The sequence below is a fragment of the Streptomyces sp. NPDC046900 genome (assembly GCF_040644975.1).
Taxonomy (GTDB): Bacteria; Actinomycetota; Actinomycetes; order Streptomycetales; family Streptomycetaceae; genus Streptomyces.
This window is the reverse complement of record NZ_JBEYXD010000012.1, coordinates 1-55,547: the sequence shown is the minus strand read 5'-3', so window position 1 is coordinate 55,547 and position 55,547 is coordinate 1. Positions and strand designations below refer to the sequence as shown.

53 protein-coding genes, 2 pseudogenes and 1 riboswitch (1 of these 56 running past the window's edge) are annotated in these 55,547 nt (G+C 70.8%); of the genes and pseudogenes, 23 read left to right on the top strand and 32 right to left on the bottom strand.

Annotated features, from left to right (window positions below):
• Both ABZ904_RS14775 and ABZ904_RS14770 read left to right on the top strand, forming a co-directional pair.
• Nucleotides 1-2,524 carry the 3' portion of a helicase C-terminal domain-containing protein gene (locus ABZ904_RS14775; RefSeq protein ID WP_361823389.1) on the top strand. It extends 62 nt beyond the left edge of the window, so the window shows 2,524 of its 2,586 coding nt (coding positions 63-2,586); its start codon lies beyond the left edge, outside the window; the stop codon is at nt 2,522-2,524.
• Between the two features lie 207 nt (nt 2,525-2,731).
• Nucleotides 2,732-4,375 (top strand): DNA repair helicase XPB, encoded by a 1,644-nt coding sequence (locus ABZ904_RS14770; RefSeq protein WP_359399814.1) that lies wholly within the window; start codon nt 2,732-2,734, stop codon nt 4,373-4,375.
• A 133-nt stretch (nt 4,376-4,508) separates the two neighbouring features.
• Here ABZ904_RS14770 and ABZ904_RS14765 read toward each other — a convergent pair whose 3' ends face one another.
• The gene (locus ABZ904_RS14765) at nt 4,509-4,697 is read right to left on the bottom strand and encodes a hypothetical protein (RefSeq protein ID WP_359399818.1); all 189 of its coding nucleotides are present in this window, start codon (nt 4,695-4,697) and stop codon (nt 4,509-4,511) included.
• A 457-nt stretch (nt 4,698-5,154) separates the two neighbouring features.
• Between ABZ904_RS14765 and ABZ904_RS14760 the strand changes: the two genes are divergently transcribed.
• Nucleotides 5,155-7,119, top strand: coding sequence for a UvrD-helicase domain-containing protein (locus ABZ904_RS14760; protein WP_359399944.1), 1,965 nt, complete (start codon nt 5,155-5,157; stop codon nt 7,117-7,119).
• Between the two features lie 537 nt (nt 7,120-7,656).
• On the opposite strand, the gene ABZ904_RS14755 is transcribed toward ABZ904_RS14760, so the two are convergent.
• Nucleotides 7,657-8,352 (bottom strand): copper homeostasis protein CutC, encoded by a 696-nt coding sequence (locus tag ABZ904_RS14755; protein ID WP_359399821.1) that lies wholly within the window; start codon nt 8,350-8,352, stop codon nt 7,657-7,659.
• A gap of 230 nt (nt 8,353-8,582) precedes the next feature.
• Here ABZ904_RS14755 and ABZ904_RS14750 point away from each other — a divergent pair, with 230 nt between their 5' ends.
• Both ABZ904_RS14750 and ABZ904_RS14745 read left to right on the top strand, forming a co-directional pair.
• Nucleotides 8,583-9,227 carry a hypothetical protein gene (locus ABZ904_RS14750; protein ID WP_361823384.1) on the top strand — a complete coding sequence of 215 codons (645 nt, stop codon included), beginning with the start codon at nt 8,583-8,585 and terminating at the stop codon, nt 9,225-9,227.
• A gap of 27 nt (nt 9,228-9,254) precedes the next feature.
• Nucleotides 9,255-10,322: a GNAT family N-acetyltransferase gene (locus ABZ904_RS14745; RefSeq protein WP_361823381.1), complete on the top strand. Its 1,068-nt coding sequence runs from the start codon at nt 9,255-9,257 to the stop codon at nt 10,320-10,322.
• Here ABZ904_RS14745 and ABZ904_RS14740 read toward each other — a convergent pair.
• Both ABZ904_RS14740 and ABZ904_RS14735 read right to left on the bottom strand, forming a co-directional pair.
• Nucleotides 10,270-10,590, bottom strand: coding sequence for a DUF4031 domain-containing protein (locus ABZ904_RS14740; RefSeq protein WP_359399830.1), 321 nt, complete (start codon nt 10,588-10,590; stop codon nt 10,270-10,272). The genes ABZ904_RS14745 and ABZ904_RS14740 overlap by 53 nt on opposite strands.
• The gene (locus ABZ904_RS14735; protein ID WP_360993251.1) at nt 10,587-10,970 is read right to left on the bottom strand and encodes a hypothetical protein; all 384 of its coding nucleotides are present in this window, start codon (nt 10,968-10,970) and stop codon (nt 10,587-10,589) included. The genes ABZ904_RS14740 and ABZ904_RS14735 overlap by 4 nt, the downstream gene beginning before the upstream one ends.
• Nucleotides 10,971-11,026: 56 nt before the next feature.
• Between ABZ904_RS14735 and ABZ904_RS14730 the strand changes: the two genes are divergently transcribed.
• Together ABZ904_RS14730 and murQ are read left to right on the top strand one after the other, a co-directional pair.
• Nucleotides 11,027-11,965, top strand: coding sequence for a MurR/RpiR family transcriptional regulator (locus ABZ904_RS14730; protein WP_359399836.1), 939 nt, complete (start codon nt 11,027-11,029; stop codon nt 11,963-11,965).
• A gap of 121 nt (nt 11,966-12,086) precedes the next feature.
• On the top strand, nt 12,087-13,022 hold the full coding sequence (gene murQ, locus ABZ904_RS14725; RefSeq protein ID WP_359399839.1) for an N-acetylmuramic acid 6-phosphate etherase: 936 nt from the start codon (nt 12,087-12,089) through the stop codon (nt 13,020-13,022).
• Between the two features lie 118 nt (nt 13,023-13,140).
• On the opposite strand, the gene ABZ904_RS14720 is transcribed toward murQ, so the two are convergent.
• From ABZ904_RS14720 to thrC, 6 genes are all read right to left on the bottom strand, one after another.
• Nucleotides 13,141-14,628 (bottom strand): MFS transporter, encoded by a 1,488-nt coding sequence (locus ABZ904_RS14720; protein WP_359399842.1) that lies wholly within the window; start codon nt 14,626-14,628, stop codon nt 13,141-13,143.
• 154 nt (nt 14,629-14,782) lie between these two features.
• Complete coding sequence (locus tag ABZ904_RS14715; RefSeq protein WP_360993243.1) at nt 14,783-15,907, bottom strand: NADH:flavin oxidoreductase; 1,125 nt, start codon at nt 15,905-15,907, stop codon at nt 14,783-14,785.
• Nucleotides 15,908-16,124: 217 nt separating this feature from the next.
• A complete protein-coding gene (groL, locus tag ABZ904_RS14710) occupies nt 16,125-17,747 on the bottom strand; it encodes a chaperonin GroEL (protein ID WP_359399848.1) in 1,623 nt (540 codons plus the stop codon).
• 437 nt (nt 17,748-18,184) lie between these two features.
• The gene (locus ABZ904_RS14705) at nt 18,185-18,388 is read right to left on the bottom strand and encodes a cold-shock protein (protein ID WP_009339379.1); all 204 of its coding nucleotides are present in this window, start codon (nt 18,386-18,388) and stop codon (nt 18,185-18,187) included.
• A 448-nt stretch (nt 18,389-18,836) separates the two neighbouring features.
• Complete coding sequence (locus ABZ904_RS14700; protein WP_359399853.1) at nt 18,837-19,112, bottom strand: MoaD/ThiS family protein; 276 nt, start codon at nt 19,110-19,112, stop codon at nt 18,837-18,839.
• A 42-nt stretch (nt 19,113-19,154) separates the two neighbouring features.
• Nucleotides 19,155-20,435 (bottom strand): threonine synthase, encoded by a 1,281-nt coding sequence (gene thrC / locus ABZ904_RS14695; protein WP_359399856.1) that lies wholly within the window; start codon nt 20,433-20,435, stop codon nt 19,155-19,157.
• Between the two features lie 18 nt (nt 20,436-20,453).
• Nucleotides 20,454-20,610, bottom strand: a riboswitch (SAM riboswitch).
• A gap of 219 nt (nt 20,611-20,829) precedes the next feature.
• On the opposite strand from thrC, the gene ABZ904_RS14690 reads away from it, so the two are divergent.
• Nucleotides 20,830-21,774 (top strand): glucosyl-3-phosphoglycerate synthase, encoded by a 945-nt coding sequence (locus ABZ904_RS14690; RefSeq protein ID WP_359399859.1) that lies wholly within the window; start codon nt 20,830-20,832, stop codon nt 21,772-21,774.
• An 85-nt stretch (nt 21,775-21,859) separates the two neighbouring features.
• Entirely contained in the window at nt 21,860-23,290 is a 1,431-nt protein-coding gene (locus ABZ904_RS14685; RefSeq protein WP_360993237.1) for a trehalose-6-phosphate synthase, read from the top strand.
• Nucleotides 23,291-23,354: 64 nt separating this feature from the next.
• On the opposite strand, the gene otsB is transcribed toward ABZ904_RS14685, so the two are convergent.
• The 3 genes from otsB to ABZ904_RS14670 form a co-directional block, all read right to left on the bottom strand.
• Nucleotides 23,355-24,212, bottom strand: coding sequence for a trehalose-phosphatase (gene otsB, locus ABZ904_RS14680; protein ID WP_359399865.1), 858 nt, complete (start codon nt 24,210-24,212; stop codon nt 23,355-23,357).
• A gap of 80 nt (nt 24,213-24,292) precedes the next feature.
• The gene (locus ABZ904_RS14675; protein ID WP_359399868.1) at nt 24,293-24,520 is read right to left on the bottom strand and encodes a DUF3263 domain-containing protein; all 228 of its coding nucleotides are present in this window, start codon (nt 24,518-24,520) and stop codon (nt 24,293-24,295) included.
• Nucleotides 24,521-24,692: 172 nt separating this feature from the next.
• A complete protein-coding gene (locus ABZ904_RS14670) occupies nt 24,693-25,943 on the bottom strand; it encodes an extracellular solute-binding protein (protein WP_359399946.1) in 1,251 nt (416 codons plus the stop codon).
• A 147-nt stretch (nt 25,944-26,090) separates the two neighbouring features.
• Here ABZ904_RS14670 and ABZ904_RS14665 point away from each other — a divergent pair, with 147 nt between their 5' ends.
• The 3 genes from ABZ904_RS14665 (at nt 26,091) to ABZ904_RS14655 (ending at nt 29,279) form a co-directional block, all read left to right on the top strand.
• Nucleotides 26,091-27,035, top strand: a complete 945-nt coding sequence (locus ABZ904_RS14665) for an ROK family protein (protein WP_359399871.1) — start codon at nt 26,091-26,093, stop codon at nt 27,033-27,035.
• Nucleotides 27,035-28,195 carry an N-acetylglucosamine-6-phosphate deacetylase gene (nagA, locus tag ABZ904_RS14660; RefSeq protein ID WP_360993231.1) on the top strand — a complete coding sequence of 387 codons (1,161 nt, stop codon included), beginning with the start codon at nt 27,035-27,037 and terminating at the stop codon, nt 28,193-28,195. The genes ABZ904_RS14665 and nagA overlap by 1 nt, the downstream gene beginning before the upstream one ends.
• A gap of 154 nt (nt 28,196-28,349) precedes the next feature.
• Entirely contained in the window at nt 28,350-29,279 is a 930-nt protein-coding gene (locus ABZ904_RS14655) for a 1-phosphofructokinase family hexose kinase (protein WP_360993481.1), read from the top strand.
• Between the two features lie 30 nt (nt 29,280-29,309).
• On the opposite strand, the gene ABZ904_RS14650 is transcribed toward ABZ904_RS14655, so the two are convergent.
• Nucleotides 29,310-30,260, bottom strand: coding sequence for a CBM35 domain-containing protein (locus tag ABZ904_RS14650; RefSeq protein ID WP_360993228.1), 951 nt, complete (start codon nt 30,258-30,260; stop codon nt 29,310-29,312).
• A 117-nt stretch (nt 30,261-30,377) separates the two neighbouring features.
• Nucleotides 30,378-32,048, bottom strand: coding sequence for a diguanylate cyclase CdgB (gene cdgB / locus ABZ904_RS14645; RefSeq protein ID WP_359399880.1), 1,671 nt, complete (start codon nt 32,046-32,048; stop codon nt 30,378-30,380).
• 471 nt (nt 32,049-32,519) lie between these two features.
• Here cdgB and ABZ904_RS14640 point away from each other — a divergent pair, with 471 nt between their 5' ends.
• Complete coding sequence (locus ABZ904_RS14640) at nt 32,520-33,095, top strand: flavin reductase family protein (RefSeq protein WP_359399883.1); 576 nt, start codon at nt 32,520-32,522, stop codon at nt 33,093-33,095.
• A 92-nt stretch (nt 33,096-33,187) separates the two neighbouring features.
• Here ABZ904_RS14640 and arfB read toward each other — a convergent pair whose 3' ends face one another.
• A complete protein-coding gene (gene arfB / locus ABZ904_RS14635; RefSeq protein WP_359399886.1) occupies nt 33,188-33,616 on the bottom strand; it encodes an alternative ribosome rescue aminoacyl-tRNA hydrolase ArfB in 429 nt (142 codons plus the stop codon).
• A gap of 218 nt (nt 33,617-33,834) precedes the next feature.
• Here arfB and ABZ904_RS14630 point away from each other — a divergent pair, with 218 nt between their 5' ends.
• Both ABZ904_RS14630 and ABZ904_RS14625 read left to right on the top strand, forming a co-directional pair.
• The gene (locus tag ABZ904_RS14630) at nt 33,835-34,410 is read left to right on the top strand and encodes a TerD family protein (RefSeq protein WP_359399889.1); all 576 of its coding nucleotides are present in this window, start codon (nt 33,835-33,837) and stop codon (nt 34,408-34,410) included.
• 130 nt (nt 34,411-34,540) lie between these two features.
• Nucleotides 34,541-35,053 carry a GNAT family N-acetyltransferase gene (locus ABZ904_RS14625; RefSeq protein ID WP_359399892.1) on the top strand — a complete coding sequence of 171 codons (513 nt, stop codon included), beginning with the start codon at nt 34,541-34,543 and terminating at the stop codon, nt 35,051-35,053.
• 108 nt (nt 35,054-35,161) lie between these two features.
• On the opposite strand, the gene ABZ904_RS14620 is transcribed toward ABZ904_RS14625, so the two are convergent.
• Together ABZ904_RS14620 and ABZ904_RS14615 are read right to left on the bottom strand one after the other, a co-directional pair.
• Nucleotides 35,162-37,099 (bottom strand): LamG-like jellyroll fold domain-containing protein, encoded by a 1,938-nt coding sequence (locus tag ABZ904_RS14620; RefSeq protein WP_360993222.1) that lies wholly within the window; start codon nt 37,097-37,099, stop codon nt 35,162-35,164.
• A gap of 200 nt (nt 37,100-37,299) precedes the next feature.
• Nucleotides 37,300-38,700, bottom strand: a complete 1,401-nt coding sequence (locus ABZ904_RS14615) for a M1 family metallopeptidase (RefSeq protein ID WP_359399898.1) — start codon at nt 38,698-38,700, stop codon at nt 37,300-37,302.
• 64 nt (nt 38,701-38,764) lie between these two features.
• Between ABZ904_RS14615 and ABZ904_RS14610 the strand changes: the two genes are divergently transcribed.
• Both ABZ904_RS14610 and ABZ904_RS14605 read left to right on the top strand, forming a co-directional pair.
• Entirely contained in the window at nt 38,765-39,280 is a 516-nt protein-coding gene (locus ABZ904_RS14610; RefSeq protein ID WP_359399951.1) for a hypothetical protein, read from the top strand.
• Nucleotides 39,281-39,355: 75 nt separating this feature from the next.
• Complete coding sequence (locus ABZ904_RS14605) at nt 39,356-40,039, top strand: pentapeptide repeat-containing protein (RefSeq protein WP_359399953.1); 684 nt, start codon at nt 39,356-39,358, stop codon at nt 40,037-40,039.
• A 32-nt stretch (nt 40,040-40,071) separates the two neighbouring features.
• Here ABZ904_RS14605 and ABZ904_RS14600 read toward each other — a convergent pair whose 3' ends face one another.
• The 4 genes and pseudogenes from ABZ904_RS14600 to ABZ904_RS14585 form a co-directional block, all read right to left on the bottom strand.
• Entirely contained in the window at nt 40,072-40,545 is a 474-nt protein-coding gene (locus tag ABZ904_RS14600; RefSeq protein WP_360993218.1) for a GNAT family N-acetyltransferase, read from the bottom strand.
• Between the two features lie 151 nt (nt 40,546-40,696).
• Nucleotides 40,697-40,918: pseudogene (locus ABZ904_RS14595) on the bottom strand (glycoside hydrolase Chb); the annotation flags it as partial.
• Between the two features lie 133 nt (nt 40,919-41,051).
• Complete coding sequence (locus tag ABZ904_RS14590) at nt 41,052-42,458, bottom strand: FAD-dependent oxidoreductase (RefSeq protein ID WP_359399907.1); 1,407 nt, start codon at nt 42,456-42,458, stop codon at nt 41,052-41,054.
• A gap of 10 nt (nt 42,459-42,468) precedes the next feature.
• Nucleotides 42,469-43,167 (bottom strand): rhomboid-like protein, encoded by a 699-nt coding sequence (locus ABZ904_RS14585; protein WP_359399956.1) that lies wholly within the window; start codon nt 43,165-43,167, stop codon nt 42,469-42,471.
• Nucleotides 43,168-43,377: 210 nt separating this feature from the next.
• Here ABZ904_RS14585 and ABZ904_RS14580 point away from each other — a divergent pair, with 210 nt between their 5' ends.
• The gene (locus ABZ904_RS14580) at nt 43,378-44,436 is read left to right on the top strand and encodes a right-handed parallel beta-helix repeat-containing protein (protein WP_359399910.1); all 1,059 of its coding nucleotides are present in this window, start codon (nt 43,378-43,380) and stop codon (nt 44,434-44,436) included.
• Between the two features lie 43 nt (nt 44,437-44,479).
• A complete protein-coding gene (locus tag ABZ904_RS14575) occupies nt 44,480-45,532 on the top strand; it encodes a methyltransferase (RefSeq protein ID WP_360993210.1) in 1,053 nt (350 codons plus the stop codon).
• A 97-nt stretch (nt 45,533-45,629) separates the two neighbouring features.
• On the opposite strand, the gene ABZ904_RS14570 is transcribed toward ABZ904_RS14575, so the two are convergent.
• From ABZ904_RS14570 to ABZ904_RS14535, 8 genes are all read right to left on the bottom strand, one after another.
• Nucleotides 45,630-45,962, bottom strand: coding sequence for a TcmI family type II polyketide cyclase (locus tag ABZ904_RS14570; RefSeq protein WP_359399916.1), 333 nt, complete (start codon nt 45,960-45,962; stop codon nt 45,630-45,632).
• A 17-nt stretch (nt 45,963-45,979) separates the two neighbouring features.
• On the bottom strand, nt 45,980-46,459 hold the full coding sequence (locus ABZ904_RS14565) for an SRPBCC family protein (RefSeq protein WP_359399919.1): 480 nt from the start codon (nt 46,457-46,459) through the stop codon (nt 45,980-45,982).
• 1 nt (nt 46,460) lies between these two features.
• Nucleotides 46,461-46,718 (bottom strand): acyl carrier protein, encoded by a 258-nt coding sequence (locus tag ABZ904_RS14560; RefSeq protein ID WP_359399922.1) that lies wholly within the window; start codon nt 46,716-46,718, stop codon nt 46,461-46,463.
• A 29-nt stretch (nt 46,719-46,747) separates the two neighbouring features.
• Nucleotides 46,748-47,992, bottom strand: coding sequence for a ketosynthase chain-length factor (locus tag ABZ904_RS14555; RefSeq protein ID WP_360993205.1), 1,245 nt, complete (start codon nt 47,990-47,992; stop codon nt 46,748-46,750).
• Nucleotides 47,989-49,257, bottom strand: coding sequence for a beta-ketoacyl-[acyl-carrier-protein] synthase family protein (locus tag ABZ904_RS14550; RefSeq protein WP_359399926.1), 1,269 nt, complete (start codon nt 49,255-49,257; stop codon nt 47,989-47,991). Before ABZ904_RS14550 ends, ABZ904_RS14555 begins: the two co-directional genes overlap by 4 nt.
• Complete coding sequence (locus ABZ904_RS14545) at nt 49,254-49,718, bottom strand: cupin domain-containing protein (protein ID WP_360993202.1); 465 nt, start codon at nt 49,716-49,718, stop codon at nt 49,254-49,256. The genes ABZ904_RS14550 and ABZ904_RS14545 overlap by 4 nt, the downstream gene beginning before the upstream one ends.
• A gap of 67 nt (nt 49,719-49,785) precedes the next feature.
• Nucleotides 49,786-50,943, bottom strand: a complete 1,158-nt coding sequence (locus tag ABZ904_RS14540; RefSeq protein ID WP_359399930.1) for a SchA/CurD-like domain-containing protein — start codon at nt 50,941-50,943, stop codon at nt 49,786-49,788.
• A gap of 172 nt (nt 50,944-51,115) precedes the next feature.
• Nucleotides 51,116-51,268, bottom strand: a complete 153-nt coding sequence (locus ABZ904_RS14535) for a hypothetical protein (RefSeq protein ID WP_359399932.1) — start codon at nt 51,266-51,268, stop codon at nt 51,116-51,118.
• On the opposite strand from ABZ904_RS14535, the pseudogene ABZ904_RS14530 reads away from it, so the two are divergent.
• A pseudogene (locus ABZ904_RS14530) lies at nt 51,203-51,470 on the top strand (FAD-dependent monooxygenase); the annotation flags it as partial. The gene ABZ904_RS14535 and the pseudogene ABZ904_RS14530 sit on opposite strands and share 66 nt — an antisense overlap.
• 549 nt (nt 51,471-52,019) lie before the next feature.
• Here the strand turns inward: ABZ904_RS14530 and ABZ904_RS14525 are convergent.
• A complete protein-coding gene (locus ABZ904_RS14525; protein WP_360993198.1) occupies nt 52,020-52,577 on the bottom strand; it encodes an ATP-binding protein in 558 nt (185 codons plus the stop codon).
• Between the two features lie 148 nt (nt 52,578-52,725).
• Complete coding sequence (locus ABZ904_RS14520) at nt 52,726-53,292, bottom strand: YbhB/YbcL family Raf kinase inhibitor-like protein (protein WP_359399936.1); 567 nt, start codon at nt 53,290-53,292, stop codon at nt 52,726-52,728.
• A gap of 181 nt (nt 53,293-53,473) precedes the next feature.
• Between ABZ904_RS14520 and ABZ904_RS14515 the strand changes: the two genes are divergently transcribed.
• The 3 genes from ABZ904_RS14515 to ABZ904_RS14505 form a co-directional block, all read left to right on the top strand.
• Entirely contained in the window at nt 53,474-53,929 is a 456-nt protein-coding gene (locus tag ABZ904_RS14515) for a MarR family transcriptional regulator (RefSeq protein WP_359399938.1), read from the top strand.
• A gap of 374 nt (nt 53,930-54,303) precedes the next feature.
• The gene (locus tag ABZ904_RS14510) at nt 54,304-54,999 is read left to right on the top strand and encodes a hypothetical protein (protein WP_361823360.1); all 696 of its coding nucleotides are present in this window, start codon (nt 54,304-54,306) and stop codon (nt 54,997-54,999) included.
• 299 nt (nt 55,000-55,298) lie between these two features.
• Nucleotides 55,299-55,547 (top strand): DUF2975 domain-containing protein (locus ABZ904_RS14505; RefSeq protein WP_360993193.1); only part of this gene is annotated, 249 nt, incomplete at its 3' end.

Below are 55,547 nucleotides of genomic sequence, written 5' to 3'. Positions count from 1 at the left end.
GCGTTCGCTGGCCGAGTCGCTGCGCGCGCGGGACGACGCCTCCCTGTCCGCTCTCCTTCGCGCCCGCCCGGACCTCATCACCCCCGTCCCCACCGACCTCACCCAGCTCGCCACGCGGGCCGCCACCCGGGCGAGCGTGGTGCGGGCGCTGGAGCGTCTGGACCGGTTCGCCCAGCAGACCGCGGAGGCCCTGGCCGTCGCCGGGGACCCGGCCACGTACGCCGAACTGCTGGGCCTGATGGCCGGTGACGGCGGCGCGGAGGGCGACCCCGCGGTCGCCGAGGCCTTCCCGCGCGCGCTCGCCACGCTGCGCGAGCAGGCCCTGGTGTGGGGCGCCGACGAGCGGCTCCGGCTCGTGCGCACGGCCCGGGAACTGCTCGCCCCGTCCCCGCAGCACCCCTCCCCCACCGGCCTCGGCCCCACCGCCGCCGAGACGACGGCCGGCATGTCCCCGGGCCGTATCCAGGAACTCCTGACCACCGCCGGGCTGCCGACCACCCACGACGCCGTCTCCGCCGTGGCCTCCCTCACCGCCCTGTTCACGGACCGCGCGCGCATGGCCGCGCTCCTCGAGACAGCCCCCGCCGAGTCCCTCGAGGTGCTGTCCCGGCTGGTGTGGGGACCCCCTTACGGCCAGGTCACCCCCGATCCCGCGGCGCGGCTGCGCTGGCTGCTGGACCGGGGTCTGCTGCTGCCCACCGCTCCCGGCACCGTCGTCCTGCCCCGCGAGGTGGCCCTGCATCTGCGTTCGGGCCGCGCCCACCGGCACACCGAGCCGCTGCCACCCGCCGTGGAGGCCGCCGCCACGCACCGCCCGCAGATCGTGGACGCGACGGCGGCGGGCCAGGCCTACACCGCGCTCGCGACCGTCGAGGAACTGCTGAAGGACTGGGACGAGGGCGGCCCTTCGGTACTGCGCGCGGGCGGGCTGAGCGTGCGGGACCTCAAGCGGACGGCCGTGGCACTCGACGTGTCCGAGCCCGTGGCCGCCTTCTGGGTCGAACTGGCCTACACGGCGGGCCTGCTGGCGTCGGACGGCGAGGCCGACGAGCGGTACGCGGCGACCCCGGCGTACGACGAGTGGCGGGAGCTGCCCGCCGCCGAACGCTGGACCCGGCTCGTCACCGCCTGGCTGGACGCGACCCGCACCCCCGGGCTCGTCGGCGGTCGCGACGCCAAGGACCGTACGCTCTCCGCGCTCGGTCCCGGCCTCGACCGCTCGGCCGCGCCCGAGGTCCGCCACCGGGTCCTCACCCTGCTCGCCGGGCTCCCCGAGGGTGCCTCCGCCGCCCCGGAATCGGTCCTGGCCCGCCTGCGCTGGGAACGCCCCCCGCGCGCCGACCGGCCCACGGCCGACGATCTGCGCACCCGCCTCGCCCAGTGGACCCTGTCGGAGGCGGAGCTGCTGGGCGTCACCGGCCGCGGGGCCCTGTCCGCGCAAGGCCGTGCCCTGATCGGTGCGCCCGCGCCCGCGGACCACGCACCGCCCGCCGAGGCGGCCGGCCCGGGCGACAAGCTCCCCGTCCACCGGCAGCACCACCGCCCCACCCCCCATGTCCCCCTCAGCGCCGCCGAACAGGGCGCGGCGGCCTCCCGCGCCGCGCGTCTGCTCGCCCCCCTGCTGCCCGAACCCCTGGACCACGTCCTGCTCCAGGCGGATCTGACGGCGGTGGCACCCGGGCCGCTGGAGCGGCCGCTGGCCGACATGCTCGATGTGCTCGCCGACGTCGAGTCCAAGGGCGGCGCGACGGTGTACCGGTTCACGCCCGCCTCCGTGCGCCGCGCCCTGGACGCCGGACGGACCGCGTCCGACCTGCACGCGTTCCTCGCCGCGCACTCCCGCACCCCGGTTCCGCAGCCGCTCGCGTACCTGATCGACGACGTGGCCCGCAAACACGGGCACCTGCGCGTGGGCGCCGCCTCGGCGTATGTGCGCTGCGACGACGACGCCCTGCTGAACGAGATCCTCGCCGACAAGCGCTCGGCCGCCCTGCGCCTGCGCCGGCTGGCCCCGACGGTCCTGGCCGCCCAGACCGACCCCGCGGCACTCCTCGAAGGCCTGCGCGCGCTGGGCCTCGCGCCGGCCGCCGAGTCGGCGGAGGGCGACGTCCTGATCACCCGCGCCCACGCCCACCGCACCCCACCGCGCACCGCGCCCGAGCCGGTCCCGGAGGGTCCCCCGCCGCCCGACGCCACCCTGCTCACGGCGGCTCTGCGGGCCATCCGCGCCGGCGACCTGGCCTCCACGACACCGCGCAAGACCACGGGAGCCCCCACCGCGAGCGGGGACCTGCCCCGCACCACCTCCGCGGAGACGCTGGCCACCGTGCAGGCCGCCGTCCTCACCGGCGAGTCCCTCTGGATCGGCTACGTCAACGCCGAGGGGACCGCCAGCCAGCGGGTCATCGGCCCCATCCGCGTGGAGGGCGGCTTCGTCACGGCGTACGACCACACGGCCGACGAGGTCCGGACGTACCCCTTGCACCGCATCACGGGAGTGGCGGAGCTGGCGGACGAGGGCTGACCGGCGGGCCCGGTCGGCGGGCCCGGTCGGCGGGCCGCGACCGCGAGCTTCTCGTCCCGCCGGGCACCGCGCCGCTCCGGTCGGTCATGACCCGTATCGGCGGGCGGGAGCCGCACATGGGGGCTGTGGGCCATGCGCCATGCCCTGCCGTGATCACCCCCGGATGAGGCACACTGGACGTTTGGCCACAGGGAAAGGGTGCCGCGCGTGAATGGTCCTCTCATCGTCCAGTCCGACAAGACCCTGCTTCTCGAAGTCGATCACGAGCAGGCAGACGACTGCCGTCGGGCCATCGCGCCGTTCGCCGAACTGGAGAGGGCACCCGAGCACATCCACACCTATCGGGTGACCCCGCTCGGACTGTGGAACGCGCGGGCCGCCGGGCACGACGCCGAGCAGGTCGTGGACGCGCTCGTGCAGTACAGCCGCTATCCGGTGCCGCACGCGCTACTGGTCGACATCGCCGAGACCATGGACCGGTACGGACGGCTGACCCTCACCAAGCACCCCGCGCACGGGCTGGTCCTGACGACCACCGACCGGCCCGTCCTGGAGGAGGTGCTGCGCTCGAAGCGGATCGCCCCGCTGGTCGGGACCCGGATCGACCAGGACTCGGTCGCCGTCCATCCCTCCGAGCGCGGGCAGATCAAGCAGACGCTGCTCAAGCTGGGCTGGCCCGCCGAGGACCTCGCCGGTTACGTGGACGGCGAGGCGCACCCCATCGAACTGCGCGAGGACGGCTGGGCCCTGCGGCCCTACCAGAAGCAGGCCGTGGAGAACTTCTGGCACGGCGGCAGCGGCGTCGTGGTCCTGCCCTGCGGCGCCGGCAAGACGCTGGTGGGCGCCGGTTCCATGGCACAGGCCAAGGCCACCACCCTCATCCTCGTCACCAACACCGTCTCCGCACGGCAGTGGAAGCACGAGCTGGTGAAGCGGACCTCGCTCACCGAGGACGAGATCGGCGAGTACTCCGGTACGCGCAAGGAGATCCGGCCGGTCACCATCGCGACCTACCAGGTGCTCACCACCAAACGGAAGGGTGTCTACCCCCACCTGGAGCTGTTCGACTCCCGGGACTGGGGACTCATCGTCTACGACGAGGTGCACCTGCTGCCCGCGCCCGTCTTCAAGTTCACCGCGGACCTCCAGGCGCGGCGGCGGCTCGGGCTCACGGCGACCCTGGTGCGGGAGGACGGCCGTGAGTCGGACGTGTTCTCCCTCATCGGCCCCAAGCGGTTCGACGCTCCCTGGAAGGAGATCGAGGCACAGGGGTACATCGCGCCCGCCGACTGCGTGGAGGTGCGGGTCAACCTCACCGACTCCGAGCGACTCGCGTACGCCACCGCGGAGACCGAGGAGAAGTACCGGTTCTGCGCCACGACCGACACCAAGCGGAAGGTGACGGAGGCCCTGGTGCGGCGCTTCGCGGGGCAGCAGATCCTCGTCATCGGGCAGTACATCGACCAGCTGGACGAGCTGGGTGAGCACCTGGGCGCGCCCGTGATCAAGGGCGAGACCAGCAACGCACAGCGCGAGAAGCTCTTCGGTGCCTTCCGCGAGGGCGAGATCAGCGTGCTCGTCGTCTCCAAGGTCGCGAACTTCTCCATCGACCTGCCGGAGGCGACCGTCGCCATCCAGGTGTCGGGGACGTTCGGGTCACGGCAGGAGGAGGCGCAGCGGCTGGGACGGGTGCTGCGCCCCAAGGCCGACGGCCATCAGGCGCATTTCTACTCGGTCGTCGCCCGCGACACCCTCGACCAGGACTTCGCCGCCCACCGCCAGCGCTTCCTGGCGGAACAGGGCTACGCGTACCGGATCGTGGACGCCGACGAACTGCTCGCCGAGAACTGAGATCGAGAGCGCGGAGCGAAGCCGGAGAAGAAGCCACAGACGGTGTACGAGTGGTCACGTTCCGTCAGACATGGAGCGGAACCTCGTACTCCGGGCGGTGCCGCCCGTGCGTTCGGGCGCCGCGCGGACGCCGTCACCGGCTGCTGCGGACGCCCGCCTCTTCGCCGTACTCGCCGAGGAGAACCACGTCGATCGCGGCGCCGAGGAACACCTTGACGGCGCGCACGGCGTCGCCGAGGCGATGGCGGTGACGGTTGCCGTCGACGGCGGTCGCGCCGGACGGCGGCCCGTGCCGGGCCGGGGTGAAGGTACCTGCACTCATGTCTCCATGGTGGAACCGCCTGGCCCGAATGGCGTCGGACCAAGGACGTAACCTGCACGGCTTCCCCGTCCCCCTCCGGTCGGGGCCCGTGCACTCCTCCGGAGGGATGCCGTCCCCTAGGGCGGGCGGACACGCGACCCCGAGGCGCCGGAAAAACCGTTGGCCGACCCATTCACCCGTCACCTAGAATCTCCTCTCTTGCCTGCCTCCCTTCACGGAGAGCCGTCGTCCGGACGGAAACCGGACGGCACCACCGCCACCCGTCACCGCGCCGCCCGGCCGGTGCGCCCGCGCGCCCCGCCCGGCCCGCCGCCCGCCCCGGAGGCACCTTTCCGTGTCCACCCCGTCCGCCCCGTCTGCTCCCGAGCCCGTCTCACCCCTGTCCGCCCCGTCCGCGACCGATCCCCTCTCCCGTGAGCGCTCGCATCTCGCCGCCTCGCGGGCCGCGCTGCGCGCGATGCGCGAGGACGTCGAGAACCTCGACATCAGAGACGTCACCGCGAACTGGGTCAACGCCGAGGTGCTCGCCCGGCAGATCGACGAGCGCATCAAGGCCCTCGCCGATCTCAGCCACACCCCGCTGTTCTTCGGCCGCCTCGACTACCTGCACGCGCCGGGCGCCGATCAGGCGGAGGGAGCGGACGGCGAGCGCTTCTACATCGGCCGGCGTCATGTGCACGACGGCGACGGCGACCCGATGGTCATCGACTGGCGCGCGCCCGTCTCCCAGCCGTTCTACCGGGCCTCGAAGAAGGACCCGATGGACATCGGGCTGCGCCGCCGCTTCGGCTACACCGGGGGCGACCTCACCGCGTACGAGGACGAGCACCTCTCCGACCCCGGCGAGGCCACCGCCGTCAGCAAGCTGCTCCAGCAGGAGATCGAGCGCCCGCGCGTCGGCCCGATGCGCGACATCGTGGCCACCATCCAGCCCGAGCAGGACGAGATCGTGCGGTCCGGACTGTCGGGAAGCGTCTGCGTGCAGGGTGGTCCCGGCACCGGAAAGACGGCCGTCGGTCTGCACCGGGTCGCCTACCTTCTGTACGCGCACCGCGAGCGGCTCGCCCGCACCGGCACCCTCGTCATCGGGCCGAACAAGTCCTTCCTGCACTACATCGAGCAGGTGCTGCCCGCGCTCGGCGAGCTCGAGGTGCGGCAGGCGACGGTCGACGACCTGGTCGCGCATGTCGAGGTCCGCGGCACGGACACCGCGGCCGCCGCCGTCGTCAAGGGCGACGCGCGCCTGGCCGAGGTGCTCCGCCGCGCCGTCCGCTCACACGTGACGACGCCCACCGAGCCCGTCGTGGTGGTGCGCGGCTCCCGCCGCTGGCGTGTGCCGGCGTACGAACTCGAGGAGATCGTGCGGGAGTTGCTCGACCGCGACATCCGCTACGGCGCCGCCCGCGAGGCCCTGCCGCAGCGGATCGCGCATGCCGTACTGGTCCAGATGGAGCGGGCGGGAGAGGCACCCGACGACCGTGTGCAGGACGCCGTGGCCCGCAGCGCCGCGGTGAAGGCGGCGGTCAAGGAGATCTGGCCGGCGGTCGACCCGGCGAAGCTGGTCCTGCGGCTGCTCACCGACGCCGACTTCCTCGCCGTGCACGCGGACGGGATCCTCGACGAGGACGAGCGGAAGACGATCCTCTGGGCGAAGCCGGTGCGCTCGGTGAAGTCCGCCAAGTGGTCGCCCGCGGACGCCGTGCTGATCGACGAGGCCACCGACCTCGTCCAGCGCACCCACTCGCTCGGGCACGTCGTGCTCGACGAGGCGCAGGACCTCTCCCCGATGCAGTACCGGGCGGTCGGGCGCCGCTGCACGACCGGTTCGGCGACCGTGCTCGGCGACCTCGCCCAGGGCACCACCCCCTGGGCCACGCGGAGTTGGCAGGAGGCGCTCACCCACCTCGGGAAGCAGGAGGCGATGGTCGAGGAGCTGACGGCCGGTTTCCGCGTGCCGACGGACGTGATCACGTACGCCTCCCGGCTGCTGCCGCACATCGCGCCGGGCCTGACGCCGGTGGCGTCGGTGCGTGAGAACCCGGGCTTCTTCCAGGTCCGCCCGATCAGCGAGGCCGGCGAAGTGGTCTCCGCCTGCGCCGAGTTACTGCGCAACGAGGGCTCGATCGGCCTGATCGCGGCCGACGCCAGGGTTCCGTCGCTCGCCGAGGCGCTCGCCGCGGCGGGCATCGGCCACCTCGGCCCGGGCGAGGAGACGACCCGGGAGACCCGGCTGACCCTGGTCCCGGCCTCGCTCGCCAAGGGCCTGGAGTACGACTACGTGGTCCTCGACGAACCGCAGGCGGTCGTCGACGGCGAACCGGACGAGCGAACGGGGCTGCGCCGGCTGTACGTGACCCTCACCCGAGCGGTCTCGGGCCTGATCGTCACCCATGCGGCCCCCCTACCGCCGCAGCTCGCCTGAACGGGCTGCTCGACAGGACGGCGACGGCCACCGCGCCCGCCCCACCACCCGGCGCCCGCCGCCGTGATCCGGACACACACCCGCGTCGGCCCGCTGCAACACCGTCGCCTTCCGGTGATCGCGTTGTACGGCGGACCCTGGTTCGTTCAAGGGGGCGCGGGGCCGATGGACGGCGAGGGGGGCGGCCTCCCGCACCGTGCGTCTATGTGTGCTGTCCTGGCAGCCGGAGACCGCCGCCCCCTGCACCCGACCGTGACCGGTGGCACGCGCGCCGGTCCCGGGTCCCTCACGACCCGGCGACCAGGAGAGCCGGCCTCCGACACCGAACACCAAGGGCCGCATCCCGGCGACAGGGAGGTCGCTCGGCCCCTGAGCCCGACTGTGGACGCTGCTGCCAAGGCACGCGGGCCGGTCCCCAATCCCTCACAGGCCGACGGCGAAGCCGGGCCCCGGCGACCGGACATCGTTCGGCGTCCGCGCGCCGACCGTGGTATCCGCTGCCGCGCCAGGGGCACGCGGGCAGCGGGCCCAGGGGGCTCACCGGCAGGTGTCGACCGCCGTACGCCACTCGCGGACCGCCTCCACGGAGACCGGCGAGTCCCAGCCGTCGGTGCGGGCCGCCCCGCCGATGTGGAAGGCGTCGACCCCGGCGGCGCGCAGCCGGGGCACGTGCTCCAGACGCAGGCCTCCGCCGACGAGGAGCCGCTGGTTGTAGCCGGGCTCGCCGCGCCGCGCGGCCTCGGTGACGAGTGTGGGCAACCCGTCGTCCACGCCGTCCGGCGAACCCGCCGTGAGATAGGTGTCCAGGCCCGGCTGATCGGCGAGCTGCTTGCGCAGGGCGTCCCGGTCGGCGGCCCGGTCGATCGCGCGGTGGAAGGTCCAGCGGCAGCCCCCCAGCACCGCGACCAGCCGCTCCACCGCATCGAGGTCCGGGCTGCCGTCCTCGCCCAGGAAACCGAACACGAACTCGTCGGCACCGGCAGCGCGCAGCTCGCGCGCGGTCCGGACGAGGTCCTCGACGTCACCGGCCGCGAAGCCGTCCCGCAGCCGGAGCATCACGCGCAGCGAGATACCGACGGCGGCGCGGATCCCCGCGAAGGTCTCGGCGGGCGGGGTGAGCCCGTCGGCGGCGATGTCGGTGACCAGCTCGAGGCGGTCCGCGCCTCCGGCCTGGGCGGCGACCGCGTCCTCGACACCGAGGGCGATCACCTCCAGGACTGCACGCGTGCTCATAGGACCCCTTCCATCGGTGTTCCCTGGAGCAACTATAGGTCTAGTCCAATTCAAGGGTACGACGGCGCGGTGTTGGGGGCGAGAAGATCACGTAGCCCGGCGGTCCCCGGGGCGCGGACGGTCGCGGAAGTCGGCTGGTCCTCGCAGGCCGGCCGGTGGGCCGTCGGACGCTCACCGTTCGTGCCGGCCGGGCACAGCGGTCCGCCCTCGGAACACGGAAGAATGCCCGCATGACCGATCTCGACGCGTTGCGTTCCCGTTGGCTGCGCACTCTGCTCGCGGCGCGGAAGGGCGCCCCGGAGCCCGACCCCGCGCCCTTCGCCGACAACCTGCTGCACCGCTGGTCGGAGCCGCAGCGCCGGTACCACACGGTCGAGCATCTGGCGGCGGTGCTGGACCGCGTCGACGTTCTGGCGGAGTTCGCCGACGACCCGGAGGCCGTGCGGCTGGCCGCCTGGTTCCACGACGCGGTCTACCAGCCGGACCGCTCGGAGAACGAGGAGCGCTCCGCGCGCCTCGCCGAGCGCGCGCTCCCCGAGGCGGGGATGGCGCGGACCACGACGGCCGAGGTCGCCCGGCTGGTGCGCCTCACGGTCACCCACGACCCCGCCGACGACGACCGCAACGGCCAGGTGCTGTGCGACGCCGACCTGGCGATCCTCGCCTCGCCCCCGTCCGCGTACGCCACGTACACGGCCGCCGTCCGCGAGGAGTACGGCTTCGTGCCGAACGACGCCTTCCGCGCGGGCCGTGCCACCGTCCTCCGCCAACTTCTGGAACTGCCCCAGCTGTTCAGGACCCCGTACGGGCAGGAGCGCTGGGAGGCGACAGCCCGGTACAACATCGGGTCCGAGCTGGAAATGCTGTCGCTCTGAGAACCGGCGCCGCCTACCCTGCTCGGCATGCGGAGCATGGGTGGGGAACGGGTGACGGAAGCCGTCGAGGGGGCCGTGGCCGCGTTGCGGGCCGGCGTGGACCGGGACTGGAGCAAGGTCAGGGCGGGGCGGCTCGAGTGGGACTGCCGCCGCACCGCCGAGCACATCGCGGGTGACCTCTTCGCGTACGCCGGGCAGTTGGCGGGGCGTGCGCAGGACGCGTACGTGCCCTTCGACATCGTGCTCGAGGACGACGCCGGCAACGAGGGCGCACTGCAGGTGATCGCGACCGCGGGAGTGCTGCTCGCCGCCGTCGTCTCCACCACGCCCCGCCAGGTGCGGGCCTTCCACCCCTACCCCTTCCGCAGTGCGGACCGGGAGGGGTTCGCCGCGATGGGCGTCGCCGAGGTCCTGCTGCACACGCACGACATGGCGCAGGGCCTCGGACTCGCGTACGAACCGCCGGCCGAACTCTGCGAGGACGTACTGACCCGGCTCTTCCCGCACGTGAGACCCGACCCCGACCACTGGCGCACCCTCCTGTGGGCCACAGGCCGCGGCGACCTGCCGGGACGCGCCCCCGTGACCGAGTGGCGCTGGAGCAACAACCCGGTGATCCCCACCGCACGAATCACTCTTCAGGGCGTCACTCCGGCGGCCGCCACCGATCTGCGTCTGGGCGGGACGGGCGGCTTCGAGTGGCTCGACGGCGGCCCCTTCGAGGGCACGCGCGACGCGGCCGGCATGCTCCTGAAGGCGTACGCGGCGGGGGTGCACCGGCCGGAGTGGGGGGTGTTCGTGCTCGTGCGGACCGAGGACGGCCGGGCCGTCGGGAGCATGGGCTTCCACGGTCACCCGGACGAGGAGGGCCGCGTGGAGGTCGGCTACGACCTGGTCGAGGGCGCCCGGGGGAACGGCTACGCCACCGAGGCGCTGCGCGCCCTCGCGGCCTGGGCGCTGGCCGGGCGCGGCGTGCGGACCCTCCTCGCGACCGTCGACCGGGCCAACATCCCCTCGCAGGGCGTGGTCACACGGGCCGGGTTCACCCGTGTGAGTGAGGACGAGCAGAGCTACGCGTTCGCACTGGACGGCTGAGCCCGGGAACGCGGCCCTTGCGCCTGCGCAGCCCGGACGCGTGCAGGAGCCGCACCACGTCGCGGCTTCTGACCTCCACCGCCCCGGCCCGCACCACGTCCGCGTACCGGTCGGACGGGAGGTCGTAGTGGTCGCGTTCGAAGGCGCGGCGCGGTAGGTCCAGCTTCTCGGCGAACGCGTGCAGTTCCTCGAACGAGACGTCGCTGATCAGGTGCGACCACATACGGCCGTGGCCCGGCCAGGTGGGAGGGTCGACATAGATCGTCACGAGGACGGCATCCCGCCCGTCGCCTGCGCGAGAGAGCCGACCGCCGCGACCTTCACGCCCGCCTGGGAGCACACCCAGTGCGGATCGGGGCCGAGTTCCGGCTCGACGTCGAGAGCGTGCGGGTCGCCGGTGCCGCAGACGGGGCACAGAGGCCAGCGCCCGTACCGCTCCAGCAGTGCGTCCTGGACGTCCTGAGCGACCAGTCCCGCCACGTACTCCGCACCGTCCGGCCACTGTTCGACCCACCATCGACGCTGTGCGACGGAGTCCTCGACGATCGAGACGACGTCCGCCTCGGCGACCTCGCCCGCGACCAGATCGGCCAGCACGAGGGCGCGAGCAGCGTGCAAGGCCTGCTCCAGGGGGCTGATGGGGTCCATGCACCTATTGTGCGCACTCTTGACCCGACGTCCGAACGGAAAATATCTTTCACTTCGTGTCCCAGGATGTGAAGGGAATTTTCCCGGGGTCCGTGGGCCCGGAGGCGCCGCCCGCCCCCGCCGCGCTCTCCGCAAAGGTGCGGACCCTCGCACCCTCGATGACCCGGTCCATGCAGCGCGTCGCCGAGGCGGTCGCCGGTGACCCGGCCGGCTGCGCGGCCCTCACGGTGACCGGGCTCGCCGAACTGACCGGGACCAGCGAGGCAACCGTCGTCCGCACGGCCCGACTCCTCGGCTATCCCGGCTACCGCGACCTGCGGCTCGCCCTCGCCGGACTCGCCGCCCATCAGCAGTCGGGCCGCGCCCCGGCCGTCACCGCCGACATCGCCGTCGACGACTCCATCGGGGACGTCGTCGCCAAGCTCGCCTACGACGAGCAGCAGACCCTCGCGGACACGGCGGCCGGAATCGACACCGTGCAGCTCGGAGCCGCGGTCGCGGCGCTCGCCACCGCTCGCCGCATCGACGTGTACGGCATCGGGGCGTCCGGGCTCGTCGCCCAGGACCTCGTCCAGAAACTGCTGCGCATAGGGCTCATAGCGCATGCGCCCAACGACCCCCATCTCGCGGTCACCAACGCCGTGCAGCTGCGCGCGAAGGACGTGGCGATCGCGATCACCCACTCCGGCTCCACCGGCGACGTGATCGAGCCGCTGCGCGTGGCCTTCGAGCACGGCGCGACGACCGTGGCGATCACCGGCCGTCCGGACGGGCCCGTGACGCAGTACGCCGATCACATCCTCACCACGTCCACGGCGCGCGAGAGCGAGCTCAGGCCGGCCGCGATGTCCTCGCGTACCAGCCAACTCCTGGTCGTGGACTGCCTGTTCGTCGGCGTGGCGCAACGGACGTACGAGACCGCGGCGCCCGCCCTGTCCGCCTCGTACGAGGCCCTGGCGCACCGTCACCGCCCACGCGGCGGAACGAAGCGGTGACGCTCCGCGGGAGGCCGGGACCGAACGAGGCAGTACGGCCGCGGGTCCCATGGCCGGTCACGCAGTTCCCGGCGCGCCAGCGAGGGCGCGACACCACACGCACCGGAAAGAGCGGTCCGTCATGACCCCCTCGTCCCGCCCCCGCGATCTCCGAGCCGAGCTGGAGACGCTGACCACCGAGGCGTTCCGGCCCGAACTGGCCGAGATCGACCAGCTCCCGACGCTGGAGATCGCGAAGATCATGAACGGCGAGGACGCGACCGTGCCGGCCGCGGTGGCCGCCCGGCTCCCGCAGATCGCCGCCGCGATCGACGACATCGCCGAGCGGATGGCCCGCGGTGGCCGCCTCGTCTACGCGGGCGCGGGCACCGCGGGACGGCTCGGCATCCTGGACGCCTCCGAGTGCCCACCGACCTTCAACACGGACCCCTCGCAGGTGGTGGGCCTGATCGCGGGCGGCCCCGGCGCGATGGTCACCTCGGTCGAAGGGGCGGAGGACTCCCGGGAACTCGCGGCCGAAGATCTCGATGCGCTGGGGCTGACGGACCGTGACACGCTGGTCGGCGTCTCCGCCTCGGGCCGTACGCCGTACGCCGTCGCGGCGGTGGAACACGCCCGGGCGCACGGCGCACTCACGGTCGGCCTGTCCTGCAACGCGGACAGCCCGCTCGCGGCCGCCGCCGACCACGGCATCGAGATCGTCGTCGGACCCGAGCTGGTGACCGGCTCGACGCGTCTGAAGGCGGGCACCGCGCAGAAGCTGGTCCTCAACATGCTCTCGACGATCACGATGATCCGGCTGGGCAAGACGTACGGGAACCTGATGGTCGACGTCCGTGCCTCCAACGACAAGCTGCGGGCCCGCTCCCGCCGCATCGTGGCCCTGGCCACCGGCGCGGCGGACGAGGAGATCGAACACGCCCTGGCCGCCACCGGCGGCGAGGTCAAGAACGCGATCCTGACCATCCTGGGCGATGTGGACGGACCGTCGGCGGCCCGGCTGCTCGCGGAGAGCGGGGGGCGGCTGCGCCTGGCGCTGGACAAGGCGGGGAGCTGACCCCGGTCCGCAGCCTTCTCCAGCCGGAGAGCGGTGAGGGCCCCCGCCCGGCTCTGCGGCGCATGAGGTACCCGGTACCTCATGCGCCGCCGGCCTGCGCATTCCTGCCGAAGCAGCGTCACGACGTGGCGCCGGAGACCTCACCTGCCGGTTCCTGCGCGCCTGCTCCCGTGGCGGACGAGGACCGCTCGTCGGCCGGGCCGCGGCGCGGGATGAAGGACGCCACGGCGAAGGCGAGCAGTGCGGCACCGGCGCCGATGGCCAGGACGGTCTTGAAGCCGCTCTCCGCGGGCAGGGTGACGGGCCCGAGAGTGGTGGTCATGTGGGCGAGGATGACGCCGGCCACGGCGCTCGCGGTGGACGTACCGATGGACCGCATCAGAGTGTTGAGGCTGTTGGCCGCCCCGGTCTCGGACGCGGGCACGGCGCCCATGATGAGGGCGGGCATCGCACCGTAGGTGAAGCCGACACCGGCGCCGATGACACAGGAGACCAGCACGAAGTGCCAGACCTGGTCCATCAGCAGGATGTTGATTCCGTAGCCGGCGGCCACGATCAGCGAGCCGATCATCAGGGTGACCTTGGGTCCCTTGGCGCGTGAGACGGCGGCGGAGACCGGGGCCGTGGCCATCATCACCAGGCCGGAGGGTGCCATGACCAGGCCGGCCGTCAGCAGGGACTTGCCGAGGCCGTAGCCGGTGGCCGCGGGCAGCTGCAGAAGCTGGGGGATGACGAGGGACATGGCGAACATGCCGAAGCCGAGCGCCACCGAGGCCAGGTTGGTGACCAGCACCTGACGGCGGGCCGTGGTGCGCAGGTCAACCAGCGGCTGCTCGATGCGCAGTTCGAAGAAGCCCCACACCACCAGGATCACGACGGCCGCTGCGAACAGGCCGAGCGTGGTGCCGCCGCTCCAGCCCCAGTCGGCGCCCTTGGAGACCGCCAGCAGAAGGCAGACCAGACCGGCCGCCATGCCGAGGGCGCCCAGCACGTCGAAGCGGCCGCCGCTGCGCACCGCCGACTCCGGTACGAAGACCAGGACGAGCACGGCCGCGACCGCACCGAGCACCGCCGAGGTCCAGAACAGCACGTGCCAGTCGAAGTTCTCGGCGATCACCGCGGCGGTCGGCAGACCGAGGGCGCCACCGACCCCGAGGGAGGCGCTCATCATCGCGGTAGCCGATCCCAGCCGCTCGGCGGGCAGTTCGTCGCGCATGATGCTGATGCCGAGCGGGATGACGCCGGACGCCAGTCCCTGGAGGGCGCGTCCCACGATCACCGGCGTCAGGCCGTCGCTCAGTGCCACGGTGACCGAGCCCAGCACCAGCATGGCCAGCCCGACCAGCAGCATGCGGCGCTTGCCGTACATGTCGCCCAGCCGGCCCATCACCGGGGTGGCGACGGCGGCGGCGAGCAGGGTCGCGGTGACGGCCCAGGCCGTGTCCGCCGACGAGGCGTTCAGGAGCTTGGGCAGCTCCGGGACGATGGGAATCACCAGGGTCTGCATCAGCGAGACCACGATGCCGCCGAAGGCGAGCACCACGACCAGGAGGTTCGACCCGGGTGCTGGGGATGCTCCGGCGGGCCGGGTGGGTGCGTCGGACATGGGAGGGCGCCTCCGTCGGAGTGCAGGCGTGCTTGACTCAGGCAACCTTAATCCGATTGATTGACTTAAGCAAGCTAAAAACGGGGCCTCGGCGTTCTCCGTCCGGACGCGCGGCCACCCCGCGCCGCTCGGGACGCGGGGCGGCGCGGGTCGCTCAGTGCAGGGTCTTCAGGGCTGCGGCGTCGTAGGGCTTCAGCTCGTCGAAGCGGCCCTCGAGGACCTTCCGGGCCCACTGCGGGTCCTGGAGCAGCGCGCGACCGACGGCCACCATGTCGAACTCGTCGCGCTCGAGGCGGTCCAGGAGGTCGTCGATCCCCTTGAGAGGGGCGCCCTCGCCCTGGAAGCCCTTGAGGAAGTCGCCGTCCAGGCCCACCGAGCCGACGGTGATCACCTGCTTGCCGGTCAGCTTCTTGGTCCAGCCCGCGAGGTTGAGGTCGGAACCCTCGTACTCCGGGAGCCAGTACCGGCGGGTGGAGGCATGGAAGACGTCGACACCTGCCGCGGCCAGCGGGGTCAGGATCGCCTCCAGCTCGTCCGGGGTCTCGGCGAGCCGGGCGTCGTAGGCCTCCTGCTTCCACTGCGAGTAGCGGAAGAGGACCGGGAAGTGCGGCGAGACCGCCTCCCGCACGGCGGCCACGATCTCCGCGGCGAACTTCGTGCGGGCCACCGGGTCGCCGCCGTACGCGTCGGTGCGCCGGTTGGTGCCCGACCACAGGAACTGGTCGAGCAGATAGCCGTGGGCGCCGTGCAACTCGACGCCGTCGAAGCCGATCCGCTCCGCGGCGGCGGCACCCTCGGCGAACGCGCCGATGACATCGTCCAGGTCCTGCCGGGTCATCGCCTCGCCGGCACCCTCGGTGCCGTCGAGGCGCAGTCCGGAGGGGCCGACGGCGGGCGCGTCCGCGAACGGCGGCTGACCCTGCCTGCGCACCATGCCGATGTGCCACAGCTGCGGCACGATCGTCCCGCCGGCCGCGTGCACCGCTTCGGCCACCTTGGCCCAGCCGGCCAGCTGCCCCTCGCCGTGGAAGCGTGGGACGCGGTCGCTCTGACCGGCCGAGTCGTGGCCCACATAGGTGCCCTCGGTGACGATCAGACCGACGCCGGCGGCTGCGCGGCGCTCGTAGTACGAGACCACGTTCTCGCCGGGGACGCCGCCCGGCGAGAACTGTCGGGTCATGGGCGCCATGACGATCCGGTTCGGGACGGTCAGGCCGTTCAGCGTGACGGGACGGGACAGGATCTGGGCCGCTCGGGAGGCGGAGGCGGGGGCAGTCACGTGGGAGAGCTCCTCGGCAGGGATCGGACTGGGGGAAACCAGCTGGTATGTGCGCATGCATCGATACCTGTGCGTAGAAGACAACCCGTCCGGTCGGTATGGCATTCCGGCACGCGGGCGGCCCCGCGTGTGATCCCGGGCACGCCCGAGGGCGGCACCCCCTGTCTGAAGGGGGTGCCGCCCTCGGTCTGAAGGACGGTCGATCAACCGGGGTTGATCAGAAGTCCATGTCACCGCCCGGCATGCCGCCACCGGCGGGCGCGGCGGCCTTCTCCGGCTTGTCGGCGATGACGGCCTCGGTGGTGAGGAACAGCGCGGCGATGGAGGCGGCGTTCTGCAGGGCGGAACGGGTCACCTTCGCCGGGTCGATGATGCCTTCCTTGACCAGGTCGACGTACTCGCCGGTCGCGGCGTTCAGGCCGTGGCCCGGGGTCAGGTTGCGCACCTTCTCCACCACGACGCCGCCCTCGAGGCCGGCGTTGACGGCGATCTGCTTCAGCGGGGCCTCGAGCGCCAGCTTGACCGCGGCGGCACCCGTGGCCTCGTCGCCCTCGAGCTCCAGCTTCTCGAAGACCTGGGAGGCCTGCAGCAGGGCCACGCCACCACCGGCGACGATGCCCTCCTCGACGGCGGCCTTCGCGTTGCGGACGGCGTCCTCGATGCGGTGCTTGCGCTCCTTGAGCTCCACCTCGGTGGCGGCACCGGCCTTGATGACGGCCACGCCGCCGGCCAGCTTCGCCAGGCGCTCCTGCAGCTTCTCGCGGTCGTAGTCCGAGTCGCTGTTCTCGATCTCGGCGCGGATCTGGTTCACCCGGCCGTTGACCTGCTCCGAGGAGCCGGCGCCGTCGACGATGGTGGTCTCGTCCTTGGTGACGACGATCTTGCGGGCGCGGCCCAGGAGGTCCAGGGTCGCGTTCTCCAGCTTGAGGCCGACCTCCTCGGAGATGACCTCGCCGCCCGTGAGGATGGCGATGTCGCCGAGCATGGCCTTGCGGCGGTCACCGAAGCCCGGGGCCTTGACGGCGACGGACTTGAAGGTGCCGCGGATCTTGTTGACGACCAGGGTCGACAGGGCCTCGCCCTCGACGTCCTCGGCGATGATCAGCAGCGGCTTGCCCGACTGCATGACCTTCTCCAGCAGCGGGAGCAGGTCCTTGACCGAGGAGATCTTCTGGTTGGCGATCAGGATGTACGGGTCGTCGAGGACGGCCTCCATACGCTCCATGTCGGTGGCGAAGTACGCCGAGATGTAGCCCTTGTCGAAGCGCATGCCCTCGGTGAGCTCCAGCTCGAGACCGAAGGTCTGCGACTCCTCGACGGTGATGACGCCTTCCTTGCCGACCTTGTCCATGGCCTCGGCGATCAGCTCGCCGATCTGGGTGTCGGCGGCGGAGATGGAGGCCGTGGAGGCGATCTGCTCCTTGGTCTCGACGTCCTTCGCCTGCTCGAGCAGGGCGGCGGAGACGGCCTCGACGGCCTTCTCGATACCGCGCTTCAGGGCCATCGGGTTGGCACCGGCGGCCACGTTGCGCAGGCCCTCGCGGACCAGCGCCTGGGCGAGCACGGTCGCGGTGGTCGTACCGTCACCGGCGACGTCGTCCGTCTTCTTGGCGACTTCCTTGACCAGCTCGGCGCCGATCTTCTCGTACGGGTCCTCGAGCTCGATCTCCTTGGCGATGGAGACACCGTCGTTGGTGATCGTGGGGGCGCCCCACTTCTTCTCGAGGACGACGTTGCGGCCCTTCGGGCCGAGGGTCACCTTGACGGCGTCCGCGAGCTGGTTCATGCCGCGCTCGAGGCCACGCCGCGCCTCCTCGTCGAACGCGATGATCTTGGCCATGTGAAGTGGTCCCTCCAGGACTGGGGGTGATTACTTCGGACCGCGCCCGCGCCCGCGACGGACGGCCCCGGCCGGAGGTTCCTTGCCCCACCCGGTCCGCGGCCTCACCGACCCGGTCCTTCTTTTGTCACTCTCACCTTCAGAGTGCTAACGCCAATGATTAGCACTCGCCCCCTCCGAGTGCAAGGTGCGCCCGCGGAGCGGGCTCGTCGAGGGGTGGCGGCCGGGTGGCGGGTGGGCGCGAGGTGCGCCCGCGGAGCGGGCTCGTTGAGGGGTGGCGGCCGGGTGGCGGGTGGGCGCGAGGGGGTACTCAGGTGAACGCGGGCTGACCAGGGCGCGCCCGCGCGCCCCCGCCCCGGGCAAACCGAGGGGCTCGTACCCCGAACCGGGATACGAGCCCCTCGACACGTCGAACAGTTCAGTCGTCGGCGCGTTCTTCAGCCGGCCAGTCGGACCATGTCCGCCTGCGGCCCCTTCTGACCCTGCGAGATCTCGAACTCGACCCGCTGGCCCTCTTCCAGGGTGCGGTAGCCGTCCATCTGAATCGCGCTGTAGTGGACGAAAACATCCGCACCACCGTCGACCGCGATGAAGCCGTACCCCTTCTCCGCGTTGAACCACTTGACGGTGCCCTGAGCCATGCCTAACTCCCCTATTACTGGCCCTTGCACAGATCCACACTTCGCGGACCCGGGTCAGACCTCACCCCCCAACGGTTGGGGGCGTGCGCCGGAACGCGTCGACCGCGGCTGAATGTATCTGTCCAACTGCCGTCTGCAACAGGTCAATCGGACGAGAATTCCGGGCACGACCGGTCGGGAATGTACGGAGAATTCATCCGAATTCAGGGCAAGTCGGGCCCTGCAAAAGGAGCGAATGGCTCAAAAACCCTGCCTACTTTGGCTACTTCTTATCGGCCTACGGCAGGAACTCAGAGCACCCGGCGGGGAAACCGGGAGCGGGTTCCCCAACTGTACCGTGCTCAACCATGCAGAATTGCCCCCTCCGCTTGTCTCACGGAGAGGGCAATTCGATGAACTCTCGGTGACTTGAGTTACCGAGGGTAATGATCGGCTGGCCGAGTAACCGTCAGCCGCCCGCCACCGCCGGGATGATGGAGACGCCGGCGCCGTCCGGCGTCACCGTCTCGAGGCCCTGCTCGAAGCGGACGTCGTCGTCGTTGACATACACGTTGACGAAGCGGCGCAGCTTGCCCTGGTCGTCCAGGACGCGGGCCGCGATGCCGGTGTGGTTCTTCTCCAGGTCGGCGATGACCTCCGCCAAGTTCCCGCCCTCGGCGGGAACCTCGGCCTGGCCGCCGGTGTAGGGGCGCAGGATGGTCGGGATGCGGACGGTGACGCTCATGGGGTGTGACCTCCGGTGGGGTACGGCCGGCGGGACGGGCGCTCAGACGAGCCCGGCCGCACGGAAGGAGTCCAGGTTCGGGCGGATCGTGGCGGTGAGCCCGGTGCCGGCCACCGCGTCCAGCGTCTTGAGACCGTCGCCGGTGTTGAGGACGACCGTCGTCTTCGCCGGATCGAGGACACCGCTCTCGATGAGCTTGCGCGTGACACCGACGGTCACGCCACCGGCCGTCTCGGCGAAGATGCCCTCCGTACGGGCGAGCAGCTTGATGGCATCGACGATCTGATCGTCCGTCACGTCCTCCACCGCACCGCCCGTGCGGCGCGCGATGTCGAGGACGTACGGACCGTCGGCCGGGTTGCCGATGGCCAGCGACTTGGCGATCGTCTTCGGCTTCTGCGGCCGTACGACGTCCTGGCCCGCCTTGAAGGCGACCGACACCGGCGAGCAGCCCTCGGCCTGCGCCCCGAAGATCTTGTAGGGCGTGTCCTCCACGAGCCCCAGTTTGATCAGCTCCTGCAGCCCCTTGTCGATCTTCGTCAGCTGCGAGCCGGAGGCGATCGGGACCACGATCTGGTCGGGCAGCCGCCAGCCGAGCTGCTCGGCGATCTCGTACGCCAGGGTCTTGGACCCCTCCGCGTAATACGGACGGAGGTTGACGTTGACGAAGCCCCAGCCCTCGCCCGCCGGGTCGCCGATCAGCTCGGAGCAGAAGCGGTTCACGTCGTCGTAGTTGCCCTCGATGCCGACGAGGTCGCCGCCGTAGATCGCTGCCATGACGATCTTGCCCTGCTCCAGGTCGTGCGGGATGAAGACGCAGGAGCGGAAGCCGGCACGGGCCGCCGCGGCACCGACCGCGCCCGCGAGGTTGCCCGTGGAGGAGCAGGAGAGCGTGGTGAAGCCGAAGGCGCGCGCCGCCTCCAGCGCCTGGGCGACCACACGGTCCTTGAAGGAGTGCGTGGGGTTGCCGGAGTCGTCCTTCACATACAACCCGCCGGTGACGCCCAACTCGCGCGCCAGGTTGTCGGCCTGGACGAGCTTGGTCCAGCCCGGGTTGAGGTTCGGCTTGCCGGCGACGTCCGCCGGGACCGGCAGCAGCGGCGCGTAACGCCAGATGTTGGCGGGGCCGGCCTCGATGCGCTTACGCAGTTCCTCGGTGTCGTAGCCCGAGAAGTCGTACGCGATCTCCAGCGGGCCGAAACACTCCTCGCAGGCGAAGACCGGGCCGAGGGGCACCCGGTGGCCGCACTCACGACACGAGAGAGCCGCGGCGGGACCGAGATTCACGGAGTCGGTGGTGCTTGCAACTGTCTGCACAGCCATGTCAGGCGAGGCCCTTTCTCCTCATCTTCCTCACGACGCATCTCGCCGTGAGACGGATTTGGCACCTTCCCTAGCCGGGAGCCTCGCGAAGACGATCAGGAGCGATCTACGAGAACCGACTGGAGGGTTGCCGGGGCTTCATCGGGCCGTGTCCCTCTGCCCCTCTGGATGAGCGGTATGCGGTTGTTTCACCGTGGTGAGCGACGGCGACCCCCGACATGCGATGGTCACCGGCGTTGTTCAAGACTGTAACCGAAGGCCAGGAAAGTTGAGAGAGTCGTCCGAACCGCGAGATGGACGGATCACCACCCGCACCCCGTGCGAGTCCCACTCGGGGATCTCTTCCGATCTCTTCTGCCGACCACCGCCGTACGAATGTGAGGAGTCGCAGACTGTGCTGGAAGAAGTAGAGCGCTGGCTGAGCACCCGCTCCTGGTCCGTCGCCGATCGCCCGCTCCACCAGATCCTGGCCGCGAAACGCTCGTCCGGCTCAACGGTCAGTGTGGTGCTGCCCGCGCTGAACGAGGAGGAGACGGTCGGCGACATCGTCGCCGCCATCCGCCACGACCTCATGCAGAAGGTCCCACTCGTCGACGAGATCGTCGTCGTCGACTCGGGCTCCACCGACCGCACCTCCGAGGTCGCCGCGGCGGCCGGCGCGAAGGTGGTGCACCGCGACGCGATCCTGCCGCGGATCCCGGCCGTGCCCGGCAAGGGCGAGGTGCTGTGGCGGTCCCTGCTCGTCACCCGTGGCGACATCGTCTGCTTCATCGACGCGGACCTGAGGGAGTTCTCCTCGGAGTTCGTCTCCGGAATCGTGGGCCCGCTGCTCACCGACCCCGGCGTGGACCTGGTGAAGGCGATGTACGACCGGCCGCTCGGCGCCACGGCCGGCCAGGGCGGACGTGTCACGGAGATGATGGCCCGCCCGCTGCTCAACATGCACTGGCCCCAGCTGGCCGGATTCGTACAGCCGCTCGGCGGCGAGTACGCGGCCCGCCGTTCCCTGCTGGAACGGCTGCCGTTCCCGGTCGGGTACGGGGTGGAGCTCGGCATGCTGGTCGACGCCCTGCACCTGGTGGGCCTGGACGCCCTCGCCCAGGTCGACGTGGGAGTGCGCAAGCACCGCCACCAGGACGGACAGGCGCTCGGCCGCATGGCCGCCGCGATCTACCGCACCGCACAGCTCCGGCTGGCCCGCGGTCATCTGATCCGCCCGTCCCTCACCCAGTTCGAACGGGTGGCGGGTGGGTTCGAGCCACGGACGTACTCGGTGGACACGGAGGAGCGGCCGCCGATGGAACAGATCGCCGAGTACATGGAACGAAAGGCGGCCTGAATGGCTGCGGAACCCGTTGTATACGGCTCCGCATACGGCTGAATGGAACGTTTGAGCGTTTAGGCTCCGGGCTAGGTTTCGTGGCATGGCTTCCCCGCACACGGCTTCCGTACTTGTCGCCTCCAACCGCGGCCCGGTCTCGTACACGCTGGACGAGAGGGGGGAGCTCACCGCCAAGCGGGGCGGTGGCGGACTGGTCTCCGGACTGTCGGCGATCGGCCCGGACACGGACGCCGTCTGGATCTGCTCCGCCCTGAACGACGCCGACCGTGAGGCCGTCCGGCGCACGGGCGGTGCGCTCGATCCGGCCGACACCGGCGGGCAGCGCGTACGGATGCTCGACATCGACGCGCAGGTGCACGCCGACGCGTACAACGGCATCGCGAACTCGGTGCTGTGGTTCGTGCACCACATGCTGTACCAGACGCCGCTCGAGCCGGTCTTCGACGCGGCGTTCCGGCGCCAGTGGAAGGCCTACGAGGAGTACAACCGCGCGTTCGCCGAGGCACTCGCCCAGGAGGCGGGCCAGGGCGCGGCGGTCCTGATCCAGGACTACCACCTCACTCTGGCCCCCCTGATGCTCCGCGGTCTGCGCCCGGACCTGCGGATCGGTCACTTCTCGCACACTCCGTGGGCGCCGCCGGAGTACTTCCGGATGCTGCCCGACGACATCGCGGCGCAGGTGCTCGGCGGGATCCTGGGCGCCGACCGGGCGGCGTTCCTGACGCAGCGCTGGGCGGACGCGTTCACCGAGTGCTGCCACGCGGTCCTCGGCCCCGGCAGCGCCTCGGGCACGCGCATCGGTGTGCACGGACTGGGCGCTGACGCCGACTTCCTGCGGTGGCGGGCGCACCAGCCGGACGTGAACGAGCGGATGGCGGCGCTGCGGCAGCAGATCGGCACGACTCCCGACGGCAGGCCCCGGAAGACGATCGTGCGGGTGGACCGCACCGAGCTGTCGAAGAACATCGTGCGCGGGCTGCTGGCCTACGAGGAGTTGCTGGAATCCCGTCCCGAGTGGCGCGAACGGGTCGTCCACATCGCCTTCGCGTACCCCTCCCGCCAGGACCTGGCCGTCTACCGGGACTACACCGCGGAGGTGGAGCGGGTGGCGACGGAGATCAACTCGCGGTACGGCACCGCGGACTGGACTCCGGTCGAGCTGCATGTGAAGGACGACTTCGCGCGCTCGCTGGCCGCGTACCGGCTGGCGGACGTGGCCCTGGTGAACCCGATCCGGGACGGTATGAACCTGGTCGCCAAGGAGGTCCCGGTGGTCTCCGACGAAGGCTGCGCACTGGTGTTGTCCCGGGAGGCCGGGGCGTTCGAGGAGCTGGCCGAGGACGCGGTGCCGGTGAACCCGTACGACATCGGGGGCATGACGGCGGCCCTGCACCAGGCGCTGTCCATGGGACCGGGTGAGCGCGCGGAGCGCACGAAGCGGTTGGCCGCGCAGGCCACGGCGCTGCCCCCGGCCCGGTGGTTCCTGGAACAGCTGGCCGCACTGGAGGGTTGAGCGGTCCGCTCCGGGCCGCCGGCCGTCCACGGGCCGCTCGTGCCGACGGCCTGCCCCCTCGCCCCTATCGGGGCGGTTCGGCGAGCCGCTGTGCCAGCGCCCTCAGCAGCCGCACCACTCCTCCGGGGCCGTCGACCACCAGATCCGCGCGTTCGGCCAGTTCGGTGACCTCCTCGCTGCCGCTGCAGACAAGGAGGCCGGACACGCCGTCCGAGCGGAGCTTTTCGACGGCCGCGAAGGCGGACAGGTCGCCGAGGTCGTCGCCGACGTACATGACCGCTCCCGCACCGATCTCGCGCAGGTACTCCAGCAGGGCCACCCCCTTGTCCATGCCCGGCGGGCGCAGCTCCAGGACCATGCGGCCCGGCTCGACGATCAGCCCGTGCCGGGTGGCGAGGTCGGCGAGGGGTTCGCGCAGGGCCTCGAAAGCGGCTTGCGGATCCTCGGCGCGGCGGGTGTGCACGGCGACGGCACGCCCCTTCTCCTCGATCCACGTCCCCCTCCAGGCTCCGATCCGGTCGAGGACGCCGGGGAGTTCGGCGCGGACGGCGGCGACGCCGGGATGCGGGGCGGGGGCGTCGACGGTGCCGGTGCGGGCGTCCCAGCGTTCGGCGCCGTAGTGGCCGAGAACCACGAGGTGTTCGAGTCCGGGCACGTCCGCGAAGCCGCCGTGGCGGACGGCGACGCCGGCCGGGCGGCCGGTGACGACCGCGACGGAGGCGACCTTGGGGGCGAGGGCCGCGAGGGCCGGCACCGCGTCGGGGTGGGCGCGGGCCTGATCGGGGTCGGGGACGATCGGGGCGAGCGTCCCGTCGAAGTCGAAGGCGAGAACGGCCCGCTCGGGCCGGGCGAGGATGGCGTCGAGACCGTCGCGCCCCGCCGGGGTGGCGGGCGTCGGCAAGGAGTCCGTGTGGCTGCCCATGACACGACCCTATCCGCGCGAGGGCGGGCTCACGCATGGCTCGGGGATGCGCGGGCGGCGCGCCCCGCCGCGCGGCGCGCTCAGCGCTCGGCGCGGCGGGACTCGCGGACGCGGCGGAGCCGGTTGACGGTGACCGGGGCGTGCGCCAGGGCTCTCGGATCGTCGAGAAGGGCGTTGAGCAGCTGGTAGTACCGGACGGGGGCGAGACCGAGCTGCTCGCGTATGGCACGCTCCTTGGCCCCCGGGCCGGAGAAACCGTGTCCCTCCAGAGCGAGGATGGCCTTCTCGCGGGGGGTGAGGTCGTCCATGGAGGAACCGTAGCCGCAGGGTCCGACAGTCGGCCCATCGCGGCCCCCCACCCCTCGGCCGAAGCCGAGAGGAAGATCGAGGGGCGAGAGCGAGCCCCAGGCCGGTCGGCCCGGGGTACGGGAGCGCGGTCCCCGAGCGGACCGGTACCTTTACCGCCTGCCCCGCCGGAGGCTAGCCCGCGGAGCTGCTGTCGGCCGTCACCGCCGACCGCTGCAGCCCGCCCAGGATCGCCGCCGGGCTGCCGCCGGGGCCGACCGCCTTGCCTATCTGCTGCTTGATGTCCGCGCTGACGCCCGCCCAGGACGTCTTGCCGGCGGGATACAGCTCCGAGGTCGGCAGTTCCTCGAGAAAGGGCGACAGATCCGCGTCCTTGGGCGACGCCGCCATCGTCTCCTGCGCCGAGCTCGTGACCGGCAGCAGGTCGTACTCCCGAGAGAACGCCAGCACGTTCTTCTCGTCGTACACGTAGTCGAGGAACGCGCGGATCTGGTCCTGGTGGCCGTCCTGCCTGAACGCCGTCATCCAGTCCGCCACGCCCATCGTGGACTTCGCCCGGCCGTCGGCCCCCGGCATCGGCACCATGCCGAACCGCACGCCCTTCGCCCGCGCCGTCTTCATCAGCGAGGGATGCCCGTTCAGCATGCCGACCTCGCCGCGGGTGAAGGCGGCGAAGGCGTCGGCGCGGTTCAGCTTCCCCGGCGCGACGGGACCCGTCAGGCCCTTGTCCACCAGCTCGTCCTTGAGCCAGTCGAAGGTGGCCACGTTCTGGGCGGAGTCGAGGTCGTAGAAACCGAAGCCGTCCAGGTATCCGTCGCCGCCGCTGAGCAGCCACTGCATCGTCTCCGCCTGCGCCTCCTCCGGGCCCAGCGGCAGCGCGTACGGGAACTTCACCCTCTTGGCCTTCAGCGCCCGCGCGTCCGCCGCCAGTTCGCTCCAGCTCGTGGGAGGAGTGATCCCCGCCTCGGAGAACAGCGTCTTGTTGTAGAAGAGGAGCCGTGTCGACGCCGCGAACGGCATGCCGTACTGAACGCGGTTCACCTTCCCGGCGTCGCTCAGCTCGGAGGCGAAGTCGGCCTGGACGGGGATCGAGAGCACCTCGTCGGCCCGGTACAGCTTCCCCGCCGCCCCGTAGTCCGCGTACGCCCCGATCTGCGCCATGTCCGGCGCGTGGCCCGCGGCGACCATCTCCTTGACCTTGCGGTCCACCTCGTTCCAGGAGTAGAGGCCGACCTCGACCTTGATCCCCGGGTGCTCCGCCTCGAAGTCGTGGACCAGCTTGTCCCAGTACTTCTTGGAGCTGTTCGCCGGTGAGTCCCCGTAGTCCGCGGCCACCAGCCGCAGCGTCACGTCATCGGAGCCGGCCGGGCCTCCGCAGGCCGCCAGAGTCCCTGTCGCTCCCAGAGCGGACACCGCCGCGATCAGACCCTGCTGCCATGTCGTCCTACGCGTCCTGCGCCGCTGCACTTTTCTAGACCAACCCTGTTGTCTTGCTATTTGGACTATCGACATCAGGTCTACACCACGTGAGTGGACTAGACCTCTTACGGGTGCAGGCGCCACACTGTTTCCGTGAGACATGTCATCGCCCTCGACGTGGGCGGCACCGGGATGAAGGCCGCCCTGGTCGGGGCCGGCGGCGAGCTGCTGCACCAGGCGCGCAGGGCCACCGGCCGCGAGCGCGGGCCCGAAGCGGTGGTGGAGTCGATCCTCGGCTTCGCCGCCGAGCTGCGCTCACACGGCGAACGGCACCTCGGCGAGCCGGCCGCCGCCGCGGGCGTGGCCGTCCCCGGCATCGTCGACGCCGACCGCGGCATCGCCGCCTACTCGGCCAACCTCGGCTGGCGCGATGTACCCCTGCGTGACCTGCTCAGCCACCGCCTGGCCGGGGCGCCCGTCGCGCTCGGGCACGACGTGCGCACCGGAGGGCTCGCCGAGGGCCGGATCGGCGCGGGCAGGGGAGCGGACCGCTTTCTGTTCGTGCCCCTCGGCACCGGCATCGCGGGCGCCATCGGGATCGGCGGCCGGGTGGAGGCCGGCGCCCACGGCTTCGCGGGCGAGATCGGCCATGTCGTCGTACGGCCCGGCGGGACCCCGTGTCCGTGCGGCCAGCACGGCTGCCTGGAGCGCTACGCGTCCGCCGCGGCGGTGAGCGCGGCATGGGCCGAGGCCTCCGGGGACCCGGAGGCGGACGCCTCGGACTGCGCGAAGGCCGTGGCGTCCGGTGAGCCGAACGCCGTCCGGGTCTGGCAGGAGGCGGTGGACGCACTCGCCGACGGCCTGGTCACCGCCCTCACCCTGCTGGACCCGCGCACGCTCATCATCGGTGGCGGGCTCGCCGAGGCAGGGGAAACGTTGTTCACACCGCTGCGGGACGCCGTCCGGCGGCGGCTCACCTTCCAGAGAGCGCCGTCGATCGTCCCCGCGGCCCTGGGAGACACCGCTGGATGCCTGGGCGCGGGACTCCTCGCCTGGGATCTCCTCGAATCCACCGACCGTTCGGAGGTAACCACCTGATGGCCGCTAGCAAGGTTCTCGCCGGTGCCCGGGTGGTGCTGCCCGCCGGGATCGTCGACGACGGCCGCGTCGTCGTCGAGGGCACACGGATCGTCGACGCCGGTGCTCCAGGGCCGGAGGCCGCCGGAAGTGCGCAGGTGACCGATGTACGGGGCCACTGGCTGGTACCCGGATTCGTCGACATCCACAACCACGGCGGCGGCGGTGCGTCCTTCTCGGGCACGGCGGAGGACGCCCTGGCGGCCATCCGCACCCACCGGTCGCACGGCACCACGACCCTCGTCGCCTCGACCGTCACGAACGACATGGGCTTCCTGACCAAGCAGGCCGGGTTGCTGTCGGAACTGGCCGAGCAGGGCGACATCGCCGGCATCCACTTCGAGGGACCGTTCATCTCCCCGTGCCGCAAGGGCGCGCACTCCGAGGAACTGCTGCGCGACCCCGATCCGGCGGAGGTCCGCAAGCTGATCGACGCGTCCCGCGGCCACGCGAAAATGGTCACCCTCGCCACCGAACTGCCCGGCGGCATCCAGTCGGTGCGGCTGCTGGCCGAGCACGGCGTGATCGCCGCGATCGGGCACACGGACGCGACGTACGAGCAGACAGTGCAGGCCATCGACGCGGGTGCCACGGTCGCCACCCACCTCTTCAACGCGATGCCGCCACTCGGCCACCGCACCCCGGGCCCCATCGCGGCGCTCCTGGAGGACGAGCGGATCACGGTCGAACTGATCGACGACGGCACGCATCTGCACCCGGCCTCGCTCCAGCTGGCGTTCCATCACGCGGGCGCGGGGCGGGTCGCGTTCATCACGGACGCGATGGACGCGGCCGGTGGCGGCGACGGGCGGTACATGCTCGGCCCGCTCGAGGTGGAGGTGGCCGACGGCGTGGCGCGCCTGGTGGAGGGCGGCTCGATCGCGGGCTCGACGCTCACCCTGGACCGCGCGTTCCGGCGGGCGGTCACCGTCGACCGGCTGCCGGTGCAGGACGTCGTCGCGGCCATTTCGGTCAACCCGGCGAAGCTGCTGGGCGTTTACGACCGCGTGGGCTCCCTGGAGCCCGGCAAGGACGCCGACCTGGTGCTGCTGGACGCGGACTTCGCCCTCAAGGGCGTGATGCGCCGCGGCGAGTGGGTGGTCGATCCCCAACTGGGGTGATTCATCCGCTTGTTGACGCAAGGCGGTCGGTCCGGGGGACTGGGCCGACCGCCGCTGATTTGGCATGATCGAGCCTCCGCACACGCCGACGGCACGCGCCATCCGGAACTCCGCGACCGCGCAGCGCACCGTCACCTTCGAGGGAGGTCCCCAGGTGATCCTGACGGTCACGCTGAACACCGCTCTCGACATCACCTATCGCGTGCACGCGCTGAGGCCGCGCGGCTCGCACCGGGTGACCGAGGTCGCCGAACGCCCCGGCGGCAAGGGGCTGAACGTGGCCCGGGTGCTCGCCGCACTCGGCCACGAGGTGACCGCCACGGGCTTCGCGGGCGGCGCGACGGGCCGTTCCGTCCGCGACGGGCTCGGCCACACGCCGGGCGTGGTGGACGCGCTCGTCCCGGTCGAAGGCGCGACCCGGCGCACGATCGCGGTCGTCGATCGGACGACCGGCGACACCACCCAGTTCAACGAGCCGGGACCGGTGATAACCCCCGCCGAGTGGGCCGCGTTCCTGAAGACGTACGGGGATCTGGTGCCCTCGGCCACGGCGGTGGCCCTGTGCGGCAGCCTGCCGCCGGGCGTGCCGGTGGGTGCGTACGCCCAGCTGGTGCGCACCGCACGAGCGGCGGGCGTGCCCGTGCTGCTGGACACGAGCGGTGAACCGTTGCGCCGCGGCGTCGCCGCGCGCCCGGACATGGTCAAGCCGAACGCCGAGGAACTGGCCGAACTCACGGGCTCCCACGAGCCGTCGCAGGCCACCCGGGACGCCCGTCGGCGCGGGGCCCACACGGTGGTCGCCTCGCTGGGCGCGGAGGGTCTGTTCGCCGTGAACGCGGAGGGCCGCTGGCGTGCCGCCCCGCCGCGCCGGTTCCAGGGCAACCCGACGGGTGCCGGCGACTCGGCGGTCGCGGGCCTGCTGTCGGGTCTGGTGGAACGCCTGTCGTGGCCCGCCCGCCTGGCCCGGGCGGTGGCCCTGTCCGCGGCGACCGTACTGGCGCCGACGGCGGGCGAGTTCGACCGGCGGGCCTATGAGGAGTTGCTGGAGCAGATCGCGGTCACCCGGGAGGCGACGGCGGCCTGACAGCCCCGGCGCACAGGCCCCTCACGGCGTCTAGCCGTTGAGGCCCGTGAGGTAGAACTGGTCCAGGTAGACGTTGCACTGGTTCCCGTTGGCGCAGCCCAGCTCGATGGTGTTCGTGCCCTTGTTCAGGTTGACCTGGCCCCAGGTGGTCTGCCAGCCCTTCTCCCAGTCGCCCGCGGGCTGCCCGCTGAAGTTCTTCATGTTCAGCGGCTGGGTGTTGGGCGTGCCGTTGACCGTGAGCGTCCCGTTGGCGTCCACACCGGGGATGTCGTACCGGACGTACAGCCGGTAGCCGCCCTTCTCAGGCGCGTCGACACTCCAGGTGACCTTGGCCCCGACCTGGTTGAAGCCGGTCACGTAGATGCCGCCGTCGGACTTGGCGCCCTTCACGTCGGAGGCGAGTGCCGTACCGCCTTCCAGCCGCAGCGCCTTCGCGTCGACCCTCGGCAGTTCACCGGCGGTCGCGGAGGCGGACGCCGACGCGCTCGAGGAGGCGCTGTGCGAGGCCGCCGGGCTGTTCGACGGGCCGCCCGCCGCGTTCTTGTCGTCGTCCGAGTTGCCGCCGATCATGGCGACCGAGATGCCGATCACCACCGCGGCGACCACCGCGATCGCACCGATCAGCAGGCCCTTGGTGTTCGGGCCCCGGCCCCGTCCGCCGCCTCCCCCGCCGACCGGGGTCTGACGGGTCGTGGGCGCGGCCCCCGGCACGGTCTCGGGCGCGGCGTAGTGCGCGTTCGGCTGGCCGTAGGCGGTCTGGCCGTACGTCTGCTGCTGCTGCGGGACCTGGCCGTAGGCAGCCGTCGCGGGCTGCGGCTGGCCGTACTGGCGCTGCCCGACCGCACGCACTCTGTTGACAGAGCCCGGGTAGCCGTAACCCCCTGTGGGCGGCTGTGCGCCGTTGGCCTGACCGTCGGCGTAGAGATAGCCGAACGGATCCTCGTCCTCGGGCGTGCTCGCGCCGTTGTTGCCGGCCGTCATCCCTAGGTCTCCTCAGCAGGTGCGGGTCCAGATGCATACGGGGCTGAATGGCGAGCCTACCCGTTCCGCGGACCCCAGACGGATGTTCTTCCCGTCACCCATACGCCGACCTGCGGCCTAACCGGCGCGCCGATGCTGTTTGGGACGAGATCGTTTCTCTACGTACATGCGTTCGTCAGCGGATTTCAACACTTCGTCCGCCGTCATTCCACAGTGCGCCCAGCCGATGCCGAAACTCGCGCCCACCCGCATGGCGCGGCCGTCGACCCGGATCGGCTGGATGATCTCGTTGCGCAGGCGCACCGCGAGGTCCTGGGCGTCGGCCTTGCCGAGCCCGTTGGCGAGGACGACGAACTCGTCGCCACCGAGCCGGGCGACCGTATCCCCGTCGCGCACGCCGCGGCTGAGCCGCCGGGCGACCTCGATGAGGACGGCGTCGCCCGCGTTGTGCCCGAACCGGTCGTTGATCGACTTGAAGCCGTCGAGGTCGCAGAAGAGTACCGCGAGCCCCTTGGTGCCGTCGTCGGTGTCACCGTCCGGGGCGACGGTGTGCACATGGTGGTCGAAGGCGTCGTACGGGCCCGGGGCGGCATGGAAGTCGAAGGTGTGCCCGGGGCCGTCGAACGCCGGGTGGCCCACCCCGTGATCCCCGTACGCGGCGTCCAGGGAGTCCGCCGCGCCCGGCGGCAGGGACTGCGGGCGCTGGCAAAGACGGGCGGACAGCCGGGAGCGCAGCTCGGCGGAGTTGGGCAGGCCGGTGAGCGAGTCGTGCGAGGCCCGGTGGGCGAGCTGCAGCTCGCGGCGCTTGCGCTCCTCTATGTCCTCGACGTGGGTGAGCAGGAAGCGGGGCCCGTCGGCGGCGTCCGCGACGACGGAGTTGCGCAGGGAGACCCAGACATAGGTGCCGTCCCGGCGCCCGAGCCGCAGCTCGGCCCGCCCGCCCTCGGCGGAGGTCCGCAGCAGCGTGCCTATGTCCTCGGGGTGCACGAGGTCGGAGAAGGAGTAGCGGCGCATGGCGGAGGCGGGCCGGCCCAGCAGACGGCACAGCGCGTCGTTGGTCCGCAGGATGCGCCCGTGCTGCTCGCCGCCCATCTCGGCGATGGCCATGCCGGAGGGGGCGTACTCGAAGGCCTGCCGGAAGGACTCCTCACTGGCGCGCAGAGCCTGCTGCTCCCGCTCCAGGCGGACCAGGGCCCGCTGCATGTTGGCGCGCAGCCGCGCGTTGCTGATCGCGATGGCGGCCTGGAAGGCGTACATCTGCAGCGCCTCCCGGCCCCAGGCCCCGGGGCGCCGCCCGTTGCGCGGCCGGTCGACGGATATGACCCCGATGAGCTCACCGCAGGAGCCCTGCACGCCCGGCGTGTACATGGGTGCGAAGAGGCGGTCGGAGGGGTGCCACTCGTCCTCGAAGCGGGGCTCGGGACCCTCGGTGTGCCACTGCGGCACATCGTCCTCGTCGAGGATCCAGCCCTCGGCGTGGGATATGAACCTGAGGTCGCCCCAGGCCTCGCCCATGCCCAGCCGGCGCTCCCAGGCAGCGCGGGAGCCGACCCGTCCGGTGATCAGCGACTCCGCGGCGGAGTTCCCGGCGAATGCCGCGACGACGAGGTCGCCGTCCGGGCGTACGAGGTTGACGGCCGCCAGCTCGTAGCCGAGACCGGTCACGATGCCGTCGGCGACGGTCTGCAGTGTGTCGGCCAGGCTGCGGGCGGTGTTCATGTCCGCCATGACCTGATGCAGCTGCCGCAGGGTCGCAAGGCGGACATACGGCTCCGACTCGGTCTCCATTCGCCCTCCCCTCGAGGTCTCGCAGCAACTCCAGGGACGCGTCGGCGTACTACGGTTCTCCCGGTTTTCCTAGGTGCGCTACCCGGCGTACTCCGCGCGTAGCGTCGTGCAGCGTCCCCGCCACTGAATCACAGCGCGCTCCCCACTAGGTACACAGGGTCAACAAATAACGGCCCCTGTGACTCAAGTCACAGTGAAAGATGAACAATTGAGTGGTGATTCCGCGTTTTCTCTGTGCGTTTTCAGAACACAATTGGGCGCCTGTGTAGATCTTGTGATCATGCGCGCCAACCGAGTGCGGTCCAGAGTCTGTTGAGTTTACGGCATGCTTCCGGTCGCGGCCGGTCCGGGGTGCGCGCAGGCCTCCCGCAGCGCCCCGGGGGCCTCCCCGGCGTCCGCCGATGGTCCTAGGTCGCGGTTCGGGCCCGGGCCCGATGTGCGGCTTCGAGGGCGCCGACTAGCGTTCCCGACGTGCTGAAGACTCCCCCTGCCACGCCCGTGCCCGTCGTACCGCCCGCCTCCGGGCATGCTGAGGGGGTGAGCAACGACGAGTTCCGCGCCGCCATGTCCCGGCTTGCCGCGGGCGTGGTCCTGGTGACCTCGCGCGAGCCGGCGCTGGACCCCGAGGGGCCCGGCGCCGAGGACGTCGGCATGACCGCAACCGCTTTCATGTCGGTGTCCCTGGACCCGCCCCTGGTACTGGTCAGCCTGCGCGAGGGTTCCCGTATGGACGACCTCCTCGCCGAACAGCCCCTGTGGGCCGTCTCGGTGCTCGCGGAGAGCCAGCGGCACATCGCGGGCCGGTTCGCCATGAAGGGCCGCATCAGCGACCGGCTCCTGTTCGAGGACATCCCGTACGTCCGCGGGGAAACCTCCGACGCCCTCCTGGTCGGCGGCGCGCTGGCGACCCTGGAGTGCCGTACGGAGCAGCGCGTGGCGGCCGGCGACCACACCCTGGTCATCGGCCGCGTGCTCGGCGCCCGGGTACCGAGTGCGGAAGGCGGGCCGCTGATGTACTTCCGGGGCCGCTACCGGCATCTGGGTTGAGGGAGTTCGCCTTCTCCGAACGCCCTGTGAAGGCATGGAGAATTCGCTTTCCTGCTCCGCCGTTTTCCGTCGCGAATTCGAAAAGGAGCCTTTTAACTCCAGTCCCGCCCCGACCGGCCGCGCTTGGTTTCCGAGCGCTGCTTCTTCTCGCGCAACCGGCGCTCGTTGATCCCCCGGGGGATGCGGGTCGCCCTCCTGGGTCTGGGCGGTGGCGCCGTCGCCTCGGCGAGCAGCGAGGCGAGGCGTACGGCGGCGGCCTCGCGATTGCGCCACTGTGAACGGTGCTCGGAGGCGCGCACGGTGACGACTCCGTCGACCAGCCGCCCTGCCAGCCGCTCGAGGGCCCGCTCCTTCCACACCGTGGGCAGCGCCTCGGTCCTCGCGAGGTCGAAACGCAGCTCGACCTGCGTGTCACTGGTGTTGACGTGCTGCCCGCCCGGCCCCGACGACCGCGAGAAACGCCACATGAGCTCGGCCTCGGGAAGCGAGACGGAGCCGCGGATGGTGTACGGACCGGACATGCCCCCATGGTCGCGCGGACCCGCGGTCCGCGTCACGCGAATATCGCCGGCGCCCGGCGCCCGGCGCCGCCCGAGATCGCAGGTAAAGAAAGTAAAGAGATGCGGAACCATCAGGACCCCTCTTGGCGTTGATACCGGTAGCTGTAGCTTCGTCCCCGTACGAAGCCAGCGCACAGGTACCGCACCGCGTACGCGACCGAGGGAAGGGACTCCCAACAATGGCTGTAAGCCTGTCCAAGGGTGGCAACGTCTCGCTCACCAAGGAGGCTCCGGGCCTGACCGCCGTCACCGTGGGCCTCGGCTGGGACGTCCGCACCACCACCGGCACGGACTTCGACCTCGACGCCTCGGCGATCGCGGTCAACAACCAGGGCAAGGTCTACTCCGACGCCCACTTCGTCTTCTTCAACAACAAGCAGACCCCGGACAACACGATCGTGCACACCGGTGACAACCGCACGGGTGAGGGCGCGGGCGACGACGAGGCGATCAACGTCAACCTGGCGGCCCTCCCGGCCGACATCGACAAGATCGTCTTCCCCGTCTCCATCTACGACGCGGAGTCCCGCTCACAGAACTTCGGCCAGGTCCGCAACGCCTACATCCGGATCGTGAACCAGGCCGGCGGCCAGGAGATCGCCCGTTACGACCTCTCCGAGGACGCGGCCACCGAGACCGCCATGGTCTTCGGTGAGCTGTACCGCAACGGCGCGGAGTGGAAGTTCCGCGCGGTCGGCCAGGGCTACGCCTCGGGCCTGGTCGGCATCGCCCAGGACTTCGGCGTCAACGTCTGACATCCCGCAGCAGGCCTGAGCGGGAGCCCCCGGCGTGGTGTGCCGCGCCGGGGGCTCCCTTCTGTCCTCCCGGGGCGCCGGGTCCCAGCTTCCCGAAGGCGCGCCGCCAGGTCCGCGATACGTTGACTCCGTGATCCTCGAGCCCCTCCGCCTCACCCGCGACCACGACATCCCGGCGCCACTGCTCACCGAACTCACCGCGCTCTACGCGTCCAACCGCGACTTCCACGCGCTCAGCGGTGACTTCCCCGACCCGGCCGACATCCGCCCGGAGCAGGTGGCGACGGCGCTGGCCGGGGAGTTGGTCCACCCGGACGTGGAGGTCCTCCTCGCCCGCAGTGCCGGGCGCCTGGCGGGAGTCGCGATCACTCTCGCCCACCACCCGGACCCGGCCGACCCGGACCCGTGGATCGGCCTGCTGATGGTGGACGCAGGCATGCAGCGGCAGGGCCACGGCCGGCGGCTGGTGTCCCTGGTCGAGGACCGTTTCCGGGCCGCGGGCCGTACCGCCCTGCGTCTTGCGGTGCTGGAGAACAACCCCAGGGCGCTGGCCTTCTGGACGGCACTCGACTACGAGACGATCGCCCGCCGGCCGGACCTGCAGCACGGCCGCCCCTGCTTCGTGATGCGCAAGGACCTGTAGGGAACCCCCGTCACCGTCGCGTCCTGGGCCGAGGCCACCGACGTACACCGCTTCCCGGAACGGGTGTCTCCCGTCTCCGGCGGGTGGGCCGGAGACGGGAGGAACCGCTCACTTGCCGGTGAGGAACTCGTCCCTGGAGAGGGGGCGGTTCACGATGCGGATGTCACCGACATTGCCGTGGAAGACCATGTCGATGGCGCCCGCGTACGCGTGGCCACCCACCAGCCAGGGCAGTCCGAGCGAGGTGATGCCCTGCGACACCCGACTCGGGTTGTCGGCGACCGGGGCGCCCTCGACATACAGCCTCGTGTAGCGGCCATCGTTGACCACCGCGAGGTGCCACCACTTGAGCTCCACCAGGCCGTGACCCCAGTTGGTCGTCGGGTAGGTGTTGTTCAGCGGGTAGTGGTTGAACTGCGGCTCCCGGCCGTTGTTCGAGATGGAGAGCTGGGCCAGGGGCTCGCCCGGGTCGGTGTTCTTGCCGTGCTTGCCGGCGTCTCCGGCCGAGCCCCGGCGGCTGAGTATCGACGCCCAGCCGTTCTTGCCGGCGTCCCAGTCCAGCGGCATCATCACGAACGTCTCGATGGTGTACCCGCTCTTGAACGTCTCGGCGTTCAGCGGAGCCTTCTCCCCCGTGGTCAGGTACGTGCCGTGAAGCGGGTTCCTGCCACCGACGAACTTCAGGCTCGCGTGCGCGGGCTGGTCGGGGTGGTGGTCGGCGGACCAGGTCAGCGCGTCGGCGGCCGTGCCCGGCAGGGTCACCACCGTCAGGTCGTTGCCCTTGCCGGACAGGTCGTGGATCGTCTGGCCCGCGGTGAGCGAGGTGCCGGGCGCGCCCTGGCCGTCGAAGCGCCAGTACGCCAGCGTGCCCTTCACCAGCTCCTTGCTCGCCGGGCGGGCGGGCCGGACCGCGACCGGGGCGAAGCTCGCGAACCGCTCGTCGAAGTCGATCGCCATCGAGAAGTTGTCGACCGGGCCGGTGACCTGGGCGATCTCGGCGGCCAGCTCGGTGCGGGACTCCGGGTCCTGGGCCAGGATCCACGGGTTGATCGTCTCGACGTCGATCGTGTTGCGGGCCAGGTCGAAGTGGTACAGCCGGATCATGCCGCCACCGCCGAAGTACCGGTTCTGGTAGTTCGTGATGTGCATGTGCACGTCGTTGCCGGAGGCGTTCTTCTGCGTCATGCGCCCGGGCGGCCAGTAGTGGCCGTTGAGGGTCAGGAAGACCTGGTCGTTGTCATTGATCAGCTTGTCCCACATCGCCTGACCGTTGCCCACGATCACGGCGTTGTTCTCAGGGTCGCCGGACTCGTACGGGAAAACGTTGTCATCGTACGGCGAGGCGACGATGTCGTGAGACGTGACGATCACCGGCATCTTCGGGTGGGCCTTGATGACCTTGTTCGCCCACGCGTAACCCTGGTCGGTGGTCCGCCAGTCCAGGGCCAGCAGCAGCCACGGGCGGCCGGCGGCCTGGAAGATGTGCGCCGTGTTGTAGCCGGTCTCGTCCGACCCGGCGAAGGTCTTCGAGTGCCGGAACCGCTGCGGGCCCATGGTCTGGAGGTACGGCGTGTCGCCGCGGCTGTCGTCGCCCGAGACGTCGTGGTTGCCGGCCAGCACGCTGTACGCGGCACCGTGCGCGTCCAGCACGGCGAACGCCTTGTCGACCTCCTGGAACGACAACGGGTCGGCGTCCTGCGTCAGGTCACCGAGGTGCGCCATGAACACGATGTTGTTGTCGGCGGTCCCGCTGTTTTCGATGATGTAGCGGAACGACTCCTCCTGCGGCGTCCGGTTGACGCTGTCCTGGGAGCCCCAGTACAGGAACTGGGTGTCGGGCATGACCGCGAGGGTGAACTGGAGAGCGGTCTGATCCGGTCTCCACGTGCCGGCCTTGCCGGTCTTGGCGGCGTCCGCGGCGAAGGCGGGCGACGCGCCGACTCCTACGGCTGCCGCTCCCGCACCGGCCAGCGCCGCGTTGCGCAGAAAGCCTCGCCGGCTCTGCCCGGTCGTGTCGTGTGACGGAGTATCACCGTGAATGGACATAGGGGCCCTTCCCGGGTCGATGGTTCAAACAGCAACGACGCTAGTCAGAAGCGACCCAAGGCGGGCAGACGTCAGATGACGAACGAAGACCGAGTGTCTGTCCGGGACTGAAAGCTCGCCACAAGTGATGCCCACAAGCTGATCTCTTGATGAGCGCGCGGTGACCGACAAGGAACCGGGCCCAGGTCATGCGAGTCCGCCTAGGCGTGTGACGGTTTCCCGTCCCCGTACAGCCAGTCCCGCCAGATCGCGTGGAAGTCCTTGCCCGGCGCCTTCTTCTCGACGTACGCGGTGAAGTCGGCGGTGCTCGCGTTCCCATGACGGTGGGTGGCGGCCCAGCCCTGGATGATCCCGTAGAAGGCGTCGTCGCCGACGGTCTGGCGGATCTTGTGGAGGACCATCGCGCCACGCTCGTAGACGGGCTTGTCGGAGACGTGCGCGGCGCTCGGCGGCCTCCCGGGCGGAAACGCCCAGATCGCCTCGTCGTCAGCCGGGTCGTCGTAGTAGTCGCCCCGGTACAGCGCGTCGAAGATCTGCTGGACCGTGTCGCCGCCGTGGTCCTCCTGCCACAGCCACTCCGCGTAGGTCGCGAAGCTCTCGTTGAGCCACATGTCCCGCCAGCTCTCCGGTGTGACGGAGTCGCCGTACCACTGGTGGGCGAGCTCATGGACGAGGGTCTCGGTGTCGGGGGGGCCCGGGAAGACCGGACGGGTCTGGGCCTCCAGGGCGTACCCGGCGTCCTCCGGCCGGTCCACGATGGCGCCGGTGGAGGAGAAGGGGTAGGGGCCGAAGTTGTGCTCCTCCCACTCCAGGATCTCCGGGATCTTCGCCAGGACATCTCGGCTGGCCCGCGACTGGGTCGGGTCGACGGCGACATACACGGGCAGGCCGTCGCGCAGGGTGGAGCGAGTGACGGCGTAGTGCCCGATCGCGACCGTGGCGAGATAGCTCGCCATCGGCTGTGCGGTGCGCCAGGCGTAGGTGGTGCGGTCGTTCTTCGTCGTCTCGCTCGTCAACTCGCCGTTGGAGACCGCCTGGAGTCCCTCGGGGACGGTGACCGTGATGTCGTACGTGGCCTTGTCGGACGGGTGGTGGTTGCCGGGGAACCACGCCATCGAGCCCGTCGGCTCACCGAGCGCCAGCGCGCCGTCCGCGGTCCTCAGCCAGCCCTCCTTCGAGCCGTCCGTGTCGGTGATCGTCTCGGGGGTGCCCGCGTAGCGCACCGTCGTGCTGAACGTCTCGCCCTCGTCGAGGTCCCCGGCCGGGCGCACGGTCAGCTCCTGGCCCGCACGGCTCCAGCGCGCCGCACGGCCCTCGACCGAGACGCCGGCCACGTCGAGCCCCTTCAGGTCGAGGTCGAACGCGGACAGGTCGCGGGTCGCACGTGCCGTGATCACCGCCTTGCCGGTGAGGTGACGGCGGCCCGGGTCGTAGTCCAGGGTGAGGGCGTAGTGGGTGACGTCGTACCCGCCGTTGCCCATCCTCGGGAAGTACGGGTCGCGCAGACCGGATCCGCCGGGCGTACCGCGCACACCGCCGTCGCACGCGGCGAGCGTCAGCGCCAGGACGACGGACGGGACAAGCCGTACGGAACGGGACATGCCCGAGATCCTATGGGGCGGCCCACGGCGGCGCGGGCGACCACGGCGTGACACCATCGCCCCCGTGCTCGACATCGGCTACGCCCTCTCCAATCGCTTCCCCGACCCCCCGCAGACCGACTACCGCCGCGCGGACGTCCACGCGCTGCGGCACGACCTGTTCTGCGGTGACGTCTACCTGGCGGACACGGAGGCGGACCGCGAGCTGTCCACAGCCTGGGGATGGGTGCCGGTGCTCGACTTCGCGTGGGCGCTGTGCGACATCGCCGAACGGCTCGACCGCGACCCCCTCGGCAGCCGGGCCGCACGGCCGCAGCACGCGGAGCTGGACTTCACCGAGTCTCCCGACCGCCTGCTCTTCGAGCGCCGCTTCGGCTGGGTGGACATCGAGGCGGAGTGGCTCCCGGCGGCCGAGCCGCCGCTGACCTTCTCCCACACCGAAGTGCGGCGGGAGGCCCGCGACTTCCTGCACGACCTGATCGCCGACCTCACCGACCTGCACGAGGACCTCGGCGAGAACCCGGCGATCTGGACGCTTCAGGCCCGTTTCCCGAGGATGCGCCAGGCGCCGCGTCGGTAGGGCACGGTCGGCCCGCACCCCTTCTTTCCTGGTCCGCGGGGGAGGTCGAGGTGATTGTCAGTGGCACAGGGCACGATGGGGGGCATGGTGCGAGGTGATCGGGTGGTGAAGGCGGCGCGGCGGCCGGAGATCCGGCTGCCGGAGCTCGTGGCTTTCGAGGACGGCGTCCTGGAGCCGGACGGGGACTACGACGGGCTCGAGTTCCAGGACGCGGACTTCGCAGGGCAGGACGGCGGGGGTGCCCGGTTCATGGACTGCGCGCTGACGGGCTGCGCCCTGGACGAGACGCAGCTGCGCCACGCGCGCGTGCTGGACTCCGTACTCACGGGTGTACGGGGTGTGGGTACGGACCTCGCCGAGGCGAGTCTGCGCGACGTGGAGCTGGTGGACGCACGGCTCGGCGGGGTGCAGCTGCACGGCGCGGTGCTGGAGCGCGTGCTGGTGCGCGGCGGCAAGATCGACTATCCGAATCTGCGCAACGCACGGCTCAAGGACGTCGTCTTCGAGGGCTGTGTCCTGATCGAGCCGGACTTCGCAGGCGCCCGGCTGGAGCGGGTCGAGTTCGTGGACTGCGTCCTGAAGGGAGCCGATCTCACGGCGGCGACCCTGGTGGACGTGGATCTGCGCCGCGCGGCGGAGCTGGACATCAACCGCGGGATCGACCGCCTGTCCGGCGCGGTGATCAGCCACGCCCAGCTTCTGGACCTGGCCCCCGTGCTGGCGGCGGAGATGGGCGTGCGGGTGGCGGGGGACGACTGAGGCGGGGGCGCCACCCGGGGCCCCCGGCGTTCCTACGCCTGACGCCCGAACCGCGCCAGCGCCGCGTCCGTCAGCCGATACACCGTCCACTCGTCCTGCGGACGGGCGCCCAGTGCCTCGTAGAAGTCGATCGCCGGCCGGTTCCAGTTCAGGACCGACCACTCCAGGCGCTCATAGCCGCGCTCCACACAGATACGCGCCAGTTCCCTCAGGAGTGCCTTGCCGTACCCGGCGCCGCGGGCCTGCGGGCGCACGTAAAGGTCCTCCAGGTAGATACCGTGCACGCCCCGCCAGGTGGAGAAGTTCAGGAACCACAGCGCGAAGCCGACGATCTCGCCACCCTCCTCCACGACATGCGCGAACGCCGCCGGGCGCTCACCGAACAGGGCCTCGTGGAGTTGCTCCTCGGTGGCCCGCGCCTCGTCGAGGGCCTTCTCGTACTCGGCCAGTTCGCGGATCAGGGTATGGATGACGGGGACGTCGGCGGGGGTCGCGGTGCGTATCACCGTCGCAGTCTCACACAGAACGGGCGGGACCCGCAGGCCCCGCCCGTCCTCTCAGCCGCTGGTCAGCGCGGCAGCCACCGTCAGACCCAGCCTGGCGGGCACGGCGAGCACCGCCGCCCCTGCCCGTCTCCCGCGGTACCTCTCGATCCGGTCAGCGGACAACCGTCCGTGTCGGTCTGCCCACTGCGGATCCGTCCTTGTGACCCGTGCGGTGCGCCGTCACCTTCACGGTGATCTTCTTGCCCTTCTGTGCCGACTTCAGCACCAGCGAGGACCCGGTCGCCCCGCTGATCGCCCTGCCGTCCGCGTACCACTGGTAGGAGTAGGACACGGCGGCCGGACTCCAGGTCCCCGCAGACGCCTTCAGGGTCCGTCACTCCCCCCCAAGTCAACGGCAGGTAAAGCACGTCGGGAGGATCCTCGCACACAGGACCGACACGACACCCGCGAGGTGTGGATGAAGGGACCCGGAACGATGCGCCAACTCCCTTGAGTGGCAGGTTCCTTCAGTGCCGCCCGGCCACCCGGTCGGCGAACTGGGCCAGCTTCGAGGACTCGGCGCTGTGCGTGGTCAGTTCACGCCGGTCCGCCGTGCGGTAGGTGGCGTACATACCGTGCACGCCGAGCCACCGCAGTGGCTCCGGCTCCCACTTGCGCACCCGGTGGTTCACCCAGGGCAGTGTGGTCAGGTTGGTCGCGCCCGCCTGGCCCGAGTCCTGCCGGACGAGGTCGCGCAGTGTGCGGGCGGCGAGATTCGTGGTGGCGACGCCCGAGCCGACGTAACCGCCCGCCCAGCCGAGGCCCGTCGACCGGTCCAGGGTCACCGTGGCGCACCAGTCGCGCGGCACCCCCAGCACACCCGACCAGGCGTGGGCCACCTTCACCCCGGCCAGCGACGGGAAGAAGCGGATCAGGATGTCGTACAGCGCCTCGACGGTGGCCGGCTGCGTACGGCCGTCGTTGTCCGTGCGGGAGCCGAAGCGGTAGGGGACGCCGCGGCCGCCGAGCGCGATCCGGCCGTCGGCGGTGCGCTGTGCGTACATGTACGCGTGCGCCATGTCGCCCAGCGTCTCGCGCCCCTCCCAGCCGATCCGCGCCCACTGCTCGTCGGTGAGCGGCTCGGTCGCGATCATCGAGGAGTTCATCGGGAGCCAGGTGCGCTTCTGGCCCTTCAGCGACGCGGTGAAGCCCTCGGTGCAGCGCAGGATGTAGGGCGCCCGGACCGTGCCGTACGGCGTCACCGCGTGCTTCGGACGGATCTCCGTGACCGGTGTGCACTCGTGGATCGTGACCCCGAGCGCCTCGACGGCCGCCGCGAGACCCTTGACCAGCTTGACCGGGTGCAGCCGTGCCCCGTGCGGGGTCCAGGACGAGCCGACCGCGTCGGCGACCCTGATCCGCTCGGCGGTCTCCCGGGCGCCGTACAGCTCGCGGTCCTTCTCGCCGAACGACAGCTCATGCTCGTGGAACGCCTTCAGCCGGGCGAGCTGCGCGGGGGTGTAGGCCACCTCCAGGACGCCGCCGACATGCACGTCCGCGTCGATGCCCTCCTCCCGGGTGACCCGCGCGACCTCGGCGACGGTCTCGTTCATCGCCTGCTGCAGCCGTACGGCGGCCTCGTGACCGTGCAGCGCCGCGTACCGGTCGCGGCCCGCGACGCCGTTGTAGAGCCAGCCCCCGTTGCGTCCGGAGGCGCCGTAGCCGCAGAACTTCTGCTCCAGCACGGTGATGCGCAGGAAGGGCGCGGCCTTCTTCAGGTAGTACGCGGTCCACAGACCGGTGTAGCCGCCACCGACGATGACGACGTCGGCGGACCCGTCCCCGGCGAGGGGCTCCCGCTGGGCGGGGAGGCCGTCGTCGGCGTACCAGAAGGAGACGCCGCCGTTGACGGCGCTGCTCACTGCGCTGCTCATGTGCCGGACGTTAACTCCTGAGGAGGGCCAGTGTCTCCTTCGGATTCCATGGTTTTCCACGGCCCCGGGTCAGCGGACAGCACGCGAGACCGATCAGCACCGCGATGAAATGCCCGAAATCGGTGAACGTGGGCGAGGCGGTGAGGGGGACGGCGTACACCAGCAGCACGACCGCCAGATAGGCGTACCGCCAGGGCACCGCGATCCGGTAGGTGAGCACGGCGACCACTCCGGCCAGTGCGTAACTCACCCCGATGTCCAGCGTGTTGGCCGCGGACTCCGGAGCCGCCCCGTCCCGTATGGCCTGCAGCAGCGCGCCCTCGCCGGCCAGTGTGGCCAGCACGTGCGCGGCGACGCACACGGCCAGCCAGCGCGCGGTGCCCAGCCAGCGCTCCGCCTGTGCGTGGAAGACCGTGTAGAGCGCGGCGCAGGGCAGCCAGTGCCCGCCGTCGATCCACATCGCACTGCTGATGAACACGCGCACCGGGTCGGACGACAGCTGGTTGATGTTGGTGGACCGGTGCCGCAGGAAGTTCTCCTCGAACTGCGGCGGCATGTGGTGCAGGGCCACGGTGGTGACGAACAGGATCAGCAGCCAGACGTAGGTGCCCGGGGCGCTGCGGACGTAGGCCGCCACCGCCGCCACCCCGCGTCTGATTCGTACGGCCCTGTACACATACGCAAGTATGGTCGGGAAGGTGATCGACATGTCTGGCAAGCAGGCCACCGCACAGCGGAAATTCAGCGGCGCGGCGGGACCCTCGCACAGTTGACCGCCGGCCGGGTCCGGCGCGGACCCCACGGACCGACTCCCGTGCCACACACGGCGATCGGCCTCGAGGGGACGCGGCCGATGCAGACACGCCGCCGGATGGCCGATCCGGCTTTCAACGGCCCATCCGGTCATAGCGTACAGAATATGACGAAACGCAATACCGCCTATCTCCTGTGCACCACCGCGCTCCTCGGGTCGGGACTCAGTTGCTCGGCCGCCACCGCCGCGGGCCCCATGACCCACATGGTGCGTCCCGGGGATTCGCTCCAGAAGGCCGTGGACGCCGCCGGGCCCGGCGACACCATCGTCCTCGCCTCCGGCACCTACCGTGAGAGCGTCCGGGTCACCAAGTCCGGGCTGACCCTGCGCGGCACGGGGAACACCGTGATCGCGCCGGCCGCATCCTCCTCGAACGCCTGCGCGCGAGCCGGTAGCGGCATCTGCGTCGAGGGGACGAACGGCCACCCGGCCGAGAACGTCACCATCGAGTCACTGACCCTGTCCGGCTTCTCCAAGAACGGACTGTGGTCGTCGCGGGCGGACGGGCTGACGGTCCGCCAGGTCACCGCCGAGAAGAACGGTCAGTGGGGCATCTCGCAGGAACGTTCCATCCGCGGCACGTTCGTCGACAACACCCTCCGGGACAACGGGAACGCGGGACTGTACCTCGCCAACACGTTCACGACCGAGGCAGGAGCCACGAACACCCGCGGGACGCTGATCGGGCGGAACCGTCTGCAGGGCAACCGGATCGGCATCACCCTCAAGCGCCTCAGAAACCTGACCGTCGCGACCAACGACATGACCGCGAACTGCGCGGCGGTGTTCGTCATCGGTGACGAGAACAAACCGCGGGCCGGGGCCCTGACCCTGAGCGACAACTACATCCACAAGAACAACAAGCTCTGCCCGAAGACCGCCCGGGTGCCTGTCGTCCAGGGCGCCGGGATCGTCCTGACGGGCGGCACCGAGAACATCCTGATGACGCGCAACACGATCACCGACAACGTGGGCAATTCCCCCTTCTCGGGCGGCATCGTGCTCTTCAAGAGCTGGTTGGGCGTCCCCAACGAACGGAACCAGGTCATCGGCAACACGCTGCAGCGCAACTCCCCGGCGGACCTCGTCAAGGCGGACACCGGACAGGGCAACACCTTCCAGGGCAACTCCTGCCGGGCCTCCGAGCCCGCGGGACTGTGCTGACCCGGCCGGCGACCGGCCGCGGACCAGAGAGGAAAGGCAGCACATGACGACCGCAACCACCGCCCCGCCGACGACCGCGAACCCCGCGCCCCCGCCGTCCATGCGGCTGAGGGAACTCGTCTTCGGGGCCGCGTGCGCCGCCGCCCTCCGCGCGGCGGCCCGTCTGGGCGTCGCCGACGCCCTCGGCGACGCACCGATGCGCGCGGAGGACCTCGCGGCCGCCGTAGGGGCCGAGCCCAAGCCGCTGCGACGGCTGCTGCGAGCCCTGTCCTGCTACGGCGTCTTCACCGAGCACGAGGACGGCACCTTCACGCACACCGACATGTCCCGGCTGCTGCGCGAGGACGACCCGAACAGCCTGCGCAACATCTCCCTGTGGTGCACCGAGCCCTGGACCTGGGAGGCATGGCCGCGTCTCGACCAGGCCGTGCGCACCGGCCGGAACGTCGTACAGGACCTGTACGGCAAGGAGTTCTTCGTCTATCTCAACGAGGACGCCCCGGAGTCGGCCGACGTCTTCAACCGGGCCATGACGACCTCCAGCAAGCAGTCCGCGCAGGACGTCGCCGAACTCCTCGACCTGTCGGGAAGCTCGTCGGTGGCGGACATCGGCGGCGGCCAGGGCCACGTGGTGGCCAGCCTGCTGGAGAAGTACCCGTCGATGCGGGGCACCCTGCTCGATCTGCCCCGCGTGGTGGAGAAGGCGGACCCGCGGCTGCGTCCGGGAGGCGCGCTCGCGGACCGCGTCAGCATCGTGCCCGGCGACTGCCGTACGTCCATCCCGGTCCATGCGGATGTGTACATCATCAAGAACATCCTGGAGTGGGACGACGAGAGCACTGCCCGGACCCTGCGCAACGTCATCGAGGCGGGCGGCCCCAAGGCGCGGGTCGTGGTCATCGAGAACCTCGTCGACGACACCCCCTCCATGCGGTTCAGCACCGCCATGGACCTCTTGCTGCTGCTCAACGTCGGCGGGGCCAAGCACACCACCAAGAGCATGGTCGACCGGCTGACCGCCGCGGGTCTGATCATCGACACGATCGACCCGGTCAACCCCTATCTGCACGCCTTCGACTGCACCGTCCCGGCATGAACGGCTGCGGCCGGCCCCGCGGGGCCGGCGCTCGCACACCACCGGTCGCCGGGTCCGCGCTGACGCGGGCCCGGCGACCGGTGGCCGTGCGGACGGTTCAGACCGCGGCGTGCCGCTCCCACAGATAGAAGCGCTGCGCCATGGCGTCCTTCGGGGAGCGCCAGGTCGCGGGGTCGTACGCGCTGACGTACGCCGACAACCGCTCGCTGATGTCCCGGAAAGCGGGGTGCTCGGCCACCTTGGCGATGGCGGGGCCGGGCTCCCGCTCCGACTCGACGAGATGCATGTACACATCGCCGAACTGGAAGAGGCTGCGCCGGGTGACCCCGACGAGGTGCGGCAGTTCTCCCCGGTCCGAGTCCTCGAACACCTTGGCGATGTCGGGGGCCGATCCGGGGGCCATGCGGGCGACGATCAGGGCCTGGTGCATGAGCTCCTCCGTGCGGTTCAGTCGGCCAGGACCGGCGCGGGCCGTTGCCCGGCGGCGGCCTTCTCGATCTTGTCCCGGATCAGGCCCATCTGGACTTTGGAGTTCCGGTTGATGTTGTCGGTCATCCAGGCGTCGTCGACCGGTGCGTCCGGCCGCATCTCGAAGTCCTGCGTCCAGACCATCCGGGTGCCCTCGGGGACCTCCTCGTACTGCCACCGGATGTTCATGTACGCGAAGGGGCCGGGCTCGACGCGGCGGGCCTTGACGCTGAGCGAGGGGCGGTCCGTCTCCCGCTCGGAGACCCAGCTCCACACGGTGCCCTTCTCGTCGGGATGCATGGTCAGCCGGAAGGTCGTCCGGTTCCCCTCACGCGAGAGCACGTCACAGGCGGCGTACTCGCTGAACAACTGCGGCCAGTTCTCGAGGTCGTTGGTCATGTCCCAGACCAGATCGACCGGGGCGGCGATGGTGACGGCGTTCTCCGTGTGTCCGGCCATGTCAGGCTCCTGCCATGAGAGTGCTGTTGACGAGGTCGAGGAACTGTCGGGGGGTCTTGCACCGTTCCGCGTCGGGCGGCATCTGCGTGCCGTGCCGGTTCTCCAGCTCTCCCACGATGCCGAGCAGGCCGAGCGAGTCGACACCGAGACTGTCGAAGCCCGTGTCGTAGCACTGCTGGAGTTCCTGCGGGGCGACGGTGACCCCGGCGGCCTTCTTCATCAGGTCGGCCAGTTCTTCCAAGGTGATGCGGTCACTCATTCGGTTCTCTCCTTTGCTCCAGGACGGTCTCAGAAGGAGGCGTCGCCGGCGTCGCGCCGCAGCACGAGCGCCGAGTTCGACCCCATGAGTCCCCGGCTGAGGACCAGCGCCGTGCGCAGCTCGGCGGAGCGGGCGCGGCCGGTCACCAGGTCGAGATCATGGTTGATGTCGGAGACGTTAGGGGTGGGCGGGATCAGGTCGTGCTCCATCGCGAGCACCGCGGCCGCGGTGTCGAGGACGGGCGCCGCGCAGTAGCCGCGGCCTATCGCCGTCTTGGGCGCCGTGACCGGCACGCGGCGGCCGAGGGCGTCGGCGATGGCCAGCGCCTCGGCACGGTCCGCCTCGGGCACACCGAGGGCGTCGGCGAAGACGACGTCGACCTCCTCGGGGGCGCAGCCCGCCTCGTCCAGCGCACCGCGGATCGCATGGACCAGTCCCTCCCGGGACAGATCCCAGCGGGAGGCGCCGGTGAAGGTCGCCGCGTGTCCCGCGATGGTGGCCCGTACCCGGACACCCCGCTCACGGGCCGAGGCCGCGTCCTCCACGACGAGCATGGCGCCGCCCTCGGCGGGCACGAACCCGGAGGCCTCGGCGGTGAACGGGCGGTAGGCCCGTGCCGGGTCGTCGACGGTGCTGAGCTCCTCGTAACCGAGCTGGCAGACCATCGAGTACGGGGCCAGCGGGGCCTCGGTGGAGCCGGCGACCATCACGTCGGTACCGCGTGCCACGGCCCGTGCGGCGTGCGCCAGGGCGTCCAGGCCGCCCGCCTCGTCGGCGGCGACGACCGAGCAGGGGCCCTTGAAGCCGCGGCGGATGGAGATCTGGCCGGTGCTCGCCGCGTAGAACCAGGCGATGGACTGGTAGGGGCCGACGTAGCGGCTTCCCTTCCCCCACAGCTGCTGGAGTTCCCGCTGGCCGAACTCACCACCGCCGGAGCCGGCCGCGGTGACCACACCCAGGGAGAACGGCGCCTCTTCGGCACCGTCCCGGCCGATCCGGGCGTCCTCCAGCGCGAGATCGGCCGCGGCCATCGCGAAGTGCGAGAACCGGTCGGTCTGCACGATGAACCGTTCCTCGATCACCGACGCCGGCTCGAAGGAGCGGACCTCGCCGGCCACCCGCAGCGGCAGATGGTCGCAGCCTTCGCGGGTGATCCGGTCCAGGACGCTTATGCCCTCCCGAGTGGCCTTCCAGAAGGTATCGATACTCGTTCCGTTGGGCGCGACGACGCCGATTCCGGTGACGGCGGCGCGCCGGGCGCGGGCTGCACTCATCGTGTCCTCTCCCTCTGCCGGGTCATGATCACCGCGGACTGGAAGCCGCCGAACCCGCTGCCCACGGAGAGGACGCTGTCCAGTCTCCGCTCGCGTGCGACGCGAGGCACATAGTCCAGGTCGCACTCGGGGTCCGGGATCTCGTAGTTCGCGGTCGGCGGTACGACCTGGCGGTCCAGGGCCAGCACACAGGCCACGACCTCGATCGCGCCGATCGCCCCGAGGGAGTGCCCCACCATGGACTTGATGGAGCTCATGGGCGTGTCATAGGCGTGATGGCCGAGGGCCTTTTTCACTGCGGCCGTCTCGTGCCGGTCGTTCTGCCGGGTGCCCGAGCCGTGTGCGTTGACGTAGTCGATCGCCGAGCCGTCGAGGCGGGAGTGGTCGAGCGCCGCCTCGATGGCCCGGGCCATCTCCACGCCCTCGCTGGTCAGACCGGTCATGTGGTAGGCGTTGCCGAAGGTGGCATAGCCACTGAGCTCGCAGTACACGCGCGCGCCACGGGCCCGGGCGTGCTCCAGCTCCTCCAGGACCAGCACCGCGCCACCCTCGCCCATGACGAACCCGTCACGGTTGTTGTCGAAGGGCCGGGAGGCGTGCGCGGGGTCGTCGTTGTTCGGGGACGTGGCCTTGATCGCGTCGAAGCAGGCCATGGTGATCGGTGAGATCGGTGAGTCCGAGGCACCGGCGATGCAGACGTCCGCCCGGCCCTCCTCGACGGCGTGGAAGGCGTATCCGACCGCGTCGAGCCCGGAGGTGCAGCCCGTGGAGACGGTCTGCACGGGCCCGCTCGCGCCGAAACGTTCCGCCACCGCCGAGGCGAGTGTGCTCGGCGAGAACGCCCGGTGCAGATGGGGCTCGGCCTCACGATGGTCCACGTCCCAGCGCTGCCCGTGCCGGCTGACCAGGACGTAGTCGTGCTCCAGACGGGTGGTGCCGCCGACCGCGGTCCCCAGGGACACCCCGACCCGCCAGGGATTCTCCCGGGCGAGGTCGAGGCCGGCATCCCGTACCGCCTCGTCGCCGGCGACGAGGGCGAACTGGATGTACCGGTCGGCGCGTGCGATCTGCTCCGCGTCCAGCCCGTGGGCCGCCGGGTCGAAGTCGCACTCGGCGGCGATCCGCGAACGCAGGCTGCTCGGGTCGAAGAAGGTGATGCCCCGCGTCGCGGTACGGCCGTTGGCGAGCAGATCCCAGAACGCCGGGACGCCGATGCCGCCCGGTGCCACGATGCCTATGCCGGTGACCGCCACGCGCCGGGTCATGAACGGACCTGACCTCGGTCGGCCGCCCGGGCACCGCCCGCCTCGGCTCCTTCCGCGGCGCCGACCGCGACGGCGTCGGTCTCCTCCGTGTCCACATGGCCGAGCTGCGGGCGCGGCGCCAGCGGACCCAAGTGGAAGACGATGCGGGCCTCGTCGTCCCCGACGTTGCGGAAGCGGTGCCGCATGTACGCGGGGATCATGAGCCCCTGCTCGGGCCGCAGCGGATAGGGGTCGCCGTCCAGGTCGACCTCCAGCTCGCCGCAGACGACGTACACGAACTCCTCGGAGTACGGGTGGTAGTGCTCGCCGATGCGGTCGCCGGGCTGCACGATGGCCACGCCCATGAAACCGCTGGTGGAGCCGACCGTGGCCGGCGTGAGCATGGCGCGCAGATCGCCGCCGCGTCTGCGGTTGGGGTCGACCTCGTTGAGATCCACGATTCTGGGACGGGGTTTGATCACGTCGTTTCCTCCGATGGTGTGCTTCGTCGACATGGGGGCGTGGCCGCCGCGGCCCGCGGGGTTCCGCTCAGGCGTCGGGCGAGGACCGGCGGTCGGTGATGGGTTCCATGCGGGCGAACGCGAGGAATCGCGCGAAATCGCCGTTCTGCAGCGCGGCACCGTCCGCGCCGACGGCCGCTTCGTCGAGGAGGGCGCTCATATCGGCCGCCCGTGCGCGGTCCGCGACACCGAGGGACAGAGCCGGGTCGGCGCCGACGTCGCCCCGCACGTCGATCAGCCGCACCACGATCTCGTCGCGCTGGAAGATCGTGCTGCTGCAGACCGGGTAGCGGGGATCCTCGGCCGCCGCCGCGTCCTGCTGGGCCAGCAGCCGGGCCAGCTGCATACCGCAGCCCTGCCGGGCCGGGTAGTACAGGGCGTGCCGCTGCGCCTTCGAGCAGGACTGATCCCCCGTCACATGGTGCACGGCGGGCAGCGCCGCCCGGGTGAAGAAGACTCGGGCGGCCTCCGGGTCGTTGAGGTCCCGTTCGAGCTCCAGATACGGGTTGATGGCCTCCTCGACGGCCCGGATCTCGGGCTGCTGTGCGACATGGCGCAGCGCGGCGAGCAGATCGCCCTCCACCTCGATCGCCCGCACGACCCGGTTGCCGTGCATGAACAGCGAGGTGCGGCACAGCCGTGTGGTGTCGTCGACCTGCGACTCGGGCGAGGCGTAGTCGGCGAGGATCTTGGCGACGACCTGCTCGCTGCCGGGCTTGACCGTGAAGGTGAGCGCATGACGGATCTTGCCGTCGCCGATCCGGGGAGCGACCTGGAGACGGCGCTCGGAGGCGCCGGCCCGCGCCTGTGTCCCGGTCTCGCGAACAATGTGGAAGCGCAGCGAGCGGGTGTCCCGGACACAGCTGTGCAGCGGTCGCACCATCTGCACGTGCTCCTCGCTGTTCACCCAGTCGAGGAAGGGCGGGGCGCTCTCCCACTCACTGGTGATCAGCCACTGGGACGGATTTTCGATCGACTGGCAGAGCTGGTCACTCATGTGTCCGGGTACGGACGCGACCTGGCTGCACAATTGCTCGTACGCCTCCAGGAACTGCTGCTGAGCTCCGTCGTAGACATCCACCAGCAGCACGACACGCAGCCCGGAGCCGTCGAAGACGGACTGGGACACCCGTTTCGACACCTGTCGCGCCAGCGGTTCTGAAACACGTTCAGACGTTGTGGTCATCCTGGACACTTCTCCTTCACGAGGGGGCGGAGGCAACGTCGAGCCGCGGGTGACGCGACGTCAGCGTTCCTCGATCGTGTGCCGGTCGCAGGGAGTGCGCGACTCGTATGAACCACGTGGGTGACTGCGCAGACGGACCCTCTCCCGGAGGGCACGGAAACTGCGGCGCGCCTCACGCCCGCGCCTTTTCCTCGGGAGGCAACCGATGCGTGATGGAGCCGATCACCGGGTTCCGGTCCTCGTCGCCGGCGGCTCCCTGATGGGCCTGTCCCTGCCGCTTTTCCCGGGCCACCACGGGGTGCGGCACACCCTCACCGAGCGGCACGCCGCACCTTCAGTCCACCCACGTGGACGCGGCAACTACGCCCGGACGATGGAACTACAGCCAGAACGACCTCGAATCCGTCCTGCTGCGCGGCGCCCGGGAACTCGGCGGCGACCTCAGGTACTTCCACCTCATGGAGTCCTTCGAACAGCACCCCGAAGGAGTGACCGCGGTCGTGCACGACCGGAGCAGCGGACGGCGCCGCACGGTCTGCCGGAACTACCTCGTCGCGGCCGACGGCCCGCGCAGTCCGGTCCGAACTGCCGGCCGACGCGGTCGGTGTTCCATGCCGGTGACTGTGCCCACGAGATGCCCTCTCAGCTGGGCCGCCGGCTCGAACACCGGCATCCAGGACGCGCCCGATCTGGCGTGGAAGCCGGGCGCCGTGCTCGGCGGCTGGGCACGGACAAGGACTGCTGGAGAGCTACGAAGCCGAGCGCCGGCCCTGACCACCGGTACCCGCGCCTCCGCCCGCTCCGTGGAACACAGCCACCCGGGCTTCTCCCCGGTCACCGGCGCGGGACTCGACGGCACCCGGAGCGGCATGCTCGACGTCGCCCTCGGACGCCGCTCCCTCGGGGGTGCCGCCGTGGGTGCGGATCCGACCAGCCGGTGGTGCCCGCCCCGGATGCGGCTGATCGGCGGACCCAGGAGCCGGGCCCGCAGCTGTGGCTTCGGCGCGCCGACGCCTGGCTGTCCACGCTCGACCCACACGAGCGCTCGATGGTGCAGACCCGTCGTTGACGGCATGTCACACAGTGAGCCCCCTGCCGGATTCGGACCGACGGCTTTCGCAGGACGGTCCGGCCGATCGGGAGCCGGATGTGCGGGGCAGGTCCTGTTCGGCCCACACGACCTTGCCGCCCGATTCCAAGCGGGAGCCCCAGCTGCGGGACATCTGCGCGACCAGGCCGAGTCCGCGGCCGTTCTCGTCCACGGGGCTCGCGCGGCGCGGACGCGGGGCGTAGGCCTCGGTGTCGGACACTTCGCAGGTCAGGACCTTGTGCCGCTTCAGGCACAGACCTATCGGGCCGGAGGCGTGGCGGACGGCGTTGGTGACCAGTTCGCTGACGATCAGCTTTGTGGAGTCCTCGAGATCCTCCAGGCCCCACGCGCTCAGCTGACGGGACGCCAGGTTGCGCGCGCGGCAGACGGAGGTCTCGTCGCGGGGAAGCGTCCACGATTCGCCCCCTTTGGATCGATGACCGACTAAAAAGACCTGTTTTGTGACGGCACCGCAGTGGTGGCCGATACGGCCACGGCCCGGGTCGATATCCCCCGTGAATGCCGAACGCCCCGAACCGACCATCGGCCCGGGGCGTTCGTACTGCTCAGCGGTGGAGCCCCTGTCGAATTCGCCCCGTGAGCACCTACCCGGCGCCGAAGCGGCGTCGGGATGCCCGGAACGAATCCCCCGCGCCGGCGAGTGCCCGGGGGCACGGGATGTCGGGCAGGTGCTAGCGGATTTCGTAGGTCCCATCCAGTCGGGCGCGGCCGATGACGTGGCCGGCGATGGCGGCAATCACCTCATCGAGGGCGCAGCCGGCCGGCAGCCCGGGGGTCTGGTCGAGGGCGAAGAGCTGGAAAACATAGGCGTGGGGTCCGTGTGATCGGATCGGCATGGGTCCGGCCCAGCCGCGGCGGCCGAGGCCGCCTTTCCCGTGCCGGATGCCCGGAACCGGGCTGGGGTCGGCGAGGCCGTTCTCCGGGATGCCGTCCAGGGAGGGGTCGATACCCAGCGCGAGCGCATGGGTGGCCGGCTTCCCGAGAGGGACGTCGGGGTCTTGCACGATGAGCACGAGCTCGACGGTGCCGGCCGGCGGCCGCGTCCAGGTGAGGGCGGGTGAGATGTTCGCGCCGAACAGCCTGCCGCGATGCCTTTCCGGCATGGGTGCCCCGTGGTCGAAGGCGGGGCTGGTCAGGGTGAAGTTCTCCGGGGCCTGCAGGTCGGGGCGGGCCCAGACGAGGGTGTGGTGACCGGCGCGCCGGTTACGCAGTGCGACGCCAAGGGGGTTTGCGGGCATGACTGCAACTCCTCCTAACTGTGAATCTCGCTGCCTATGAGCCTGAGTTGCGGCCGGCGACATGAGCACGGCCGTCGTCGCGTCGTCGCATGCCTCGGGGTACGGGGCACCGCGCAGTGAGCGCGGAACCCTCGCTCACTGTTTAGGTATAAGAAAGATCTCTTTAGGTTACTAAAGAACTATGGAGAAGAAGGCAACTGAAGATCAGCCCGCCGAGGCAGAGGCGGCCGACCTCGGTGGACAGTTGCGCTCCGCCGTCGGACGCCTGTACCGCCGCTTCCGCAGCGAGCGCCCCGAAGGCAGCCTCGGAGACGCGGCACTCGCCGTGCTCACCCGTCTCCACAAGCACGGACCACAGACCCTCACGGAACTCAGCGAGCACGACCGGGTGTCGCCTGCCTCCATGAGCCAGACGGTGAACCGCCTCACCTCAGCCGGCTACGCCGTACGCACCCGCGACCCGGACGACCGCCGCAAAGTGCTCTTCAGCGCCACCGCAGAAGGCGACGAACTCGCCGGCGCCGCCCGGGCCCAGCGCAACGCCTGGCTGGACGAACGGCTACGCGCCCTCAGCGCCGAGGACCGCGCGGTGATCGCCCGCGCCTCAGCACTGCTCATCAGCATCGCCGACTCCTGACTGGCCTTCACCACCCGCACGGACCGCCGGATCCTTCGTACCTCCGTGCGGCTCAGCCGGCCGTTGGGACCGCCCCGAACCTGGTCGGCATCTTCGTCGTCCTTCCCACACATGTGGTCGCATGCGGCAAGGCCAGCGTGGCGCCGCAGCCCGGGGCGGGTGAGGTGAGGCCAGCTCAAAGCAACCTGGCATGATCGCATCGCCGCAGCTCACGCGCGGTAGGGCCTGTGAAAAGAGGGCGATCATGGGGTTGCTGATCTCGGACGTATTCCTCATCGTTCTCGAATGTGGCCTGATGGGGATACAGCTTGTCGGCGTTGGTGCGGACGCTGACCAGACCGACTCGATGGCGCCGGGGTGTGGACAAGGACACGATGACCCGCATCGCCATGTCCTGGTTCGACATGGAGGACTGGCTCAAAGCCCTGATCACCGTCATGGCGGACACAGGTTTCCGTGCGGCAGTCTCCGACGACGTCAAAGCCGAGTTGCGCGAACATGCCGCCGCGGTCGGACACCGGTCTCAGCTGGCTGCCTGGGTCGGCGCGCTGGCTGCCGTCCTTGACGATGAGCCGCTGGTCGTCGTCGACCCCCGCACACATCGGGGATACGCCTTCACGATGAGTGGTATCGGGGACAACGGCCAGTTGCACATCCTCCTGGCGGATCGACTCGTCGGGGACCCCGGGCAAGGCCTGGTCGCTGGGAATCGCCCAGCGCGGCCCTGGGTCGAGGCGGCGACCAGCGGCAACCCCTACCTCGGCCCCGACGACCCGGCGATCCGCTGCTTCCGCCTCTTTGACGGCCGGGGGACGTACATCAGCCCGGAAGGCGTGCCCGCCGGCATAGACCCCCTCGACGGCACCCGCGTCCTCGTCCTGCACCCGCCGAACGGCAACTACGCCATGGGCGTTGGTCGAGTGTTCGAGCACATGATGCCGACCCTCCGTCTCGACCGGATCCTGGAATCGACCGAGACGCAGCACTGGCTCGCCCGACTGGCTCCCGCCGTTGAGAACGACCTGATGGCCAACCAGGAACCGCTGCACCCCTGGTTCCGCGCACCCTGACATGGGCTGACACGACCATCGATCGCGACTCAGCCTGAAGCCGCCTCGTTCGGCCGGCGCGACTCGGACGGTACCCGGGGCCAGGGTCCGGGCTTCGGCATAGTCGGGTGGGCGTCCGATTTGTACTCAGTGAGGCCGACGTCGACAAGATCAAGACGGTTCGCGCGAACGCCGTGCCATGGGAGGGGGCGGCGGCGTCCCGCCGCAGTGCGAAACCGCCGCCCACCCTCCGTCCCAGCTCTTGCTTCACCTATCGACATTCGATAGATTCCCATCGCAACTCGATGGAAGGATGAGTCATGGGAAAGCTGGCAGTACGTGCGCTGCGCGCCGTGCTCGTGGTGGTGCTCGCCGGCACCGTGTTCGTACAGGCAGGGATGGTGTGGGCGTTGGTCGGCGGGAACGACCCGGAGGACGGATCGCTCCCGCTGACGCCACTGCGCGTGACCACCATCCTGGGCATGGTGTCGGCCCAGGTCGCCCTGGTCTGCGTATGGCGGCTGGTGACGATGGTGCGACGCGGAACCGTGTTCTCCCATGCCGCCTTC

Coding starts and splice junctions, on each gene's coding strand:
- ABZ904_RS14765 (WP_359399818.1), bottom strand. CDS start 4,697: ATGAGTGCAGGTACCTTCACCCCGGCCCGGCACGGGCCGCCGTCCGGC.
- ABZ904_RS14760 (WP_359399944.1), top strand. CDS start 5,155: ATGCGCGAGGACGTCGAGAACCTCGACATCAGAGACGTCACCGCGAAC.
- ABZ904_RS14755 (WP_359399821.1), bottom strand. CDS start 8,352: ATGAGCACGCGTGCAGTCCTGGAGGTGATCGCCCTCGGTGTCGAGGAC.
- ABZ904_RS14750 (WP_361823384.1), top strand. CDS start 8,583: ATGACCGATCTCGACGCGTTGCGTTCCCGTTGGCTGCGCACTCTGCTC.
- ABZ904_RS14745 (WP_361823381.1), top strand. CDS start 9,255: ATGCGGAGCATGGGTGGGGAACGGGTGACGGAAGCCGTCGAGGGGGCC.
- ABZ904_RS14735 (WP_360993251.1), bottom strand. CDS start 10,970: ATGGACCCCATCAGCCCCCTGGAGCAGGCCTTGCACGCTGCTCGCGCC.
- murQ (WP_359399839.1), top strand. CDS start 12,087: ATGACCCCCTCGTCCCGCCCCCGCGATCTCCGAGCCGAGCTGGAGACG.
- ABZ904_RS14720 (WP_359399842.1), bottom strand. CDS start 14,628: ATGTCCGACGCACCCACCCGGCCCGCCGGAGCATCCCCAGCACCCGGG.
- groL (WP_359399848.1), bottom strand. CDS start 17,747: ATGGCCAAGATCATCGCGTTCGACGAGGAGGCGCGGCGTGGCCTCGAG.
- ABZ904_RS14705 (WP_009339379.1), bottom strand. CDS start 18,388: ATGGCTCAGGGCACCGTCAAGTGGTTCAACGCGGAGAAGGGGTACGGC.
- ABZ904_RS14700 (WP_359399853.1), bottom strand. CDS start 19,112: ATGAGCGTCACCGTCCGCATCCCGACCATCCTGCGCCCCTACACCGGC.
- thrC (WP_359399856.1), bottom strand. CDS start 20,435: ATGGCTGTGCAGACAGTTGCAAGCACCACCGACTCCGTGAATCTCGGT.
- ABZ904_RS14685 (WP_360993237.1), top strand. CDS start 21,860: ATGGCTTCCCCGCACACGGCTTCCGTACTTGTCGCCTCCAACCGCGGC.
- otsB (WP_359399865.1), bottom strand. CDS start 24,212: ATGGGCAGCCACACGGACTCCTTGCCGACGCCCGCCACCCCGGCGGGG.
- ABZ904_RS14675 (WP_359399868.1), bottom strand. CDS start 24,520: ATGGACGACCTCACCCCCCGCGAGAAGGCCATCCTCGCTCTGGAGGGA.
- nagA (WP_360993231.1), top strand. CDS start 27,035: ATGGCCGCTAGCAAGGTTCTCGCCGGTGCCCGGGTGGTGCTGCCCGCC.
- ABZ904_RS14650 (WP_360993228.1), bottom strand. CDS start 30,260: ATGACGGCCGGCAACAACGGCGCGAGCACGCCCGAGGACGAGGATCCG.
- cdgB (WP_359399880.1), bottom strand. CDS start 32,048: ATGGAGACCGAGTCGGAGCCGTATGTCCGCCTTGCGACCCTGCGGCAG.
- arfB (WP_359399886.1), bottom strand. CDS start 33,616: ATGTCCGGTCCGTACACCATCCGCGGCTCCGTCTCGCTTCCCGAGGCC.
- ABZ904_RS14630 (WP_359399889.1), top strand. CDS start 33,835: ATGGCTGTAAGCCTGTCCAAGGGTGGCAACGTCTCGCTCACCAAGGAG.
- ABZ904_RS14620 (WP_360993222.1), bottom strand. CDS start 37,099: ATGTCCATTCACGGTGATACTCCGTCACACGACACGACCGGGCAGAGC.
- ABZ904_RS14615 (WP_359399898.1), bottom strand. CDS start 38,700: ATGTCCCGTTCCGTACGGCTTGTCCCGTCCGTCGTCCTGGCGCTGACG.
- ABZ904_RS14605 (WP_359399953.1), top strand. CDS start 39,356: ATGGGGGGCATGGTGCGAGGTGATCGGGTGGTGAAGGCGGCGCGGCGG.
- ABZ904_RS14590 (WP_359399907.1), bottom strand. CDS start 42,458: ATGAGCAGCGCAGTGAGCAGCGCCGTCAACGGCGGCGTCTCCTTCTGG.
- ABZ904_RS14585 (WP_359399956.1), bottom strand. CDS start 43,167: ATGTCGATCACCTTCCCGACCATACTTGCGTATGTGTACAGGGCCGTA.
- ABZ904_RS14580 (WP_359399910.1), top strand. CDS start 43,378: ATGACGAAACGCAATACCGCCTATCTCCTGTGCACCACCGCGCTCCTC.
- ABZ904_RS14575 (WP_360993210.1), top strand. CDS start 44,480: ATGACGACCGCAACCACCGCCCCGCCGACGACCGCGAACCCCGCGCCC.
- ABZ904_RS14570 (WP_359399916.1), bottom strand. CDS start 45,962: ATGCACCAGGCCCTGATCGTCGCCCGCATGGCCCCCGGATCGGCCCCC.
- ABZ904_RS14565 (WP_359399919.1), bottom strand. CDS start 46,459: ATGGCCGGACACACGGAGAACGCCGTCACCATCGCCGCCCCGGTCGAT.
- ABZ904_RS14560 (WP_359399922.1), bottom strand. CDS start 46,718: ATGAGTGACCGCATCACCTTGGAAGAACTGGCCGACCTGATGAAGAAG.
- ABZ904_RS14555 (WP_360993205.1), bottom strand. CDS start 47,992: ATGAGTGCAGCCCGCGCCCGGCGCGCCGCCGTCACCGGAATCGGCGTC.
- ABZ904_RS14550 (WP_359399926.1), bottom strand. CDS start 49,257: ATGACCCGGCGCGTGGCGGTCACCGGCATAGGCATCGTGGCACCGGGC.
- ABZ904_RS14540 (WP_359399930.1), bottom strand. CDS start 50,943: ATGACCACAACGTCTGAACGTGTTTCAGAACCGCTGGCGCGACAGGTG.
- ABZ904_RS14525 (WP_360993198.1), bottom strand. CDS start 52,577: ATGGTCGGTTCGGGGCGTTCGGCATTCACGGGGGATATCGACCCGGGC.
- ABZ904_RS14520 (WP_359399936.1), bottom strand. CDS start 53,292: ATGCCCGCAAACCCCCTTGGCGTCGCACTGCGTAACCGGCGCGCCGGT.
- ABZ904_RS14515 (WP_359399938.1), top strand. CDS start 53,474: ATGGAGAAGAAGGCAACTGAAGATCAGCCCGCCGAGGCAGAGGCGGCC.
- ABZ904_RS14510 (WP_361823360.1), top strand. CDS start 54,304: ATGACCCGCATCGCCATGTCCTGGTTCGACATGGAGGACTGGCTCAAA.